A 50,647-nucleotide genomic window follows, 5' to 3' on the forward strand; every position below is an offset into this window, starting at 1 on the left:
CCCTTTTTGCCCTGATGACCACCCCAGCCTGGATCCCCTGCCGCCCGAAGGCGGCGTGGGATTTTGAAAAGCAAAACACGAGAATCCCCCGTGCCCATAGCGGCGTGGAACCACCCGTTCCCATTCCGAACACGGAAGTGAAACGCGCCAGCGCCGATGGTACTGGGACCGCAGGGTCCTGGGAGAGTAGGTCGGTGCGGGGGATTTTTTCCATGCGGGAGTAGCTCAGTTGGTAGAGCACGACCTTGCCAAGGTCGGGGTCGCGGGTTCAAGTCCCGTCTCCCGCTCCACACCAACCCCCAGGCTTATGCCTGGGGGTTTTTCATTTGACGCTTTCGTCGGAGAGCCAGTCGGCCCAGGTTTCCAAATGGGCGCTATCGGAAACGGCGAGGACCTCCCGCTCGGGCAGAAGGATCCGGGTGATGGAGGTGTTGGGGATGTGGAAGCGCCGCCAGGCGTCGCCCTCGAGGTCCAGGGCCATCTTCAAGGCGGCGCGGATCACGCCCCCATGGGTCACCAGGAGGTGCCGGCCAGCTGGGAGGGTTTCGAGGAATGCCTCCAGGCGCCGGGCTAAGTCCGCCATGCTTTCCCCACCAGGGCGGGGGGTATGCCAGGGATCCCTTTGGGCAGCCCGGATGAACTCGGGGTACCGGGCCTCCGCTTCCTCCCGGCTCAGGCCGGCCAGGGCACCCACGTCGATTTCCCGCAAAAGGGGGGTGGTTTCCAAGGGAAGGCCCAGCACCGCCGCCAGGGGCTCAGCGGTTTCCCGGGCCCGGCGGAGGTCGGAGGCGTAAAGCCCGTGAAAGGGAAGCTGGCTTCGGGAAAGGCGCTGGGCCAGGCGGAAGGCCTGGCCGATCCCCGCAGGGGAGAGGGGTACATCCAGGTGGCCCTGGAAGCGCTTCTTGACGTTCCACTCGGTTTCCCCGTGGCGGATGAGCCAGAGCTCTTTCATACCAGCCGAACCCCGGAGCCTGCCACTACCCGTCCCACCGGGAAGCTTTCCACCAGGTCCTGGGCCCTCTGGGCCTCCTTTTCCGGCAGGACCAGGATCAGCCCAAGGCCCATGTTGAAGACCCGGTACATCTCCTCCTCCGGTATGTTTCCCAGGCGTTGCAGGTAGGGGAAGATGGGGGGAATGGGCCAGCTTCCCTTTCGGATCTCCGCTCCCAGGCCCTCGGGAAGAGCCCGGGGCAGGTTTTCCGGGAGGCCGCCCCCGGTGATGTGGGCGATGGCGTGGATCCTCACCCCAGCTTCCCTAAGCGTTAGGAACTCCTTGAGGTAAGCCCGGTGGGGGCGGAGGAGGGCTTCTTTTAGGCTTTCCCCAAGCTCGGGTACAGGCGCCTCGAGGTCCAGCCCCTCCACCACCTTCCGGATCAGGGAGTAGCCGTTGGTGTGGGGGCCGGAGGAGGGAAGGGCCAGGAGGAGATCCCCTTCCCGGACCCTTTCCGGGCCCAGGATCTCCTCCTTCTCCACCACACCCACCAGGGTGCCCACCACATCCCAGGCCCCTTCCCGGTAGACCCCGGGCATCTCGGCGGTTTCCCCGCCCAGAAGGGGAATGCCCAGGGCCTTGCAAGCCTCGGCCAGGGAGGTGAGGAGCGCGGAGAGCACCTCCTCCTCCAGGCGGCTTGCCGCCAGGTAGTCCATGAAGAAGAGGGGCAGGGCCCCCTGGGCCAGGAGGTCGTTCACGGAGTGGTTCACCAGGTCAAAGCCCAGCCCGGACACATTGCCCACCTGGAGGGCCAAGAGGGTCTTGGTGCCCACCCCGTCCGTGGTGGCCACCAGGACGGGCTCCTTCATTTCCTTTAGCCCCCCGGCGTCGAAAAGCCCCCCAAAGGCTCCAAGCCCCCGTAACACCCTGGGGGTATAGGTGGCGGCAATGGCCTCCTTGGCCCTTTTCAGGGCTTCCGCCTTGGCCTCGATGTGCACCCCGGCTTCCTCGTAACGCATCGGCCTCATCCTACCCCAAGGGCCTCGAGGAGAAGCCTTCGCACCAGATCGGGCTTGGCCTGGCCCTTGGTCCTCCGCATCACCTGGCCCAAAAGGGCGTCCAGGGCTTTGAGCTTCCCCTGGCGCACGCTTTCTGCCGCCTCGGGCATGGCGGCGATCACCTCGGTCACCACGGCCCTCAAGGCTCCCTCGTCCGCCACCACCCTTAGGCCCCGCTCCCGCACCAGGGCCTCGGGATCCTTGCCCTCCAGCACTTCGGGCAGAAGCTCCTTGACCACCCGGCTGGTGATCTCCCCCCGCTCAAAGAGGGCCACCAGGCGGGCGAGGCCTTCCGGGGTAAGGCGGGTCTGCTCCAGGGTAAGCCCCCGCTCGTTCAAGAGCCCGGCCACGTCCGCCAGAAGCCAGTTGGCCAGGGCCTGGGGGGAGGCTTGGCCCAGGCTTAGGGCTTGGTCCAGGAAGCGGGCCAGGGAAGGGGTGTAGGCCAGGACCTCGGCGTCCTGGGTCTTGATCCCCAGGGCCTGGTAGCGCCCTTCCTTTTCCCAGGGGAGTTCGGGGAGGTCTTGCCGGATGGCCTCCAGCCACTCCCGGGAAATGGGCACCGGGGGGATGTCGGGCTCGGGGAAATAGCGGTAGTCCGCCTCCTCCTCCTTGGTGCGCATGGGGTAGGTCTTGCCGCTTCCCTCCTCAAAGCCCATGGTGGCCTGTTTGACCCTCTCCCCCCGCCTCAGGATCTCGGTTTGGCGGCGGATCTCGTACTCCAGGGCCCGCTGCACGCTCTTAAAGGAGTTCAGGTTTTTGATCTCTACCTTGGTGCCCAAAGGCTCCCCCGCGCGGCGCACGGAAACGTTCACGTCGGCCCTCATTTTCCCTTCCTCGGGGCTGGCCTCGGAGATGCCTAGGGTCTGGACCAAGGCTTGGATGCGTTGCAGGAAAAGCCGGGCTTCCTCGGGGCTTTTGAGGTCGGGTTCGGTGACGAGCTCGATCAAGGGGCTTCCCGCCCGGTTCAGGTCCAGAAGGGTGCGGTCCTCCAGGTGGAGGCTTTTCCCGGCATCCTCCTCCAGGTGGAGGCGCTTGATGCGCACGGTCCTTTCCCCCAAGGGGAGGCTACCTCCCTGGCCCAGGGGGAGGTCATACTGGCTGATCTGGTAGTTCTTGGGCAGGTCGGGGTAGAAGTAGTTCTTGCGATGGAAGACCAGCCTCTCCGGAATCCGGCTTCCCAGGGCCAGGGCCAGCCTGAGCCCGAACTCCACCGCCTTCTTGTTGGGCACGGGCAGGGCCCCGGGTAACCCCAGGCACACGGGGCAGGTGTGGGTGTTGGGCGGGGCGCCGAAATAATCGGCCTGGCACCCGCAGAAGGCCTTGGTCCGGGTCTTTAAGTGCAGGTGGACCTCGAGGCCGATGGCCGCCTCGTACATGGCCTAAAGTTTACCAAGCCCCCTGGGTACTTAAGGGCGCTTGCTCCCCTCCTGCACCCCGGCCAGGCGCATGAACTCCTTGGGGTCCACCGCCCGGCTCAAGCCCATCTCGTAGGTGATCAGCTTGCGCCGGTAGAGATCCGCCAGGCAGGCATCCATGGTGATCATCCCGTACTGGCCCCCGGTCTGGATGACGCTCCGGAGCTGGTGGCTTTTGCCCTCCCGGATCAAGGCCCTTACCGCAGGGGTGGCGATCATGAGCTCGTAGGCCAAGACCCTTCCGCCCCCGAAGGCCTTGGGCAGAAGCTGCTGGGTGAGCACCGCCACCAGGTTGTTGGAAAGCTGCACCCGCACCTGCTCCTGCTGGTTTTCCGGGAAGACGTCGATGATGCGGTCGATGGTTTCGGGGGCGGAGTTGGTGTGCAGGGTCCCCATGACCAAGTGCCCGGTTTCCGCGGCGGTGATGGCGGCGGCGATGGTCTCGTAGTCCCGCATCTCCCCCACCAGGATCACGTCCGGGGCCTGGCGGAGAACGCTCCTAAGCGCCTTGTGGAAGCCGTGGGTATCGGAGCCGATCTCCCGCTGGTTGACGATGGCCTTTTTGTGCTTGTGGAAAAACTCTATGGGATCCTCAATGGTCACGATGTGCACGGGCTTGCGTTCGTTGATGTAGTCGATCATGGAGGCCAGGGTGGTGCTCTTCCCCGACCCGGTGGGCCCCGTGACCAGGACCAGGCCCCTTGGGGCCATGGCGATCTCGGCGATGTTCTTGGGCAGGCCCAGCTCCTCAAAGCTCTTGATGGTGGCGGGCACCACCCTCAAGACCCCTCCCACGCTTCCCCGTTGCAGGAAGACGTTCACCCGGTAGCGCCCTTTTCCCGGGAGGCTGAAGGAGAAGTCCAGCTCCTTTTCCTCCTCAAAGATCCGCTGCTGCTTCTCGTCCATGAGGGCGTACATCAGCCGGCGGGTGTCCTGGGGGGAGAGGGTTTCGTACTCCGTGGGGTGGAACTCCCCGTCCACCTTGATCATGGGGGGAAGGCCCACGGTGATCACCAAATCGCTGGCCCCCCGATCCGCCGCCAGGGTCAGAAGATCCACGATATCCGGTGCTTTGGCCATAGTTCACTCCTTTACTCAATGGTACGTGCCAGGACCTCCTCGAGGGTGGTGATTCCCTGGAAGGCCTTGTAGATGCCGTCCTCCCGCAGGGTTTTCATACCCTTTTTCCTGGCGATCTCCTTGATCTCCGTGGCCGACTTGCCGGCCACGATGGCGTGGCGGATCTCGTCGTCCACCACCAGTAGCTCGTGGATGGCGTAGCGTCCCTTGTACCCGGTACCGCCACAACGCTCGCACCCCATGCCCCTAAAGAGCTTGGCCCCCTGGAGCTCCTTTTCGCTCAGGCCCAGGCGGTGCAGGACCTCGGGATCGGGCTTCACCTCCACCTTGCAGTGGTCGCAGATCCTTCGCACCAGGCGCTGGGAAAGGACCCCGATGAGGGCGGCGGAGATATTGAAAAGCTCCACCCCCATCTCGTCCAGGCGGGTGATGGCCTGGGCGGCGTCGTTGGTGTGCAGGGTGGCGATGACCAGGTGGCCGGTGAGGGCGGCCTCGGTGGCGATCTTGGCGGTTTCCGAGTCCCGGATCTCTCCCACCATGATGATGTCCGGGTCCTGCCTGAGGAAGGCCCTGAGGGCCCGGGCAAAGGTGAGGCCCGCCTGGGGGTTCACCTGGGTCTGGTTGATGCCGGGGATCTCGTACTCCACGGGATCCTCGATGGTCTGGGTGTTCTTGTCTGGGGTGGCGATGCGCTTGAGGATGGAGAAGGTGGTGAAGCTTTTGCCGCTTCCGGTGGGCCCGGTGATGAGGAAGATGCCGTAGGGCTTGGAGATCACCTCCTGGAAGCGCTCAAAGACCCCGGGAGCGAAGCCCAGGCCCTCGATCTCGGGGATGTCGGCGGCCTTCTTCAAAAGGCGCATCACCGCCTTTTCCCCGTAGACCGTGGGCAGGGTGGAGAGGCGGAGGTCCACGTCGATGGCCCCTTCCCGGTAGCGCACCCGCCCGTCCTGGGGCAGGCGCCTTTCGGCGATGTTGAGGCCGCCCATGATCTTGACCACGCTGATGATGGAGTTTAGGGCCCCCTTGGGCAGGGTGGTGTACTGGCGCAGGGTGCCGTCGATGCGGAGGCGCACCAGCACATCGGACTGCCGGGGTTCTATGTGGATGTCGGAGGCATCCTGCAGGTAGGCTTCCCGGATCACCTGCTTGACGAACTTCTGGGCGGCGCTTTCGTCCAGCTCGGGGGCGACGGCCTCCTCCTCCTGGTAGCCCTTGGAAAGTTCCTTGGCGATCTCGCCCAGTTCCTCCTTGCCGTAGAAGCGCTCGATGAGCTTGGTGATGGCGGCCTCCGTGGCCACGGCGGGCTGAACCTCGTAGGCCAGGCCCTTGCGCTTCAGGGCCAGGCGCACGTCGTCCAGGGCCAGGATGTTCCTGGGATCCTTCATGAGGAGGACCAGGGTCTTGCCCTCCAGGTGGTGGGGGAAGACCCCGTACCGCCGGGCCAGGTCCTCGGGGAGGAGGAGGGCGGCCCCGGGGTCCGGGGGGTTCTCCTCGGGGTTGATGTAGGTGTAGCCCAGCTGGGCAGCCACCGCCTGGGCCAGGGCCTCGGGTTTGAGTTTGCCCGAGGCCACCAAGGTGTCCTCGAGGCGGCCCCCACCCTGGCGTTGCTTCTTCAGGGCTTCCTCCACGTCCTCGGGCCGGGCCAGGCCCAGCTCCACCAGGATCTCCCCCAGGGGCTTGGCCTTGGGCAGGCGCCTTTGCACCTCGAGGGCTTCCCTTAACTCCTCCCGGCTTAGGCGCCCCTCCTGGACCAGGACCTCCCCCAGGCGGCTTTTTTCCGGATAGGCCTGGTGGAAAAGGGCTTCCCACTCCTTGGGAAGGGTGAGGAGGAAGCGGGCGGGGCGCCCAAGGAGCTCCGCCACCGCCTCCTTGTGCCGGGGATCGGCGAGGACCACCTCCACCTCCCCGTTGTTGAACCCCACGGGCACGGCGCTATAGCGCAGGGCATCCGAGCGCAGGAGAAGGTTGGTGGCGGCGGGGTCGGGGGATAGGCCCCGGGTGGAGGGGAGAAACTCCATTCCCTTCTGCTCGGCCAAAACCCGGTAGAGGACTTCCTCGGGTAGCCCCTTGCGCACCAGGATGCGGCCCAGGAGATCCCCGGTCTTTTCCTGCTCCACCAGGGCTTCCTCCAGGGTGTTCCGGTCCAGGAGGCCCTTTTCCACCAGAAGCTCGCCCACCTTGAGCTCCTCCCGGCTGGGGCCGCTGGGGGGAGGGGGTAGGGGCAGGTTGAGCTCGGGGTAGTTCTTGGCCAGGGCGTAGAGGAAGGCGCTTTTGGTGGCCTGGTAGGGTTCCACCACCATCCCGGTGAGGTCCTCCACCTCCTCGAGGGCCAAGGTGTCCAGGGGGTTCACGAAGGCCACCCGCACCACTCCTGCCTCCTCGTCCAGGGCGAAGGGGATGGCCTGGAGTTCCTTGGCCTTCTCCGCCGGCAGGAGGGCCTTCACCTTGGGAGGGATCTCCAGGGTGTGAAGCTCCACCAGGGGGATGCCGAAGTGGTCCTCGATGGCCTGAGCGATCCGCCGTTCCGAAAGCAGCCCCGAGTCCACGATGACCTCGGCCAAGGAACCCCCCACCTCCCGGTGCTTCTCCAGGGCCATCTGCAGCTCCTCGTCGGTGAGGAGGCCGGCATCCAATAGGATGGCACCTAGCCGTTTGTCCCCGATGGTGAGCACGCTCATCCCAATCCTCCCCGTGGTCTTCTGAATGGAGTCTCCAGCATCCGTATGAAACGGGTGTAAAAGAATTCCCTTTCCCGCAAGGGGGGTACCAAAACAGTATAGGCTCCCACCAGGTTGCCCCCAAGGACATCGGTGAAGATCTGGTCCCCCACCACCGCCACCTCCTGGGGAGGAAGCCCCAGGGCCTTCAGGGCCCTTTGAAATCCAAGCCAGGGTTTGAGGGCTGGGGCGTGGCCGGGAAGGCCAAGCCTTCCTTGGATCCGGGCGAAGCGGTCGGGGAGGGCGTTGGAGAGGAGGTAGACGGGAACCTCGGCCTTTAAGGCCTCCAGCCAGGCTTGGTGCTCGGGCAAGGGTTCCTCCTCCCCGTAGGGCAAAAGGGTGTTGTCCAGGTCCAGGATCACCCCCTTTAGGCCCCGTTCCTCGAGCCACTTCGGGGTTAGGTGGAGGAGGGAGGGCAGGACCGCCCGGGGGAAGAGCATAGCCTTATTGTGGCACGGCGGGGTGAACAGGCCCTTAACGGGGGAGCATGACGAGTCCCCACATCCGTCCCGTCTTCCCCTGGTCGCGGCGGTGGGAGAAGAGGGTGGGTTCGCAGTGGGTGCATAGGCCTACCCGGTAGATCCTTTCCCGGGAAAGCCCGGCCCTTTCCGCCTGAAGGAGGAGGGCCCTTTCCAGATCCAGAAGGTACTTGCCCGGGGCTTTGGGGTCCGGGGTAAAGGTATGGAGGCCCGCTTGGGCAAACCGCTCCGCCACTTCTTCTCCCACCTGGTAGCACCGGCCTCCGATGCCGGGGCCGATGGCCAGGTGGACCTCCTTGGGATCCAGGCCCAGGCTTTCCAGCTGCTCCAAGGCCCGGGGGAGGATCCCTCCCACCACTCCCCGCCAGCCTGCATGGAGGGCCGCCACCGCCCCTTCGGGGTGGTAAAGCAGAAGGGGGTAGCAGTCCGCCACCCCCACCCTGAGGAGGAGGCCAGGGGTGCGGGTGAGGAGGCCATCCCCCTCCCAAACTCCTGGGCCTTCCACCCGGTGGATCTCCGTGCCGTGCACCTGCTTGAGCCCGGCCACGGGAGGATGGCCGAATCGGGAGAGGACCCGCCTTTGGTTCTCGGCCACCCGTTCGGGGTCGTCCCCGGTGGCCGCGGAGAGGTTCAGGCTCTGAAAGGGTCCTTGGGAAACCCCGCCCAGGCGGGTGGTGAAGCCATGGGGCACGGGCAGGGGTGTGGTGAGGAGGGGAACCATGTCCCTATTGTGCCCTGGGGTTCCGCAAAGCGTGCCTTTACCCCTATTCTTCACAGGCTCAGGTGTATACTATAACCCCATGAAGACGGACCGGAACCAGCTCCGCTTCAACCAGGTTCTCCTCACCCTTCTTCTCCCCCTGGCGGCGCTTTTGGACCTGCCCCTTCTGGTCTATCTCCTTTTCCTCCTCATGGTAAGCCAGCACACCCCCTGGGATCTGATGGTGGCCCTGAAGCGGGCCCTGGGCATCCCGGCCAGGCTGGTGGAGGAGGACCCCAGGCCTCACCGCTTCGCCCGCACCTTGGGGGCGGTGTTTTTGGGGCTTTCCTCCCTCTTCCTTCTTCTTGGGCTCAAGGGGGTGGGGTACGCCTTGGCCCTGGTGGTGGCCCTACTGGCCTTCGTCAACCTGGCCTTCGGCTTCTGCCTGGGTTGCTTCCTCTACCTGCACCTGCGTTACGCCCGGGCCCTTATCACCGGGAAATAGCCTCGAGAAGGCGCACCATCTCGATGGCGGTGAAGACCGCCTCGGCTCCCTTGTTCCCCGCCTTGCCCCCGGCCCTTTCCTGGGCTTCCTCCGGGGTGTTGGTGGTGAGGACGCCGAAGACGATGGGTTTTTCCGTCTGAAGCATGGCCTGCATGAGGCCCGAAGCAGCCTGGGCGGCCACGTACTCGAAATGGGGGGTTTCCCCCCGCACCACGGCCCCTAAGGCCACCACCGCATCCACGTCGGGGCGCAGGGCCAGGCGCTTGGCCACCAGGGGTAGCTCAAAGGAACCCGGCACCCAGGCCACCAGAACCTCGGCGGGGTCTCCGCCCAGGCGGGCGTAGGCCTCGAGGGCCCCTTCCAGGAGGAGTTTGGTCACCCGTTCGTTGAAGCGGCCCACGGCGATGGCCAGGCGAACCCCTTTGGCGGTAAGGATGGGGGAGAGGGTCTTGGGCTTCATGGTCCCAATATACTTTGGGGGTGGAGCGGTATCTCCTGGTGGCCTTGGGCGGGGCCTTGGGCTCCGCCTTGCGCTATGGGCTTGGGGCCTGGGTACAGGCCCTTACCGGGCCCAGCTTCCCCTATAGCACCCTCTTGATCAACGCTTTGGGCAGTTTCCTCATCGGCGTGGTGATCCGTCTGTCCCTGGAGGGGGCCCTTTCCGGGGAGGGGCGCCTCTTCCTGGCGGTGGGGGTGTTGGGGGGGTTCACCACCTTCTCCACCTTTAGCTACGAGACCCTGGCCCTCATCCAGGACGGCGAGGCGTGGAGGGCTTTTTTATACGTCGTTTTCAGCGTCTTCCTGGGCCTTTTCCTGGTGCTCCTGGGCTACCGCCTGGGCGGGGCCCTGGTAGCCTAGGGGTATGAAGCTGGAAGGGGAGGCCAAGCTCCTGCGCATCTTCGTGGGGGAGTCGGACCGGCATGGGGGGAGGCCCCTCTATGAAGCCATCGTCCTCGAGGCCAAGCGCCAGGGCCTGGCCGGGGCCACGGTGTTCAAGGGCTTCATGGGCTTCGGTGCCCACTCCCGCATCCACACCGCCAAGGTGCTCCAGCTCTCCGAGGACCTTCCCGTCATGATCGAGATCGTGGACACCGAGGAGAAGATCCGGGCCTTTCTGCCCGTATTGGAGGGGATGGTGAAGGAGGGGCTGGTGACCCTGGAGAAGGTGGAGGTTATCCGCTACCGAAGCCGGTGATCCAGGGCGCTTTCTTTCCCCGGGGGCTGGTCTAGCCTAAAGGTATGGAGAGGATTCCCCCGGGCCAGGTGGTCACGGAGCGGTTCCCCATCCTCACCTATGGGGAGGAGCCGAGGGTTTCCCCCGAGGAGTGGCGGTTTTCCCTCTTCGGCCTGGTGGAGGAGCCCTTTACCCTCACCTACCCGGAGCTCCTCCGCCTGCCCCAGGTGGAGGTGGTGCGGGACTTCCACTGCGTCACCCGCTGGAGCCGCCTGGATGTGGCCTGGCGGGGGGTGCGGATGAGGGACCTTTTGCTGAGGGCCAAGCCCAAGCCCCAGGCGGTGGCCGCCTTGGTTCACAGCTACGGGGGCTACACCACCAACCTCTTCCTGGAGGACCTCCTGCGGGAGGATGTCCTCCTCGCCCATACCCTTTTCGACAAGCCCTTGCCTTTGGAGCGGGGTGGGCCGGTGCGCCTGGTGGTGCCCCACCTCTACGCCTGGAAAAGCGCCAAGTGGGTGCGGGGCATTGAGCTTCTGGACCACTTGGAGCTGGGGTTTTGGGAAAAGCTGGGCTACCACTTCCGGGGCGACCCCTGGCGGGAGGAGCGCTTTCAGGAGGGTCCCATCCCCGCCGCGAGCCTGAGGTTCCAAAGCCGGAAAGGAGGGAGGGAAGGATGACGGCTCTGGAGCAAGCCCGCCTGGATGTGGAGGAGGCCTTGCGCCGTTACTGGGAATGCGTGAAGGCGGAGGAGGAGGAGTACGCCGAGGATTACGAGCGGGTCACCTTTATGGAGTACGAGGCCCCCGCCCCTGATCCCTGCGCCGAGGCCTTTTCCCGGCTGGTGGCGGCGGTGCGGGCCTACGAGAAGGCCTCGGGGCGGCGGGATGACCTGGACCTGGGCGCGTTGAGGAACCAGGTTTACGAGGCCCTGGATAGGGGGTAGGCTTGGGCCCTGCCTCCCTGGAAGTAATGGGCCTCTTGGTATCCGAGGTTGAGGAGAAGATCCACCGCCTCCTTGAAGGCGTACCCCACCTGGGGGGGGCGGTGGGCGTCGGAGCCCAGCACCACCCCGATCCCGAGCTCCCGGGCCCGCCGTAGGAGGGCGGGGGCCGGGTAGATCTCCTGGGCCGGGTTCCGAAGCCCGGCGGTGTTCACGTCCAGGAAAAGCCCCTCCTCCGCAATGGCCCTAAGGGCGGGTTCGGCCAGCTCCACAAGGGCTTCTTCTGGAAGGCGGTGGCCGAACTTCTTGGGCAGGTCCAGGTGGCCGATGGCGTGAAAGAGGCCGCTTCTTGCCGCTTTTTCCACCTCCTGGAAGTAGGCCTGGAAGATCTCCTTCAGGTCCCGCCAGGTGTACTCCTCCTGGTGGTCGGGATGGTCCAGGGGCCAGGCCCCCAGGTAGTGGACGCTGCCGATCACGTAGTCGAAGGGGTAGCCTTTAAGCAGGGTCCGCACGAACTCCTCCGTGCCCTCGTGGAAGTCGGCTTCCAGACCGATCCCCACGTAGAGGTCTGGGTGATCCTCCCGGATTTTCTCCAGGGCCAGGAGGTAAAAGGGCAGGGCCTCGAGGCGCATGCGGCTCATGGGATCGTACCAGGAGGGCATGGGGCTGTGGTCGGTGAAGACCAGGCCCTTCAAGCCTGCTTTCCGGGTGTAAAAGAGGTACTCCCCCGGAGCCCCCTGGGCATGGCCGCAAAGAGGGGTGTGGACGTGGCTATCCACCATGTACCGATTCTATCCGAAGAAGGGTTCCCTCCCAGGTGTAGGCGACCACCCTTTGCCCCAGGGCCTGGGACAGGTCCAGGGAGAGGAAGGGATCCTCCAGGAGCCCACCTTCCAGTGGAGGGAAGGTGGTCACCTCCTGCACCAGAACGGTCAGGGCTGAGGGAAAAAGGGCGGGATAGCGTTCCAGGATGGCTTCCACCCGGAAGGCTTCAGCCCAAAGCCGCTTCACAGCGAAAAGGGCCTCCTGTGGGTTCCGGGCCAGGTGGTAGGTTCCTTCCCCTGCCCGGCGGACGAGGAAGGGTCCCTTGCCCTCGAGGGTTTCCAGGAAGGCTTCAGCCCGCTCAGGGAGGAGGTAGCTTTCCCGCACGGCCCGTTTTGCCTCCTCCGCCGCCAGCAGCAACCTTTCCTCGTCTATGCGCACGCCAAAGACCCCCTGAAAAAGCCACGCGATGCGCTCGGCCAGGTTGTTGAGGCGGGCAAACTCCTCCCAAAGCCCCACCACCCAGGTTCCCCCCACGGGGAAACCCAGCTCCTGGGCCTGCCTTAGGAGGAGAACCTCCCCCTGGCCTTCTGCCTGGGCCAAGGGGATTAGTCCAGGGTTCGCCATAGGTACCAAGCCAGGTGGCTACGGTAGGGCCGGAAGGGCTCGCCGAAGGCGGGAAGCCCCAGGGCTTCCACATCGAAGAGCGCCTTGGCTGCCCGGCGTAGACCAAGGTCCCCCACGGGCCAGACATCGGGCCGCCTCAGGCCGAACATGAGGAACATATCCACCGTCCAGGGGCCTATGCCTCGTACCTGGAGAAGCCTCTCCTTGACCGCCTCGTCCTCCAGGGAGTCCAACCCGTCCAGAAGCCCTTCCAGGCTCCTGGCGGCTAGGTCCCGAAGGGCCTGGGCCTTGGCGTGGGAGAGCCCCGCCTGGCGGAGGATAGCGGGGGATACCTGGAGGAGGGCTTCAGGATGGGGCTCTACCCTGGACCAAAGCCGGGCGCTGATGGCGGCGGCGGCTTTGCCCGAAAGCTGCTGGGCCACGATGCTTTCCGCCAGCACCTTGAAGGGTTCTTCTCGGGGTGCCGCATGGGGTAGGAAGGGGGCAGGGCCAAAGCGGCGGTAGAACTCCGCCAGGACCGGATGCTCAAACAAAGCGCACCCCTTCGGCCCGGGTCACCTTGCCCTGGTAGAGGAAGGTGACCTGGCGCAAGGCCGCCTGGAGGTCGAAGGGGGTAAGGGCGCTGGTGGCGTCCTCCGGGAGGACCACCCGGTACCAGCGAAGGGCGGCGGAGCCAGCGGTGTGGAGCACGCAGATGTTGGCCACGGTGCCCGTCACCACCACGTGCTTTACCCCCCAAAGGTGCAGGTAATGGTCCAGAGGAGTGCCGTAGAAGGCGTCGTAGCGCACCTTCTGGATGATTAGGTCCCTCGGCTCCGGGCGGAGGTCCTCCAGGATCTCTGCCCCCCAGGTGCCCGCCACCGCATGCCGGGGCCAGATCTGGAACTCGGGGTCGTCCTCCCGGTGCCAGTCCTGGGTGTAGACCACCCTTGCCCCTGCCTGCCGCGCCCTTTCCAGAAGAAGCCGGATGGCCGGAACGCTTTTGGGAGCATCGGGCACGAAAAGGGCACCTTGAGGGTGGGCGAAGTCGTTTTGCATGTCCACCACGATCAAGGCGGTTTCCCTGGCGGGAAGCTCCAGGCCTTCCACCTTGGGGATTTCCGGAACCTCTACCATACCCTTATTTTGCCACCTTGACCAGGGGGAGGGGAGGGGCTACACTCTAGCGCATGAAAATACGGGACCTCCTAAAGGCGCGCAAGGGGCCCCTTTTCTCCTTTGAGTTCTTCCCCCCCAAGACCCCGGAAGGGGAGGAGGCCCTTTTCCGCACCATGGAGGAGCTCAAGGCCTTCCGGCCCGCCTTCGTCTCCATCACCTACGGGGCCATGGGGAGCACCCGGGAAAGGAGCGTCCTCTGGGCGAAGCGGATCCTGGGCCTAAAGCTAAACGCCCTCGCCCACCTCACCGTGGCCGGGCAAAGCCGGAAGGAGGTGGCGGAGGTCCTGGACCGCTTTGTCGAGGCGGGGGTGGAGAACATCCTGGCCCTTAGGGGCGATCCTCCCCAAGGGGAACGGGCCTTTAGACCCCATCCCGAGGGGTTCCGCTACGCTTCCGAGCTGGTGGCCCATATTCGCACCCGCTACGGGGAGGGGCTCTCCGTGGGCGGGGCCGCCTACCCCGAGGGGCATCCGGAAAGCGAGAGCCTCGAGGCCGACCTGCGCCATTTCAAGGCCAAGGTGGAAGCGGGGCTGGACTTCGCCATCACCCAGCTTTTCTTCAACAACGCCCACTACTTCGGCTTCCTGGAAAGGGCCAGGAGGATGGGCATAGCAATCCCCATCCTCCCCGGCATCATGCCCATCACCAGCTACACCCAGCTCCGCCGCTTCACCGAGGTCTGCGGGGCCAGCATCCCCGGGCCCCTTCTTTCCAGGCTGGAAAGGTACCAGGAGGATCCCAAGGCCATCCTGGAGATCGGGGTGGAGCACGCCACCCGCCAGGTGGCGGAGCTTTTGGAGGCCGGGGTGGAGGGAGTGCACTTTTACACCCTAAATAAAAGCCCGGCCACCCGCATGGTTTTGGAGAGGCTCGGCTTTAAGCCCCAGCCTTAAACCCCGATGGCCTCCCCGAAGGTGGCCAGGTGGGCTGCCTGGCCCCGCTGGGCGAGAAGCCGCTGAAGCTCCCCTAGCTTCTCCTCCTCCCCGTGCACCAGGGCTACCCGGGGTTGCCCTTCCAGCCAGTCCAGAAGCTCGTCCTGCCCCGCATGCCCCGAGAAGCCGCCCAGGGTGTGGACGCTGGCCCTAAGGGGTATCTCCTGCCCCAGGAGGCGGATGCGCTCGGGCCTTTGGATGATCTCGGCTCCCAGGCCCCCTCGAGGCTGGTAGCCCACGAAGACCAGGGTGTTCTTGGGATCGGAAAGGCCGTGCTTCAGGTGGTGGAGGATCCGCCCCCCGGTGAGCATGCCGCTTCCCGCGATGATCACCATGGGGCCGGGCTCGCGGTTTAGGGCCTTGGATTCCTCCACGCTTTCCACCACCCGAAGCCCCCGGGGGCGGAAGGGATTCTTCCCCGCCAGGAAGTAGGCCTGCACCTCCTCGCTGAAGTAGCGCACCAGCCGGGGATAGAGGTCAAGGACCCGCTCGGCCATGGGGGAGTCCAGGTAGATGGGGGCCTCGGGCAGGCGGTGGCCGTTTTCGTAGAGGAGGAAGAGGATTTCCTGGGCGCGCTCCACGGCAAAGGAGGGGATGAAGACCTTGCCGCCTTGGCCCAGGGTTCGTTCCAGGATCTCCAAAAACTCCTGCACCGTGGCGGCGAAGGAGCGGTGGGGCCGGTCCCCGTAGGTGCCCTCGCAGAGGATCAGATCCGCCCTGGGAGGCAGGGAGGGGTCGGGGAGGACGGTCTTTTGCCGGTTGCCCAGGTCCCCGCTATAGACCAGGGTCTTCCCCTCCCCCTGGACCACCACGAAGGCGCTTCCCGGAAGGTGCCCTGCCTGGCCGAAGGTGAGGGTAAGGTCCCCCAGCCTGAGCCATTCCCCAAACTCCAGGAGGCGGACGTGGCGGAGGGCTTCCTCCACATCCTCCTCCTCGAAAAAGGGGGTTTCCATGACCTTTAGGGCGTCCTGGAGGATGATCTGCATCAACAAGAAGGTGGCCTGGGTGGCGTAGACCGGCCCCCTATACCCCTCCCGGAAAAGCTTGGGCAGACGGCCCACGTGATCCAGGTGGGCGTGGGTGAGGACCACGGCGTCCACCGCCTGGGGGTCAAAGCCAAAAGGGGCGTGGTTCTTCTCTTCCTCGCGCCCCTGGAACATGCCGCAATCCAGGAGGACCCTCCTGCCCTCGGCCAAGAGGAGGTGGCAGCTTCCCGTGACCTCCCGAGCGGCGCCAAAAGGTACGATGCGCATGCCTTTATCTTGACACTCACCTGTGGGTGTGCTAGCCTATTCCCTCGGACAGGGTCCTATCCCCCGTCCTGCCACCCTAGCTCAACAGGCAGAGCACCCGACTTGTAATCGGGGGGTTGGGGGTTCAACTCCCCTGGGTGGCTCCAAGCGGGCGTGGGCAGGTGCCCGAGCGGCCAAAGGGGACGGTCTGTAAAACCGTTGGCGCACGCCTTCGCTGGTTCGAATCCAGCCCTGCCCACCAAAGGTGTGCCCAGCACACCCCCATGCGGGAGTAGCTCAGTTGGTAGAGCATCGGCTTCCCAAGCCGAGGGTCGCGGGTTCGAGTCCCGTCTCCCGCTCCACGAGCTCGCGTAGCTCAGCAGGTAGAGCACACCCTTGGTAAGGGTGAGGTCGCCGGTTCGAGCCCGGCCGCGAGCTCCATCTTTTTGTCTGCCCTGGGCTTAAGGCCCCCAGGGCGGCTTTTGCGTGCAAGAAAGAAGGAGGAACCATGGCCAAGGGCGAGTTTATCCGTACGAAGCCTCACGTTAATGTGGGGACGATTGGGCACGTGGACCACGGGAAGACGACGCTGACGGCGGCTTTGACGTTTGTGGCGGCGGCGGAGAACCCGAACGTGGAGGTGAAGGACTACGGGGAGATTGACAAGGCGCCGGAGGAGCGTGCGCGGGGGATTACCATCAACACGGCGCATGTGGAATACGAGACGGCGAAGCGGCACTATTCGCACGTGGACTGCCCCGGGCACGCGGACTACATCAAGAACATGATCACGGGTGCGGCACAGATGGACGGGGCGATTCTGGTGGTGTCGGCGGCGGACGGACCGATGCCGCAGACGCGGGAGCACATTTTGCTGGCTCGCCAGGTGGGTGTGCCGTACATCGTGGTGTTCATGAACAAGGTGGACATGGTGGACGACCCGGAACTTCTGGACCTGGTGGAGATGGAGGTGCGGGACCTCCTGAACCAGTACGAATTTCCTGGGGACGAGGTTCCGGTGATTCGCGGGAGCGCGCTGCTGGCGCTGGAGCAGATGCACAAGAACCCCCAGACGAAGCGTGGGGAGAACGAGTGGGTGGATAAGATTTGGGAGTTGTTGGACGCGATTGACGAGTACATTCCCACGCCGGTGCGGGACGTGGACAAGCCGTTCTTGATGCCGGTGGAGGACGTGTTTACGATCACGGGTCGTGGGACGGTGGCCACGGGTCGTATTGAGCGTGGGAAGGTGAAGGTTGGGGACGAGGTGGAGATTGTGGGCCTGGCTCCTGAGACGCGGAAGACGGTGGTGACGGGTGTGGAGATGCACCGTAAGACGCTGCAGGAGGGGATTGCTGGGGACAACGTGGGTTTGCTACTCCGGGGTGTAAGCCGGGAGGAAGTGGAGCGGGGCCAGGTGCTGGCGAAGCCCGGGAGCATTACGCCGCACACGAAGTTTGAGGCCTCGGTGTACATCTTGAAGAAGGAGGAGGGCGGGCGGCACACGGGGTTTTTTTCTGGGTACCGTCCGCAGTTTTACTTTCGGACGACGGATGTGACGGGGGTGGTGGAGTTGCCCTCTGGGGTGGAGATGGTGATGCCGGGGGACAACGTGACGTTTACGGTGGAGCTGATCAAGCCGGTGGCGCTGGAGGAGGGATTGCGGTTTGCCATTCGTGAGGGTGGGCGGACCGTGGGCGCCGGCGTGGTCACCAAGATCCTGGAGTAAGCTTGGGGGCGGCTAGCCGCCCCTCGAGGAAAGGAGGTGAACCATGGCCAGCGAAGTCCGCATCAAAATCCTCCTGGAGTGCACCGAGTGTAAGCGCCGCAACTACGCCACCGAGAAGAACAAGCGCAACACCACCACCAAGCTGGAGCTGAAGAAGTACTGCCCCTGGTGCGATAAGCACACGGTGCACAAGGAAGTGAAGGTCTGATGTTTACCCGGATTGTTCGCTACTTCCAGGAAGCCCGGGCCGAGCTCGCCCGGGTTACCTGGCCCACGCGGGAGCAGATCGTGGAGGGTACCCAGGCTATTCTGGTCTTCACCGTGGTGGCCATGGTGATCTTGGGATTCTACGATCTCGTCTTCCGGTTCCTGATAGGGCTTGTGCGATGAGCATTGAATGGTACGCGGTCCACACCTACGTGGGGCAGGAGGAGAAGGCCAAGGCCAACCTGGAGAAGCGGGTCAAGGCCTTCGGCATGGAGGACAAGATCTTCCAGGTGCTCATCCCCACGGAGGAGGTGGTGGAACTCCGCGAGGGGGGCAAGAAGGAGGTCGTCAAGAAGAAGCTCTTCCCCGGATACCTTTTCGTGCAGATGGACCTGGGGGACGAGGAGGAGCCCAACGAGGCCTGGGAGGTGGTGCGGGGCACCCCGGGCATCACCGGCTTCGTGGGGGCAGGGCATAAGCCGGTGCCCCTTTCCCCGGACGAGGTGCGGCACATCCTGGAGGTGTCGGGGCTTCTGGGCAAGAAGGAGGCTCCCAAGGCCCAGGTGGCCTTCCGGGAGGGGGATCAGGTCCGGGTGGTTTCCGGCCCCTTCGCCGACTTTACCGGCACCGTGACCGAGATCAACCCGGAAAAGGGCAAGGTCAAGGTCATGGTCACCATCTTCGGGCGCGAGACCCCGGTGGAGCTGGACTTCTCCCAGGTGGTCAAGGCTTAGGAGGCGTTTGCACCCCCAACTTGGGGGGAGCCTAGGAGGGAAAAATGAAGAAAATCGTTGCTGTGGTGAAGCTTCAGTTGCCGGCTGGCAAGGCCACGCCGGCACCCCCGGTGGGCCCGGCCTTGGGCCAGCACGGGGCCAACATCATGGAGTTCGTCAAGGCCTTCAATGCGGCCACCGCCAACATGGGGGACGCCATCGTCCCCGTGGAGATCACCATCTACGCCGACCGCTCCTTCACCTTCATCACCAAGACCCCGCCCGCCAGCTACCTGATCCGCAAGGCGGCGGGGCTGGAGAAGGGGGCTCATAAGCCCGGCCGGGAGAAGGTGGGCCGCATCACCTGGCAGCAGGTTCTGGAGATTGCCAAGCAGAAGATGCCCGACATGAACACCACCGACCTCGAGGCCGCCGCCCGCATGATCGCAGGGTCGGCCCGCTCCATGGGGGTGGAGGTGGTGGGCGCCCCGGAGGTGAAGGATGCCTAAGCACGGCAAGCGCTACCGGGCCCTGTTGGAAAAGGTGGACCCCACCCGGATCTACACCATCGACGAGGCCGCCCGGCTGGTGAAGGAGCTGGCCACGGCCAAGTTTGACGAGACCGTGGAGGTCCACGCCAAGCTGGGCATTGATCCCCGCAAGTCCGACCAGAACGTGCGCGGCACGGTTTCCCTCCCCCACGGCCTGGGCAAGCAGGTGCGGGTTCTGGCCATCGCCAAGGGGGAGAAGATCAAGGAGGCCGAGGAGGCCGGGGCTGACTACGTGGGCGGGGAGGAGATCATCCAGAAGATCCTGGATGGCTGGATGGACTTTGACGCCGTGGTGGCTACCCCGGACGTGATGGGGGCCGTGGGCTCCAAGCTGGGCCGGATTCTGGGTCCGAGGGGGCTTCTGCCCAACCCCAAGGCGGGCACCGTGGGCTTCAACATCGGGGAGATCATCAAGGAGATCAAGGCGGGCCGCATCGAGTTCCGCAACGACAAGACCGGGGCCATCCACGCCCCTGTGGGCAAGGCCAGCTTCCCCCCGGAGAAGATTGCCGAGAATATCCGGGCCTTCATCCGGGCCCTCGAGGCCAGCAAGCCCGAGGCGGCCAAGGGCACCTTCCTGCGCTCGGTCTACGTGACCAGCACCATGGGGCCCAGCATCCGCATCAACCCGCATTCCTGAGAGCAGCCTTCTTAGGGCCTGGCTTGACGCCAGGCCTCCTGCCTTTTAAACTCCTCTATGGCACCCCGGGCGCTACGGCGCCCAGGCCAAAGACAGCGGGGGGCTTCAGGCCTTAAACATCCCGCCGAGGCGCTTGCAGGGGGAGCGTTTCGCAGAAATCCCGAAAAGTCGGCTGGGGTTCCCCTGCCCCAAAGGGAGGAAGGCGTGCCCAATAAGCGTAACGTTGAGCTTCTTGCCGCCCTCAAGGAGAACCTTGAGCGGGCCCGTGGCTCCTTCTTCCTGGTGAACTACCAGGGGCTTTCCGCCAAGGAAACCCATGCCCTGCGACAGGCCCTGAAGGAAAAGGGGGCCAGGCTCTTCGTGGCCAAGAACACCCTGATCCGCATCGCCCTGAAAGAGCTGGGCCTGCCCGAGCTGGATGGCCTTCAGGGGCCCAGCGCCGTGGTCTTTTACCAGGACCCGGTGGCGGCGGCCAAGGCCCTTTCGGAGTTCGCCAAGAAGAACCCCAAGGGCATCCCTGAGGCTAAGGGCGGGCTTTTGCAGGGCCAGGTGCTTTCGGCCAAGGACGTGGTGGCCCTGGCGGAGCTTCCCACCATGGACGAACTCAGGGCAGAGCTTTTGGGCGTCTTGCAGGCGCCCATGGCGGAGCTGGTGGGGGTCCTGGGCGGTGTGGCCCGCGAGCTGGTAGGCATCCTGGAGGCGTACGCGGAGAAGAAGGCGGCATAGGAGGTGGAAGATGGCTTTGGACATCGAACGCATTAAGGAAGAGCTTTCTCAGGCTACGGTTTTGGAACTCAAGCAGCTCATCGACGTGCTCAAGGAGACCTGGGGCGTGACGGCGGCGGCCCCGGTGGCGGTGGCGGCAGCTCCTGCTGCGGCCCAGGCCGCGGCTCCCGTGGAGGAGAAGACGGAGTTTGACGTGATCCTCAAGGACGCCGGGGCCAAGAAGCTGGAGGTCATCAAGGAGCTTCGCGCCATCACCGGCCTGGGCCTCAAGGAGGCCAAGGACCTGGCCGAGAAGGGGGGCCCCATCAAGGAGGGCATCCCCAAGGCCGAGGCCGAGGAGATCAAGAAGAAGCTCGAGGCCGTGGGCGCGGTGGTGGAGCTCAAGTAACCCTCCGCTTCCACGGGGTGCCCCCCAGGCCCAAAGGGCCTGGGGTTTTTGCATGGGAAACCACGGGAAGCCTTCGGAATAGGGGATAGCATGGAAGCCATGGCGGAACTTCCCCGGGTGGTGGTGGGCTTGACGGGGGCGAGCGGCATGCCCTACGCCCTGGACCTTTTGGAAACCCTGCAGGGCCTTGCCGAGGTGCACCTGGTCTTAAGCCAGGGGGCCAAACGGGTCTTGTGGGAGGAGATGGGCCTGAGCCCGAAGGACCTCTACCCCTTGGCCAGCCGGGTGTACAAGGACGGCGACCTCGGTGCCCCCATCGCCTCGGGTTCCTTCCGTACCCAGGGCATGGTGGTGGTGCCCTGTTCCGCCACCACCCTTAGCAAGATCGCCCTGGGCCTGGCGGATACCCTCCTCACCCGGGCGGCCTACGTGCACCTGAAGGAACGGCGCCCCTTGATCCTGGTGCCCCGGGAGGCTCCCCTGCCCCTCCCCACCCTTAGGGCCATGGTGCAGGCGACGGAGGCCGGAGCCTTGATCCTCCCGGCGAGCCCTGGCTTCTACCACCGACCCAAGGAGATCCGGGACCTTTTGGGCTTCATCACCCAGCGCATCCTGGACCACCTGGGCTTGAGCGCCGAACGGGCTCCCCGCTGGGGTGAGCCCCCCTCCTGACAGCCGAAAAGGGCTTTGCGCCTGGGTGAGGGGTGATGGTCCATCCTTGCCCGCCCATAGCCTCCCGCATACATGACGTTTTTTTGCCCAAGTGCGGTGATACGATATCCCTGATGACCCTCACTTCCGAGCAGAAACTGGTGCTGGACACGGTACGGCAGGTGGCCAAGGAGGTTCTCTACCCCCTGGCCCCGGAGTACGACCGCACGGGGGAATACCCCTGGCCCCAGCTGAAGGCTTTGGCGGAGCTGGGCTTTTTGGGCATGACCACCCCGGAGGAATGGGGAGGAGTGGGCCTGGATTCCGTGACCTGGGCCCTGGCCCTCGAGGAGATCGCCGCCGCCGATCCCAGCGTGGCCGTGGTCCTTTCGGTGACCAGCGGCCTTCCCCAGTACATGCTCCTTCGCTTCGGCACCGAGGCGCAAAAAAGAAGGTACCTGGTGCCCCTGGCCCGGGGGGAGTGGATCGGGGCCTTCTGCCTCACCGAGCCCCAGGCAGGTTCCGATGCCGCCAGCATCCGCACGGAGGCCAGGAGGGTGCCCGGGGGTTTCGTGCTGAACGGCCTGAAAAGCTGGATCACCTCCGCAGGCCAGGCCCACCTCTACGTGGTCATGGCCAGGGGTGAGAAGGGCATCAGCGCCTTCCTGGTGGAGAAGGATACCCCTGGCCTTTCCTTTGGCCCCCCGGAGGCGAAGATGGGCCTCCACGCCGCCCACACCGCCGAGGTTCGCCTCGAGGAGATCTTCGTGCCCGAGGAAAACCTTCTGGGCGAGGAGGGAAGGGGCTTGGCCTACGCCCTGGCGGGCCTGGATTCGGGCAGGGTCGGGGTGGCGACCCAGGCGGTGGGCATCGCCCGGGGGGCCTTTGAGATCGCCAAGGCCTATGCCGATGAGAGGGAGCAGTTCGACAGGAAACTCCGGGAGCACCAGGCCATCGCCTTCAAGATCGCTGACATGCACGTGAAAATCGCCGCCGCCCGGGCCTTGGTGCTGGAGGCCGCCAGGAAAAAGGATTCCGGGGAGCGGTTCACCCTCGAGGCCAGCACCGCCAAGCTCTTCGCCAGCAGCGTGGCGGTGGAGGTGACCCGGGAGGCAGTGCAGGTCCTGGGGGGCTACGGCTACCACCGGGACTACCGGGTGGAGCGCTACTACCGGGACGCCAAGGTGACGGAGATCTACGAGGGCACCTCGGAGATCCAGCGCCACATCATCGCCCGGGAGCTTTACCGGTAGTTGGCCTAGGGCCTTCCCTTTCTCATCCTCCCGCCTTAGGGTGGAAAGGGTATGGTCCGCCGCCTCCTTTCCCTCACCCGGCCCCTCTACTGGCTTTACGAAAAGCGCCTCCTTAAGGAGGTGAAAGGAGGCCCGGTTCCCAAGCACCTAGGCCTCATCCTGGATGGGAACCGCCGCTACGCCAGGGCCTTGGGGTTATCCCCCGTGAAGGGGCACGAGTTCGGGGTCCAGAAGGCCTACGAGGTCCTGGAATGGTGCCTGGAGATGGGCATAAAAACCGTGACGGTCTGGGTCTTCTCCACGGACAACTTCAAGCGCCCCCCCGAGGAGGTGGAGGAGCTCATGCGCCTTTTCGTGCGGGAGGCGGAAAGGATGGCGGAGGACCACCGCATCCTGGAGCACCAGGTGAGGGTGCGCTTCATCGGGCGGCGGGAGGGATTCTCCGAGGAGGTCCTGAGGGCGCTGGAGCGCCTCGAGGCCAAGACCCAGCACCACCAGGGCATGGTGCTGAACATCGCCTTGGGTTACGGGGGGCGGGAGGAGATCGTGGACGCGGTGAAGAGGCTTCTTCTGGAAGCTTGGAAAAGGGGCCTTTCCCCCAAGGAGGTTGCGGAGGGGCTTACCCCTGAGGACATCGCCCGCCACCTCTACACCGCAGGCCTTCCCGACCCCGACTTCATCATCCGCACCTCGGGGGAGATCCGGCTTTCCGGCTTCCTCCTTTGGCAGTCGGCTTACTCCGAGTTCTACTTCGCCGACGTGCTCTGGCCGGAGTTCCGGAAGATCGACTTCTTGAGGGCTCTGAGGAGCTACCAGGCCCGCGAAAGGCGGTTTGGGCGTTGACAAAAAGGAGGGTTTCGTATACCCTTACAGGCAAGATGCTGGCCCTTGAGAAAAAACTCGGCCGCCGGGGGGTAGGGTAGCCCCTAAGGGTTCCTTATCCCCCGGCCCGAGTTCGGGCCGGTTTTCTTTTTGGGGAGGAGCGCATGCGGGAATGGAAGATTATCGATTCCACCTTAAGGGAAGGGGAGCAGTTTGAAAGGGCCAACTTTTCCACCCAGGACAAGATCGAGATCGCCAAGGCCCTGGACGAGTTCGGCGTGGAGTACATCGAGGTCACTACCCCCATGGCCTCTCCCCAGTCCCGCAAGGATGCGGAGGTCCTGGCTTCCTTGGGCCTGAAGGCCAAGGTGGTGACCCACATCCAGACCCGGCTGGATGCGGCCAAGGTGGCGGTGGAAACCGGGGTGCAGGGCATAGACCTCCTTTTCGGTACCAGCAAGTACCTCAGGGCCGCCCACGGGCGGGATATCCCCCGGATCATCGAGGAGGCTAAGGAGGTCATTGGCTACATCCGCGAGAAGGCCCCCCACGTGGAGGTGCGCTTCTCCGCCGAGGACACCTTCCGCTCCGATGAGCACGACCTTTTGGAGATCTACCAGGCCATCGCCCCCTATGTGGACCGGGTGGGTCTGGCGGATACCGTGGGCATCGCCACCCCCAGGCAGGTCTTCGCCCTGGTGCGGGAGGTCAGGCGGGTGGTGGGCCCCCACGTGGACATAGAGTTCCACGGGCACAACGACACGGGCTGCGCCATCGCCAATGCCTTTGAGGCCATAGAGGCGGGGGCCACCCATGTGGACACCACCATCCTGGGGATCGGGGAGCGGAACGGGATCACCCCTTTAGGGGGTTTTCTGGCCCGCATGTACACCCTGCAACCCGAGTACGTGCGCCGGAAGTACAAGCTGGAGATACTTCCCGAGCTGGACCGCATGGTGGCCCGGATGGTGGGGATAGAGATTCCCTTCAACAACTACATCACCGGGGAAACCGCCTTCAGCCACAAGGCGGGGATGCACCTCAAGGCCATCTATCTTAACCCCGAGTCCTACGAGCCCTATCCGCCAGAGGTCTTTGGGGTAAAGCGCAAGCTCATCATCGCCTCCAAGCTCACGGGCCGGCATGCCATCAAGGCGCGGGCGGAGGAGCTTGGCCTCCATTACGGAGAGGAGGAGCTGGCCCGCATCACCCAGCACATCAAGGCCCTGGCGGACCGGGGGGAGCTTACCCTCGAGGAGCTGGACCGCATCTTAAGGGAGTGGATCACGGCATGAGGCTAGAGCTTGCGGAACTCCTCCTCGGTGAGGCCGGCTTGCTTCAGGATCTTTTTGAAGGTGCCCTTGGGAAGCTCTCCGCTGTGGAAGGGTATCACGGCTATCCGGCCATCGGGGTGGGCATAAAGCCGATGCCCTCCTTTGGCCATGCGCTCCACAAACCCCAGGCGCTGAAGCTTTCTGGCCACTTCCTCGGGTCTAGGCGGCATCTATCCCCACCTGCACCGTGCGGACGTCTGGGGGAAGAGGGCGGCCTGTTTCCTTCAGGTAGGCCAGTACCAGCTCCAAGGCTTCTTTGGCGTGGGCCAAGGCTTCCTCGGGGGTCCGGCCAAAGGAATGGGCTTCAGGGATGGCGGGGAACTCGGCGATCCAGGTGCCCGGGGTTTCAGGGTCTTCGTAGACGAGGGCAGTGTAGGTCATACCCTCAGTATAGGAGGCGGGCATGGGCATGACCTTGGCAGAAAGGATACTTTCCAGGAAGGCGGGAAGAGAGGTGCGGGCCGGGGAGCTGGTGGTGGTGGAGGTGGACCAGGTGATGGTGGTGGACTCCATCGCCGGGAGCTTCTTCAAGCGCCTGGCTTACCTGGAGGCCACCCCCCGGTACCCGGAAAGGGTTTCCATTGTCATCGACCACGTGGCCCCGGCAGCCAACCTCGAGGTGGCCAAGGCCCAGAAGGAGATCCGGGAATGGGGAAGGAAGCACGGCATCCGGGTCTTTGACGTGGGAAGAGGCGTGTGCCACCAGGTGCTCATCGAGGAGGGTCTGGCCCAGCCGGGCTGGATCGTGGTGGGGTCGGATTCCCACTCCACCACCTACGGGGCAGTGGGGGCCTTCGGCACGGGCATGGGGGCCACGGATATCGCCCTGGCCGCCGCCAGCGGCCGCACCTGGTTCAGGGTGCCGGAAAGCGTCAAGGTGACCTTCCGGGGGAGGCTTCCCAAGGGGGTTACCGCCAAGGATGCGGCCCTCGAGATGGTGCGCCTCCTCACCGCCGAGGGGGCCACCTATATGGCGGTGGAGATCCACCTCCTGGACGGGGCGGAGTCCTTGAGCCGGGGTGAGCGCATGACCCTGGCCAACCTCACCGTGGAGGCCGGGGCCAAGGCGGGGCTGGTGGTGCCCTCGGGGGAGATCCTGGACCTCTACCGGGTGCCCGACTGGCTCTACCCCGACCCCGACGCCCGGTATGCCCGGGAGGTGGAGATCGACCTTTCCACCCTTTCCCCCAGGGTTTCCGTACCCTTCTACGTGGACAACGTGCAGGAGGTGGCCGCCGTCCGGGGCAAGCGGGTGGACCAGGTGTTCATCGGCACTTGCACCAATGGGCGCCTCGAGGACCTGCGGGCGGCCGCCGAGGTGTTAAAGGGGAAGAAGGTGGCCCCCGGGGTGCGCCTTTTGGTGATTCCCGCAAGCTCGGAGGTTCTGGAGGAGGCCACCCGGGATGGCACCCTGCTCACCCTGCTGGAGGCCGGGGCCACCATCGGCACCCCTGGGTGCGGTCCTTGCATGGGGCGGCACATGGGGGTTTTGGCCCCGGGGGAGGTGTGCGTGTCCACCAGCAACCGCAACTTCCGGGGGCGGATGGGGGCTCCCGACGCCGAGATCTACCTGGCAAGCCCCCGCGTGGCGGCGGCCAGCGCCGTGGCCGGGTATATCGCCACCCCTGAGGACCTAGCCTCTTTGCCTCAGGAGGAAGCCCATGCCTAGGGTTTGGAAGTTTGGCGACCACATCAACACGGACGACATCCTTCCCGGCAAGTACGCTCCTTTCATGGTGGGGGAGGACCGGTTCCACACCTTCGCCTTCGCCCACCTGCGGCCCGAGTTCGCCAAGGAGGTGAGGCCGGGGGACATCTTGGTCTTTGGGAGGAACGCGGGGCTTGGCAGTAGCCGGGAGTACGCTCCCGAGGCCTTGCGCAAGCTGGGCATTCGGGTGGTCATCGCCAAAAGCTACGCCCGTATCTTTTTCCGCAACCTGGTGAACCTGGGGATCGTTCCCTTTGAGTCGGAGGAGGTGGTGGATGCGCTAGAGGACGGGGATACGGTGGACCTGGATCTGGAAACGGGGGTTCTGGTGCGGGGAGGAGAGCGCTTCGCCCTTCGTCCCCCGCCGTCCTTCCTCTTGGAGGCTTTGAGGGAGGGTTCCCTGCTGGACTACTACAAGAAGTATGGTCACTTCCCGGGAGAGTAGACTGGGGTTTATGGAGGACCTGGAGATCACCTGCCCGGTGTGCGGCGAGGCCAGCGTGGTGCTGGCCGAGGACATGGAGACCCTGGAAGTAGGGGACGTGCTGGAGTGCGAAGCCTGCGGGGCCTTTTTGGAGGTGGTCTCCCTGGATCCCCTCGAGGTGGAGGTGACGGAGGAGGGCCTCGAGGCCTTCTTCGTGGACTGCCCCCGTTGCGGCTATACCTTTGAGGTATCCGAGGAGGATCGAGGCCAAGAGGTGGAGTGCCCGGAGTGCGGCTTCCGGTTTGTCCCTGACTGGAGTGAAGTGGACGAGGAGGACGAGGAATGGTAGCCACTTGCCCTGAATGCGGTGCGGAGCTGACCCTGGCAAACCCCGAGTTGGGGGAACTTGTGGTGTGCGAGGACTGCGGCGCGGAGCTGGAGGTGGTGGGGCTTGACCCCCTTCGCCTGGAGCCCGCCCCGGAGGAGGCGGAGGACTGGGGAGAGTGAGGCCATCCCCTTAGGGTAGGGAGCCTCGAGGCCCTGGGCCGGGCTTCAGCCCGGTCCGGGGATTCCTGGAAGGGGAAGAGCCATCGCCATGCTGGCCATCCTGTACGACCGCATCCGCCCCGACGAGAAGATGCTCTTTGAGAGGGCTGAGGCCCTGGGCATTCCCTACAGGAAGGTCTATGTTCCCGCCTTGCGCCTGGTCCTGGGGGAGAGGCCCAAGGAGCTGGAGGAGGTCACGGTGGCCCTGGAGCGCTGCGTGAGCCAGACCCGGGGCCTGGCCGTGGCCCGTTACCTCACCGCCTTAGGCATCCCCGTGGTGAACCGGCCCGAGGTCATGGAAACCTGCGGGGATAAGTGGGCCACCAGCGTGGCCCTGGAGCGCCATGGCCTGCCCCAGCCCAGAACCGCCCTCCTCACCGATGCGGAGGAGGCCCTGAAGCTTATGGAGGAATGGGGCTATCCCGTGGTGCTGAAGCCGGTGATCGGGAGCTGGGGAAGGCTTCTCGCCAAGATCACCGACCGGGAGGCCGCCGAGGCCATCCTGGAGCACAAGGAGGTTCTGGGGGGGTTTCAGCACCAGCTCCTTTACCTGCAGGAGTACGTGAGGAAGCCGGGGCGGGACATACGGGTCTTCGTGGTGGGGGATAGGGCCATCGCCGCCATCTACCGGAGGAGCCAGCACTGGATCACCAACACCGCCCGGGGAGGGCAGGCGGAAAACTGCACCGTAACCCCGGAGATCGCGGAGCTTTCCGTGCGGGCGGCCCAGGCGGTGGGGGGCGGGGTGGTGGCCATCGACCTCTTTGAGTCCGAGCGGGGCCTTTTGGTGAACGAGGTGAACCACACCATGGAGTTCAAGAACTCCGTGCACACCACGGGGGTGGACATCCCGGGGGAGATCCTCCGGTACACGTGGGAGCAAGGGAGGACGGCTTCATGAGCGCCGGGAAAAAGACCTTGTCCATCGTGGGGGCCTCGGGGTATGCGGGGGGGGAGTTTTTGCGTCTGGCTCTTTCCCACCCTCACCTCGAGGTGAAGCAGGTGACCTCGAGGCGCTTTGCCGGCGAGCCCGTGGCCTTCGTCCATCCCAACCTGAGGGGGAGAACCAACCTGAAGTTCATCCCCCCGGAGAAACTGGAGCCCGCCGACATCCTGGTGCTTTCCCTGCCCCACGGGGTCTTCGCCCAGGAGTTTGAGCGCTATGCGGATCTAGCCCCCATCCTCATCGACCTTTCCGCGGACTTCCGGCTTAAGGACCTGGACCTCTACCGCAAGTACTACGGGGAGCATCCCAGGCCCGAGCTTCTCAGCCGTTTTGTCTACGCCATGCCCGAGCTTTACCGGGAGAGGCTTAAGGAAGCGGACTGGATGGCGGGGGCCGGGTGCAACGCCACCGCCACGCTCCTGGGCCTGTACCCCCTCCTTAAAGGAGGGGTGCTGAAGCCCGGACCCATCTTCGTCACCCTCCTCATCTCCACCTCGGCGGCGGGGGCTGAGCCCAGCCCTGCCAGCCACCATCCCGAGCGGGCCGGCTCCATCCGGGTCTACAAGCCCACGGGCCACCGCCACACCGCCGAGGTGGTGGAGAACCTCCCGGGAAAGCCTGAAGTGTACCTCACCGCCATCGCCACCGACCGGGTGCGGGGCATCCTCATGACCGCCCAGGCCTTTTTGCAGGATGGCTGGAGCGAGCGGGATGTCTGGCAGGCGTACCGGGAGGCCTATGGGGGTGAGCCTTTCGTCCGCATCGTCAAGCAGAAAAAGGGCATTCACCGCTATCCCGACCCCCGCTTCGTCCAGGGCACCAACTATGCGGACATCGGCTTTGAGCTGGAGGAGGACACGGGGAGGCTGGTGGTGATGACCGCCATCGACAACCTGGTGAAGGGCACCGCCGGGCATGCCCTGCAAGCCCTAAACCTCCGCATGGGCTGGCCCGAGACCCTGGGCCTGGATTTCCCGGGACTGCACCCGTAGGTGCAAGGGGGTTGCCGTGATCGTGGTCAAGGTAGGGGGTGCCGAGGGCATCAACTACGAGGCAGTGGCCAGGGATGCCGCCTCCTTGTGGAAGGAGGGGGTGAGGCTTCTTTTGGTCCACGGGGGAAGCGCCGAAACCAACAAGGTGGCGGAGGCCCTGGGCCACCCGCCCCGGTTCCTCACCCACCCCGGGGGACAGGTGAGCCGCCTCACCGACCGCAGGACCCTGGAGATCTTCGAGATGGTCTACTGCGGCCTGGTGAACAAGCGCCTGGTGGAGCTTTTGCAAAGGGAAGGGGCCAATGCCCTGGGACTTTCCGGGCTGGATGGAAGGCTTCTGGAGGGCCGCCGCAAGACCGCGGTGAAGTATGTGGAAGACGGCAAGATCAAGATCCACCGCGGGGACTACACGGGCACCGTGGAGCGGGTGAACCGGGCCCTTCTGGACCTCCTCCTGGGGGCGGGGTACCTGCCGGTCATCACCCCTCCCGCCATCAGCTACGAGGGGGAGGCCATCAATACCGACGGGGACCAGGTGGCGGCCCTTCTCGCCACCGTCTACCAGGCGGAGGCCCTGGTGTACCTCTCCAACGTGCCGGGCCTTCTGGCCCGTTACCCCGACGAGGCCAGCCTGGTGCGGGAAATCCCCGTGGATAGGGTGGAGGACCCCGAGTACCTTTCCCTGGCCCAGGGGCGGATGAAGCGGAAGGTGATGGGGGCGGTGGAGGCGCTGAAGGGGGGAGTGAAGCGGGTCATTTTCGCCGATGCCCGGGTGGAAGACCCCATAAGACGGGCCCTGGCCGGGGAAGGCACCGTGGTACGCTAGATCCATGGCGCGCTTTGCCCTGGTCCTCCACGCCCACCTCCCCTACGTGCGCTCCCACGGGATGTGGCCCTTTGGGGAGGAAACCCTCTACGAGGCCATGGCGGAAACCTATCTGCCGCTTCTTAGGCTCCTGGAGAGGCTTTATGCCGAAGGGGTGGAGGCCCGTTTTACCTTGGGGATCACCCCCATCCTGGCGGAGCAGCTGGCGGATGCCAAGGTGAGGGAAGGCTTTTGGGCGTATGCCAGGGATCGGCTGGAGCGGGCCCAGGGGGATTATCTCCGTTACCAGGGGACGGACCTCGAGGCCAGCGCCCGCCATCAGGTGGCCTTTTGGGAACTTACCCTGGATCACTTCCACCACCTGAGGGGGGACCTCCTTGCCGCCTTCCGCCGGGCCCAGGACCGGGGCCAGGTGGAGCTTCTCACCTCCAGCGCCACCCACGGCTACTCCCCGCTTCTGGGCTACGACGAGGCCCTTTGGGCCCAGATCAAAACCGGGGTGATCACCTACCGCCGCCACTTCGCCAAGGATCCCACGGGCTACTGGCTTCCCGAGATGGCCTACCGGCCCAGGGGCCCCTGGAAGCCCCCTGTGGAGGGGGCTCCGGAAGGGGTCAGGCCCGGGGTGGACGAGTTCCTCATGCGGGCGGGGATCCGCTACACCTTTGTGGACGCCCACCTGGTCCAGGGGGGAAGGCCCCTTTCCCCTTACGGGGAGGCCTCCTTGGGTCCGGTGGAAAGCGCTGAGGCCACCTACTACGTCCACGAGCTGGAGTCGGGCCTGAGGGTTTTGGCCCGCAACCTGGAGACCTCCTTGCAGGTCTGGAGCGCCGACTACGGCTACCCGGGGGAGGGGCTTTACCGGGAGTTCCACCGCAAGGACCCCATCTCCGGCCTCCACCACTGGCGGGTGACCCACCGCCAGGCGGACCTCTCGGCCAAGGCGCCCTACGATCCCGAGGCGGCCTTTCTCAAGGTGAAGGAGCATGCCGTTCACTTCGTGGACCTGGTGGAGCGGCTTTCCCGGGAGCACCCGGATGGGGTGATCCTGGCCCCCTACGACGCCGAGCTCTTTGGCCACTGGTGGTACGAGGGGGTGGCCTGGCTGGAGGAGGTGCTGAGGCTTCTGGCCCAAAGGAGGGGGGCGCAGGCGGTGACGGCGAAGGAGGCGGTCCAGGGCAAGGCGGTGCGCTTCGCCTTGCCCGAGGGTTCCTGGGGCCGGGGTGGGGACCACAGGGTCTGGCTCAACGAGGCCACCTGGGACTACTGGCGCACGGTGTACCGGGCGGAAGGGGCCATGCGGGAGGCGGTGCGCCATGGCAACCTGCCCTCAAGGGTGCTCCAGCAGGCCATGCGGGAGCTGTTGCTCCTCGAGGCCTCCGACTGGCCCTTCCTCATCGATACCGCCCAGGCGGCGGGGTACGCCAAGGAACGCTACCAGGGGCACGCCGAGGCCTTCTTTCAGCTCCTCCGAGGGGTTTCCCCCGAGGAGCTTAAGGCCCTGGAGGAGCGGGATAACCCCTTCCCGGAGGCGGACCCCAGGCTTTACCTGGAGCCCAGCGCTACGGTTCATGGGGGTGTAGGCTAGATCCGTGATCCGGCACGCCGTCTTGCAGTTTCGTCCGGAGAAGGCCAGGGTTAAGGAGAACCTGGCCCGCTTGGCGGAGCGCCTCGAGGCCCTCCGTCCCCATGCCCCCGAGGTGGTGGTCCTTCCCGAGGCCGCCCTGACCGGGTATTTCCTGCAGGGAGGGGTGCGGGAACTGGCCCTGACCCGCCACGAGCTTTTGGAGCTCCTTTCAGGGGTGCATCGGGCCGTGGGGTGGGAGGGGCTTTTGGACGTGGTGGTGGGCTTTTATGAGCGGGATGAGGGGGCCTATTACAACAGTGCCGCCTACCTCGAGCTTCCCCACCGCGTGGTTCACGTGCACCGCAAGGTCTTCCTGCCCACCTACGGGGTTTTTGACGAGGAACGCTACCTGGCCCGGGGCAGGCGGGTGGAGGCCTTTAACACCCGTTTCGGCCGGGTGGCCATCCTCATCTGCGAGGACTTCTGGCACTCCATCACCGCGGCCATTGCCGCCTTGGATGGGGCGGAGGCCATCTACGTGCCGGCGGCAAGCCCGGCCAGGGGCTTCCAGGGGGAACGCCCGGAGAACGTGGAGCGCTGGCGAACCCTGGCCCGGGCGGTGGCGGCGGAGCACGGGGTGTACGTGGTGCTCTCCAGCCTGGTGGGGTTTGAGGGGGGGAAGGGGATGAGCGGGGGAAGCCTGGCGGTGGGGCCCGAAGGGAGGATTCTGGCCGAGGCTCCCCTCTTTGAGGAGGCGGCTTTGCTCTTCGACCTGGACCCCGGGCGCATTCCCCCGGTGCGCTACGATAGCCCCCTGCTTTCGGACCTCGAGGCGGCCCTTCCCCTTCTTCTCCCGGACCTGGAGAGGGTTCTTGGAAAGGGGGGAGGATGAAAATCGTTCAGGCGCCCAAAGCCCAGGAAAGCCTGGAGCTCAACTGGCCCCTGGTGGCGGACTTCCTCACCCGCTTTATCCGGGAGGAGCTGGCCTGGCGGGGCTACGAGAAGGCCATCGTGGCGGTATCCGGAGGGGTGGACTCCGCCACCACCTTGGCCCTGGCGGTGCGGGCCCTGGGGCGAAAGCAAGTCCATGCCCTTTTCCTTCCCCACCGGGACTCCAGCCCCCTTTCCCGGGAGCACGCCTACCTGGTGGCGGAAACCTTCGGGGTGGACCTGGAGGAGGTGGACATTACCCCCATGGTGGAGGGCTATGCCGCCATGACCCCGGACCTCACCCCCCACCGCAAGGGCAACCTCATGGCCCGGGCGCGGATGATGGTGCTCTTTGACAAATCCCAGGCCTACCAGGCCTTGCCCCTGGGCACGGGCAACAAGACGGAAAGGCTTTTCGGCTACTTCACCTGGCACGGGGACGACACCCCCCCCGTGAACCCCTTGGGGGACCTCTACAAGACCCAGGTCTGGGGCTTGGCCCGCTTTCTCGGGGTGCCGCAGGCGGTGGTGGAGAAGGTCCCCACCGCGGATCTCATCCCGGGCCAGACGGACGAGGGGGACCTGGGGGTGCGCTACCTCCGGGCGGATGTCATCCTGGAGCATTATCTGAAGGGCTACCCCGATGCCTACATAGAGAGCCTGGGCTACACCCAGGAGGAGATAGGGCGGGTCAAGGAGCGGGTAAACCGCACCCACTGGAAGCGGGCCCTTCCCACCGTGGCCCTCCTTTCCTCCACGGCCATCGGGGAGTTTTACCTGAGGCCCTTGGACTACCGGCCATGACCGACCTGGAGCTCAAGGCCTATCTGGAAAAGGCCAGGACCATCGCCGTTCTCGGGGCCCACAAGGATCCTTCCCGCCCCGCCCACTACGTGCCCCGGTACCTCTGGGAGAAGGGGTACCGCATCCTGCCCGTTAACCCTCGCTTTGCCGGGGAGGAGCTTTTCGGGATGCGGGTGGTGGCGAGCCTCGAGGAGATCGCCGAGCCCGTGGATATCCTGGATGCCTTCCGACCTCCGGAGGCCCTCTTGGCCCACCTGCCGGAGGTCTTGGCCCTGAGGCCGGGCCTGGTGTGGCTGCAGACCGGCATCCGCCATCCGGGCTTTGAAGAGGCGTTAAAGGAAGCGGGCATTCCCGTGGTGGCCGATCGTTGTCTCATGGTGGAGCACCAAAGGCTTTTCGGGGTCCACTGATCATGGAGAAGTTTCAGGAAGCTCTGCTCGCCTGGTACCGGGAAAACCCCCGCTCCCTGCCCTGGCGGGGGGAGAAGGACCCCTACCGCATCCTGGTGGCCGAGGTACTCCTCCAACAAACCCGCACCGCCCAGGCCATCCCCTACTACTACCGCTTCCTTGCCCGCTTTCCTACCCTAAAGGCCTTGCGGGAGGCTTCCTTGGAGGAGGTGCTTAAGGCCTGGCAGGGAGCGGGCTACTACCGCCGGGCCCTTCACCTCCACCGCCTGGCCCAGGAGGTGGAGGCCCTGCCCCGAAGCTACGCCGAGCTTCTTAAGCTTCCCGGCCTGGGTCCGTACACGGCGGCGGCGGTGGCCTCCTTGGCCTTTGGGGAAAGGGTAGCGGCGGTGGACGGTAACGTGAGACGGGTGCTTTCCCGGGTTTTTGCCCTGGAAAACCCTGCCCCCAGGCTGCTTCGAAACCTGGCCCAAGGCCTCCTGCCCCAAGGGGAAGCCCCGGGGGAGTGGAACCAAGCCCTCATGGACCTGGGGGCCACGGTGTGCCTACCCCGGAGGCCCTTTTGCTCGGAGTGCCCCGTCGCCCCCTTGTGCCAGGGGCGGGCGGACCCGGGGCGTTACCCAGGGGCCAGGAGGCGAAATGTACGGGAGGAAGCCCTGGCGGCCCTGGTCCTTTGGGGGAGGGAAGGGGTTTACCTGGAGAGGCTGGAAGGGCGTTTCGCCGGGCTTTACGGGGTGCCCCTCTTTCCCCAGGAGGAACTTTCCCGGAGGGTGCGAAGCTTTGGGGTGAACCCCCGCTTCGCCGGGGAGGTGCGCCACACCCTCACCCACCGCAGGCTGCGGGTGGAGGTGTACGTGGCTCCTTGGGATGGGGAAGGGGCGGCTTCCCGAAGGGAACAGCTTGTGGATCCTGGGGAAAAACCCCTACCCAAGCTTATGGAGAAGGTGCTCCGCCAGGCGCAGGCCTTCTTGGCTCATGAGGGCATACTCCCCTTCCCGCACGCAAAGGCCCACGGCGTAAAGCCCTTCGAGCCTGGTTAGACGGAAGGTGGCCTCCTCCCATTCCTCCGGATGGAAGGCGTTGTAGCTGACGGTGTAGCCAGGGGTTCCCGGGGTTTGGGGTACCTCCCTTTCCCGTTTCTGGAAGCGGAAGCCTAGGGCCTGGAGGTGGAGGAAGAGGTCCGGGTAGCTGGCCTCGGAGAGCCGGCCCGCCTCCTCCTCCACCTCGCCCATGCGGAGCCTGGCCCCGAGAAAGCTTCCCACCGCCAGCACCACATGGAGGGCCCTGGCCGGAGGGCCCTCCCACGTGCCCACCCCCGCCACCCTTCTCCCCTCGAGGAGGAGCTCCGTGGCGGTGGCCTGGAAAAGATGCAGGTTGGGCTGGTTTTCCAGGAGGTACTTGGCCCGGGCGTGGAAGGCCCAAAGCCGGGGATCGGCCGGGTGGTAGACCTGGGCCAGGAGGCTCCCCTCCGGGAAAGGGGGCTTTGGGGGCAAAAAGGGCATCATCACCGAGTCCAGGCTCTGGGTGAGGAGGCCCACCCGCACCCCCCTTTGCGCCAAACGGTAGGCGGCCTCGCTTCCCGCAAAGCCCGCCCCCACGATGAGCACCTGGTAATCCTGCATGGCAGGCGGAAGGATTTAAAAAAGGCCCTCGAGGGGCCTTAAACCTAGCCCTTTGGGCTGGCATGGCGGGCCGTGAAGGACTCGAACCTCCAACCCCCGGTTTTGGAGACCGGTGCTCTGCCAGTTGAGCTAACGGCCCCCGCCTTCCGGGATTGTAGCACACCCCCGGGAAAAGGCCAAGGGGCGCTTCCTGTAGAATGGGGCCATGCCCCGCAGGTTGGCCCTGGCGGTCCTATGTTTGCTTTTCCCCTGGACCCTGGCCCAGGTGAGCTCTCCCCAAGGGGGCTCTTTGGAAGGGCCTGCCCTATCGCACACCGTGGCCCCAGGGGATACCCTGTTCTCCATCGCCCGGCGCTACGGCACCACGGTGGAGGAACTCATGCGCCTCAATGGCCTGGATACCTTCCTCATCCAGCCGGGGCAGGTGCTCAGGCTTCCCCAAGGGGGGGAGCGCATCCACGTGGTGGCCCCTGGGGATACCCTGTTCTCCCTGGCGCGCCGCTATGGGACCACGGTGGAGGAGCTCATGCGCCTCAACGGGCTTTCCACGCCGGGGCTTAAGGTGGGTCAGACCCTAAGGATCCCGGCCCCCAGGGGGGAGGATGGATCCAGGGGGAAAGCCGCCCCGGAGTCCCCTCCCTCGTCCCAGGGGGGAGGCCATGCCCGTGACCCGGGGGAATCTCCCCTGGCGGTGGGCGAGGATTACGACCCGGAAAGCCCGCTTCTCAAAATCGTCCTCCGCTACCTGGGGGTGCCCTACAAGTACGGGGCCAACTCGCCCACCTCCGTGGACTGCTCAGCCTTTGTAGCCCAGGTCTACGCCGAGCTGGGCATAGCCCTGCCCCGCACCACCCGGGAGCAGTTTCAGGCTTTTCCCGCCGCCGAGTCCCTGCGCCCGGGGGACCTGGTCTTCTTCAGCTTTGGGGGAAAGGATATAGACCACGTGGGCCTCTACCTGGGCCGGGGGGTCTTTGCCCACGCCAGCAGCTACGGGAGCCGGGTGGTGATCGAGAGCCTCGAGGCTCCCTTCTATCAGAAGGCCTACCGGGGTGCCCGGCGGGTGGTGCGGGAGGCCTTGAGGTAGGCCGCGCCGGGGTTCAGGGCCAGTCCTTCATCTCCCCCCGGGCCTTCTTTAGGGCAGTGAGGAGGGCCTCTCCTGGGCTTCCTTCCCCTCGGAAGGCTTCGGTTTCCCGCTCCAGCCAGGCCTCCCCCTTGCGGAAAAGAACGGCCCGGCCTTCTCCCAGGGCCTCCGCCAGCAGGGCACCCAGGGAGTAGAAGGGGGTACCGGGGGGAAGGTCGGGATCCAGGCCCTGACGGGCCAGGGCCTGGCCGTAGGGCGTTTCCCTTTCCTCCATGGTTCCCCCTTGGGCGAAGTACCGCCTCAGGACCCTTCCCCAGTCCCCCACCCGGCTATAGGAGGCCATGGCCTGGAAGGCGGCCTCGAGGTCCTCCGGGCTGCAGGGCCGGTACCGGTTTTCGTGCACCACCAGGCTCCTCGGAAGCCGGGGCCTGGGGGGGCCTTCCTCATCCGGAACGCCCACCGCCAGGCCCACCGCGGGGATGACCCCTCTGGGAAGCTCCAGGAGGTTGATGAGCTCCTCCACCCCGTTCAGCACCCCTCCGATGAAGCAGACCCCGTAGCCCAGGGCCTCGGCGGTAAGGGCCAGGTAGCTGGCGGCAAGCCCTGCATCCAAGAGGGCAAAGTGCAAGGCGGTTCTGGGCCAGAAGGCCATCCTTTCCCCCCGGTGGGCGAGAAGCCTTTCCAGGCGATGGACGTCCGCCAGGAAAACGAAGAACTCCGCTGCCTGGCGGATGTGCTCCTGGTTACCGGAAAGCTGGGCCACCTTGTCCCTGAGCCCGGGGTCCGTGATCCGGATGGCGCTATACAGCTGGGCGCTGGCGTCGGTGGGGGCTCTTTGCAGGGCGAAGAGGAGCTTCTCTAAGTCTTCCTCGGGTATGGGCACCGGCTTAAAGCGGCGCACGCTTCGCCTCTGGGCCAGGATGGGAAGAAGGTCCACCGCCATCCTCCCCACTATAGGCCTAGCCAGGCCAGGTACGCCCGCCACAGGGTTTCCCCGAAGAAGAAGGCCACCCCACCCCCTAAGGCCAGGTAGGGGCCGAAGGGGATTTTCCGTTGCCGGAAAGCCAGGCCCACCAGGGCTCCGGCGAAGACTCCCAGGAACAGGGCCAGGAGGCTGTAAAGCCCAAGCCAGGCTCCCAGCGCCCCCAAAAGCTTCACATCCCCGTAGCCCATGGCCACGGGATCGGTTTCCTCCCCCTCCTTGTTTACCTCGTGTATGGGTTTGAAGGCCCAGTAAAGCCCCCCTGCCAGGGCCAACCCCCCTGCCGCCAGGAAGGACCCTTTCAAGGTGCTGAGGAGGTCGGCCCCCAGGTAGGGAGCCAGGATCCAGGCCAGGGGCAGGAGGGGAAGGGTAATCCGGTCAGGAAGCACCACGGGTTTTCCCGTGCGCCCCGAGAGGGCCCAGGTGAGGAAGGCCAGGGCCATGCCCACCCCCGGGCCCAGGAGGGCACCGAAAAGGGCTGCCATGTGCACCTGGTGGGGTCCCACGGGCACCTCCGCCCTGGCCTCGCGGAAGCGCCTCAGGAAAAGCCCTCCGTACCCCGCCACCAGCCCCAGGACCCCGGCGGCGATCAAGGCTCCGTCCAGGGCCTCGGCAAAGGGGCGGGGGAAGGAAAGGAGGTAGGCGGAAAGGAGCCCCAGGAAGAGGAGGCCGTAGGTGAGGGAATCGGGAAGCTCAAAGGTGTCCAGGTCTATGAAGGAAAGGGCCACCAGGAGGGCCAGGAAGGCGAAGGTGAGGAAAGCCTGGGGCGAGGGAGGGTAGAAGAGGGCGGCCAGGGCAAAAAGCAGGCCCGTGAGGGCCTCCACCAGGGGATAGCGGGGGGATACGGGGCTATGGCAATAGCGGCACCGCCCCTTAAGGGCCAAGTAGGAGAACACGGGAACCAGGTCCCAAGGGGCCAGGCGATGCCCGCAGGCGGGGCAGCGGGAAGGTGGGAAGACGATGGACTCCCCTTTGGGCAGGCGGTGGATGACCACGTTCAGGAAGGAGCCCACCGCCAGGCCGAGGAGCAGGGCAAAAAAGGGCCACATGGGGGCATTTTAAGGCCCAAACCCCAGGCCACCGACAACGGGCCCTGGGCTTCATTCCTGCCTACGGGGTTTTGCGGATCCCCTCATGTCCGGGCAAGGCCCTTCCGCAGGCTTCTTCTTGGGGAAGCCTGGAGGCACGGAGGGCATTAAGCCTGCGGAGAGAGGTTTTCTGGCTCACCCGGGCGGTCGGTATCGTCAAAAAGAAGGGCGAAGAGGAAGAAGAGAAGCACCCCCAGCAAGGACCAGGCCCCGCCAAGGCCGAAGAGCCCCACGGCCAAAAGCCCCATCCCAAGGGTCAGGACCAATCTCATAAGGGTATTTTAACATACCGACGCTATAGATAAGCAAAGTCTTCACTTTGTGGAGAGGGCCGAGAGTAGGAGAAGTTTCATGGGCCTTTAACACCCTGAGGGGTAAGATGCTTCCGTGAAACCTGAAGCGGCTTATCAGCAGCTTTTGGAGTTCCAGAGGGAAACCGCCTACCTGGCCTCCCTGGGGGCCCTGGCGGCTTGGGATCAGCGCACCATGATCCCGAAGAAGGGGCACGAGCACCGGGCGAGGCAGATGGCCGCCCTGGCCCGCCTCCTCCACCAGCGGGCCACCGACCCCAGGGTTGGGGAATGGCTTTCGGCGGTGGAGGGCTCCCACCTGGTGCAGGATCCCCTATCCGATGCGGCGGTCAACGTCCGGGAGTGGCGGCAGGCTTACGAGCGCACCCGGGCCATTCCCGAGCGGCTGGCGGTGGAGCTGGCCCAGGCGCAAAGCGAGGCGGAAAGCTACTGGGAGGAAGCCCGTCCCAGGGACGACTGGCAGGGGTTTCTGCCCTACTTGCGCCGGGTGTTTGCCCTCACCAAGGAGAAGGCGGAGATCCTCTACGGCCTTCCCGTGGCTCCCGGGGACCCGCCCTATGGGGAGGTTTACGATGCCCTTCTGGACGGGTTCGAACCGGGGATGCGCTCGGGGGAGCTTCTGCCCCTTTTCGCCCAGCTGAGGGAGGGGCTTCAGGAGCTTTTGGACCGGATCCTGGGTAGCGGCCGGAAACCCGACACCGCCATCCTGCACCGCTCCTATCCCAAGGAGGCCCAGAGGGCCTTTGCCCTCGAGCTTCTCGCCGCCTGCGGCTACGACCTCGAGGCGGGCCGCCTGGACCCCACTGCCCATCCCTTTGAGATCTCCATCGGTCCCGGGGATGTGCGCATCACCACCCGCTACTTCGAGGACTTCTTCAACGCCGGCATCTTCGGCACCCTGCACGAGATGGGCCATGCCCTCTACGAGCAGGGCCTGCCCAAAGAGCACTGGGGGACCCCAAGGGGGGAGGCGGTCTCCCTGGGGGTTCACGAGTCGCAAAGCCGCACCTGGGAGAACCTGGTGGGCCGTTCCCTGGGCTTTTGGGAGCGGTTTTTCCCCCGGGCCAAGGAGCACTTCCCAAGCCTCCGGGACGTGGCCCTGGAGGACTTCCACCGGGCCATCAACGCCGTGGAGCCCTCCCTCATCCGGGTGGAGGCGGACGAGGTCACGTATAACCTCCACATCCTGGTGCGCCTGGAGCTGGAGCTTTCCCTCTTCCGGGGGGAGCTTGCCTTGGAGGACCTCCCCGGGGCCTGGGCGGAACGGTACCGGGCCTACCTGTGGGTGGCTCCCAAGGACTACAAGGACGGGGTGATGCAGGACGTGCACTGGTCTGGGGGGCTTTTCGGCTACTTCCCCACCTACACCCTGGGCAACCTCTACGCCGCCCAGTTCTTCCAAAAGGCCCAGGAGGAGCTTGGGGACCTCGAGGGCCAGTTCCGCCGGGGGGAGTTCCATGCCTTTTTGGACTGGACCCGTAAGAACATCCACGCCGAGGGTAGCCGCTTCCGCCCCAAGGCCTTGGTGGAGCGGGTGACCGGCATGCTCCCCAGCGCCCAGCCCTTTTTGGCCTACCTGGAGGAGAAGTACCGGGCCCTTTACGGTTTCTGAGGGCCGGACCAGGTGGGGAGGAGGGCCAGGAAGAGGAGGACGCTGGCCGCCCAAAGCGCCCCCTCCCCCCGCCCCGCCATCTCCGCAAAGAACCCGGCCACGGCAGGCCCCACCGCCTGCCCCAGGGCGAAGGCGGCCGTGGAAAGCCCCATGGCCCGGGGCCAGGCGGAAGGGGGAAGGAGGGTGCGGAAGGCCTGGGTGAGGGCGGTGATCACCCCCAGGAAGGAGAGGCCGAAGAGGAGGGCGCTTAGGGCGGGAAGGTGCAGGGCCAGGGGTGGAAGGCTTCCCAGGAAGAGCACCAGAAGCACGTGGAAAAGCCCTTTTCTCCCCCCTACCCGCTCCACCCAGGGCCCCCAGACGGGTCCGGTGAGAAGGGCTCCCAGGCCCAGGAGGCCGAAGAGGACCAGGGAGTCCCCCACCACCGCCGCCACGAAGGTCATGTAGCCGATGTACCCCGCCCCGTAAAGGCCGTAGGCCAGGAGTAGGGGAAGGATAGGCCAGAGGCTTCCCTCGCCCTGGACGGGGGGTGGGGGTTCTTTCAGAAGAGGCCAGGAGAGGAGGGCGGGCAGGCCCAGCAGGAGGCTATACAGGCCCAGCCTGGCCCAGGCCCCCGTGGGCTCGGCGGCTCCCCATAGGAGCCACGGGGCCAGAAGAAGCCCCAGGCCCACGCCCCCATAGTAGATCCCCAGGGATCGCCCGGAGCTACCCAGGGCCATGAGGAGGGCCGCCCCTCCCACGAAGACCAGGGCGCCCAGAAAACCCTGGAGAAACCGCAGGCTGAAGACCAGGGGGAGGTTTTCCATCCCCGTGAGGGCCAGGATGGGGCCCTGCAGGAGGAGGGCCAGAAAGAACCCTTTCCGGTAGCCCACCCGGCCCAGGAGGCGGTGGCTGAAAAAAGCCCCCACCAAATAGCCCAGGGTGTTGGCGCTTCCCAGGATCCCCGCTTGGACGTAGGAAAGCCCCCAGGCGCTTTGCATGAGGGGCAGGACCAGGGCGTAGGCGAACCGTCCCAGGCCCAGGGCCAGGGCGGGTCCCAGGGCGAGGAGGACAAGCCTAATAGCCATGCAAAAGCCCCAGCTTCTTGGCCCGATGTACCGCCAGTTTGAAGAGGAAAAGCCCCAGGCCCAGGTAGAGGAAGCCGTTCAGGAAGGCCAGAAGCAGGAACAGGGGGTCCAGGGGGGCTCCTTCCGCCAGCATGCTCCGGGCTAAGGCGGCCCCGGGAACCATGGGCAGGAGGAGAAAAAGCCCCTGGCCTGGGACTTGCAGGAGAAAGAGCAAGAGGAACTCGGAAAGGCCCAGAAGCTGGCCGATGCGCTTGTATAAAAGGGCCAGGCTGCCCATGGCAAACCCGAGGCCATACCCCCCCAGGAGAACGGCCAGGAAGGGGAGAACCACCCAGGGATTGAAGGAAAGGCGGGCTCCCGTGAGGGCCATGAGCACCAAGGCGATGAGAAAGACCAGGAGCCCCTGGATGAGGAGCCCGGAGAGGTTACGCACCAGAAAAAGGGGAATCGGCCCATAGGGGGTAAGGAAGACCTGCTCCAGGGTGCCTGTCTGGGCCTCCTCGGTGAGGCCAAAGGAGAGGCTGCTATAGGAAAGCAGGGTGAAGGACCAGAGCAAGTACCCCACCAAGACGGCTTCCAGCCTGCCCCCGAACTCTGCCCCCGGCCCGGCCAGAAAGCGCGCTCCCAGGAAGAGGAGGTAGAAGAGGAGGCTTAGGCTGACCACCGCACCCAAAAGTTCCAGGGGGTAGCGGCGCAGGGCCAGGAGGTGCCGCCAAAACTCCGCCAGGAACAGGTCAAACATGGTTCACCACCTTCAGGAAAACTTCCAGGAGATCTGCCTCGGCCTTGGCCACCCGTTTTAAGGGGAGGGGTTTTACCGCTTCCAAAACCTGCCAGATGGCCTCCCCGTCGCCGCGGAAGAAAAAGGGGTTTTCGCCCTCTATGCCCAAGGCCCGCAGGTGCTGGAGCACCTCGAGGGGAGGTGGTTTTTCCAGCTCCAACACGTAGTATTCCCCGGAGAAACGGGCCAGGAGGCGCTCCTTGGTTTCCTCCAGGATCACCTCGCCCCGGTGGATGATGGCCACCCGGTCGGCCAGAGCTTCGGCCACCTCCATCTGGTGGGTGGTGAGGAGGATGGCCTTGCCCGCCTGGGCCAGGGCCCGGATCTTTTGCTGCATCAGCAGGGCGGTTTCCACATCCAGGCCCAGGGTGGGCTCGTCCAGCAGGAGCACCTCGGGGTCGTGGACCAGGGCCTGGAGGAGGGCCAGTTTCTGCTGCATTCCCCGGGAGAGGTGGCGCACCTCCGTGTGGGCTTTTTCCAGGAGCGCATACTCCTCCAGGAGTTCCAAGGCCCGCTTCCTGGCGGCGGCAAGGCGGAGGCCCCGGGCCACCCCGAAGTAGACCAGGTTTTCCAGGGGAGTAAGCCGCCAGTAGGTGTTGCGGTTCCCCTCCAGGACCGCTCCCAGGTGCTTCAAAGCGAGGGGTTCCCGGAAGGGGTTCTTCCCCAAAAGGCGCACCTCTCCCTCATCGGGAAGGAGGAGGCCCGAAAGCATCTTCACCGTGGTGCTTTTGCCCGCGCCGTTTTTCCCCAGGAAGGCCAGGATCTCGCCAGGTCGTAGGGTAAGGTGGACCTTTTTCACGGCCTCGAGGGCCCCGAAGCGCTTGTGCAGGCCCTGGGCTTCCAGGAAGGGGCGCTCCATCCTAGCCTCCTTTCCGGGTCCAGCGCTCCCCGTCCCGGTCCCGGTACTTGGCCATGGCCTTGAGGAAGGCTTCCTCCAGATCGATCCCCTCCCGGTTGGCCAGGGAGATGAGGACGAAGAGGAGGTCGGCGAGCTCCATGGCCAGATCCCCTTCCTCCTCCCCTGGCTTGGGCGTCTTCCCATGGCGGTGGGCCAGGACCCGGGCCACCTCCCCTAGCTCCTCCGTCAGGCGAGCCAGCATGAGAAGAGGCGGGAAATAGCCTTCCTGGAACTGGCTGATCCAGGCGTCCACCTGCCTCTGGGCTTCCTTGAAGGTGAGGGTTTCCATGGAAAGAGCATACAATGGCCCCATGAAGGCCTTGGCCCTCATCGCTCACGATGCCAAGAAGGACGATATGGTGGCCTTTTGCCAACGGCACCGGGAGCTTCTTTCCCGCTTCCCCCTCCTGGCCACGGGCACCACGGGGAAACGCATCCAGGAGGCCACCGGCCTCGAGGTGGAGCGGGTTCTTTCCGGTCCCCTGGGAGGGGATATGCAGATCGGGTCCAGGGTGGCTGAGGGAAAGGTGCTTTGCGTGCTCTTCTTCCAGGATCCCCTCACCCCCAAGCCCCACGAGCCCGACGTGCAGGCCCTCATGCGGGTGTGCAACGTGCACGGGGTGCCCTTGGCCACCAACCTCGCGGCGGCGGAGGCCCTTGTTCCCTGGCTAGCTGCCCAGGTGGGTTAAAGGGTCTTGCGGTAGGCCAAGGCCTCGGCCACGTGGTTTTCCTCCACGCTCTCCGCTCCCTGCAGGTCGGCAATGGTGCGGGCTACCCGGAGGAGGCGGTCGTAGCTCCTGGCGGAAAGGAGCATCCGCTTGGCCGCTGCCTGGAGGAGGTGTTCCGCCCCCGAGGTTAAGCGCACGTGCTCCCTCAGGGCCTTTCCCGCAAGCTCCCCGTTGGGCCTGCCCTGCCGGGCGAGCATCCTCTCCCGGGCCCTTAGGACCCTTTCCCGCACGGCCTCGGTGCCTTCCCCTTCGGGGGCGCGGGCGAGCTCAGCTGGGGTTAAGCGGGGCACCTCCACCACCAGGTCAAACCGGTCCAGGAGAGGTCCGGAGATCTTCCCCACGTAGCGCTGGCGGCTTGCCGGGGTGCAGGTGCAGGCCCGCTCCGGGTCCCCATACCAGCCGCAGGGGCAGGGGTTCATGGCCGCCACCAGGAGGAAGCGGGCGGGAAAGGTGAGGCTGGCCCTGGCCCGGGAGACGGTCACCACCCCGTCCTCGAGGGGCTGGCGGAGGGCCTCCAGGGCATCCCGGGAAAACTCGGGGAACTCGTCCAGGAAAAGCACCCCCCGGTGGGCCAGGGAAACCTCCCCCGGCTTGGGGATGGCCCCGCCCCCGATGAGACCCGCGTAGCTCACCGTGTGGTGGGGGGCGCGGAAAGGGGGCGTGCGCACCAGGCCCTTAAGGATCTGCCCGGCGGCGGAGTGGATGCGGCTTACCTCGAGGGCGGCCTCCTGGCTCAGAGGGGGAAGCAGAAAGGGAAGGCGCCTGGCCAGCATGGTTTTTCCCGAGCCCGGGCTTCCCACCATGAGGAGGTGGTGGTAACCGGCGGCGGCGATCTCCAGGGCCCTCTTGGCCTTGGCCTGGCCCTTCACGTCCCGGAGGTCCAAAGCCTCCAGGGCGGCCACGGGATCGTCGGGTTCCACCCTCCTGGGCTCCTCTTCTCCCCTCAGGTAGGCCACCGCCTGAAGGAGGTTTTCCACCCCGTAGACCTCCACCCCCTCCACCAAGGCGGCCTCCTTGGCGCTTTCCAGGGGCAGGAGGAGCTTTTTCCCTTCGCCCAAGGCCCCCAAAGCCAGGTTCACCGCCCCGGGCACCGGGCGCAGGGTTCCATCCAGGCCCAGCTCCCCGGCCACCGCCAGGCCCGCCAGGCCCTCCAGGGGCACCACCCCCTGGGCGGCCAGAAGCCCCAAGGCGATGGGCAGGTCAAAGTGGCTTCCTTCCTTACGGAGTTCCGCCGGGGCCAGGTTCACCACCACCCGGGCCTGGGGGTAGGGGAAGCCCGTGTTCTTCAGGGCGGCCCTGACCCGCTCCCGGCTTTCCTCCACCGCCTTGTCCGGCAACCCCACCAGGGCGTAGCTGGGAAGCCCGGGGCTGACGTCCACCTCCACGGTGACGGGAACCGCGTCCAGGCCGAAGAGGGTATAGCTTCGCACCTGGGCTAGCATGGACGGAGTTTAATACAAAAGAGTTCTTTTTGCCTAGCCTTTTGGGGTTTGTCAACGAGGCTTTTGTGCACTTCCCATCGGAGAAGTCCATGGGGTCATAGAAAAGTCCCGAATGCTGAGGCTTTTCCTAGATACTCGAGAACACCCCCCTTCTGCCCAATCCGCTTCCCAAAGAGCGCCCCAACTGGCCAAATAGGGTCCGGGAGCGACAGCGCCATCTCCTTCACCCCGAGGTCCTCAGGCCGAGAAGGGGGCGGTAAAGGAAAAGGGCCAGAAGAAGAAGGCCAAGGAGGCTGCCGAAGGCGAAGGCGTATCCCAGGGTTCCCACCGCCACCCCCACCCCCCACTGCAACAGGAAGGCGCCCCCAATGCCGAAGAGGTTCACCAAGGTGGTGCCCCGGCCCACCAGGTGAGGGGGCACCAGCTCCCGGGCCTGGGTAAGGGTGAGGATGTTGAAGGCTCCGAAGAATCCCATGAGGGGGTAGGCGAGGGCAAGAAGCTTGAAGAGGGCGAGGAGGAGGCCCAGGGCGAAGGGCAGGGCCGCTCCCACCAGCACCCTGGCGGTGCCCAGGCGGTCGGCCAGGTAGCCGGATACCAGAAAGCCCAGGACCGCGCCCCCCGAGTAGAGGAGGAGGAGGTTCCCCACCTTCACCGCCTCGAGGCCCAGGGCGTAGGCGTAGGCCCCAGCCCAGAGGGTTTGCAAGGCCAGGAAGCTTCCCGCAAAGGCCAAGGCCAAAAAGGCCACCCGCAGGAGCCTGGAATTGCCCAGGACTTCCCTTAGCCCTCCGCCTCCCCCACCCTTGGGCCAGGGAACCCCAGGGGGGGTGTTCCGCACCCCCAGGTAGATGAGAAGGGCCACCAGGACCACCACCCCTGCCCCCAGGAGGAAGACCCCCCGCCAGCCCATGGCCTCCTTCAGGAGGGCCAGGGGGGTGGCCGCCAAAAGCCCCCCTGTGGCCCCCAGGCCCACCAGGAGGGTGGAAACCGTGGCGTAGGTCCGGGGGAACCAGAGGCTAAAGGCCTTTAGGGAGCCCATAAGGGCGGCGGCCATCCCCACCCCGATCAGGGCCCGGCCCAGGGCCAGGGTGGGGAAGCCTTGCGCCAGCCCGAAGACCACGCTTCCCAGAGAAGCCACCAGGAGGAGGGCCGGGGTGATGATCCTGGGGCCGTACCGGTCCAGGAGGCTTCCCAAGGGGAGCTGTACCGCGGCGAAGGAGAGGTAGAAGAGGCTGGTCATAAACCCTAGCTCCGCCGGACCCAGGCCCAGGTCCTGGGACAGGTCCTTGGCCAGCACCGCGTTGGCCGACCGGTAGAAGTAGGAGAGGAAGTAGCCTAGGGTGAAGAGGAGAAAAACCCGCGCTGCCATATCACCTCCGGTTCAGAGCCACTCCCAGGAGGATGAGGGTGCCGCCCAGAAGGCCCTCGAGGCTCAAGGGCTCTCCCGCCAGGGGCCAGGCGAAGATCGCCCCGGCCACTGGCTCCAGCATGGCGGTTAGGGTGGCGTTCCGGGCGGGTACCGTGCGCACCCCCAAGAGGAAGAGGCTAAAGGGCACCACCGTGCCCAGGATGACCAGGTAGGCCACCGCCCCCCAGTCCCCTGGGTCCAGGGTCCAAACCCGGGGGAGGTTGCCCATAAGGATGGGGAGGGAGAGGAGGCTTCCCACCCCCGTGGCCACCCCCAGGCTCACCAGGGGTGGGGTCTTGAGCCCGTGGGAGAAGGCAGCGTAAAGGGCGAAGGAAAGGGCGGAGAGGAGGCCGTAGGCCACCCCCAGGGGGCTTGCCGTGAAACCCTTGGACCCCACCACCAGCACGTAGGCTCCCAAAAGGGCCACGGCCACCCCCAAAAGGGCCTTGCCGGGAAGCCTTTCCCCCCTTAGGAGGGCGTAGAGGGTGAGGAGGGCAGGGGCCAGGTACTGGAGGAAGATCCCGGTGGCCACGGTGGTGGCGTGGATGGCCAGGTAGTAGAAGGCCTGGGCCCCGGAGAGGGCGAGCCCCACCCGGAGGAGCCGGGGCCACTCCTTGGCGGCCGGGGGAAACCGGAGCACCAGGGGGAGAAGGAGAAAGAAGCTCAGGAGAAAGCGCAAGGGGATGAGGACCGAGGGGGGAATCTCCCCCATGAACCGCCCGGCCAGGGCCCCGCCCAGGCCCCAAAGGAGTGCGGCCAGGGCCACGTAGATCATCGCCGTGCCCCCACTACGGCCATACCCACCCCGATGAGGAGGACCAGGGCTCCCAGGAGCACCTGAACCCCGGGAAGCTCCCCAAAGAGGAGGAAGGCCAGGAGACTTGCCCCCACCGGCTCAAAGAGGATGGCCAGGGTGACCAGGACCGGGGGGATGTGCCGGGTGGCCCAGTTGAAGCTGGTATGGCCCAAAAGCTGCGGCAAAAGGGCCATGAGAAGGATGTAGCCGTAGACCGCAAGGGGATAACCCCCGTACCCTCCGCCAAAGAGGTAGGGAAGAGGAAGGAGGAGGAAAGCTGCGGTGGTGTAGGCTATCCGCACGTACTCCAGAATGGAAAGCCCCCGCCTCTGGGCTTCCCGCCCCAGGAGGAAGTAAAGGGAGGCGGCCACCGCTCCCAGGAGGGCCAGGAGGTCCCCGAGGAGGGGGTTGGTTCCCCCGTTTCCCCCTTGGGCATCCCCCAGGCCGATCAAAAGCCCTCCCAAAAGGGCTATTCCAATCCCCAGCAAGGTCAGGCCGGAAGGAGCTTCCCGAAAGAAAAGCCAGCCGAAGAGGGTAACCCAGACCGGGTTGGTGGTGACCAAGGCGGTGCTGGCCGCCACCGAGGTGTAGGAGAGGGAGGTGATCCAAAGGGCAAAGTGCAGGGCCAGGGAAGCCCCGGCGGCCACCGCATAGGGAAGCCCCCTTCGGCTGGCCAGAGGTCTTCGCCAGCTGGGGAGGAGGAGCAAGGCCGCAAGGCCCATCCGTCCTGCGCTCATCACCAGGCTGAAGGCCAGGCTTCTATCCCCGGAGGCCGCCAGGGCCAGGCGCACCAGGATGCTGCCGAAGCTGATGGCGAAGATGCCCAGGAGCAGTACGGAGGCGATCTTGAGCCCGGAGGGCCGCATGGAAGCATTCTTCCATAAGGATTCGCTTCTGACCAGTGGGTCACCCTCGAGGGCAAGGACAGATGCCCGTGGCCCCATTGGTATACTGGCGCGGAAGGAGGTCCTATGGTGACCATAGCGGTTCCCAAGGAAAGGGCTCCAGGGGAAAGAAGGGTGGCCCTGGTGCCCGAGGTGGTGGCCCGCCTGGTGAAGCAGGGGGCCAGGGTGCGGGTAGAGAAGGGTGCCGGGGAAGGTGCCTACTATCCCGACACCGCCTACCAGGAAGTTGGGGCAGAGGTGGTGGAGCGAGGAGAGCTCCTGAAGGATGCCAACCTGCTTTTCACTGTTCAGCCGCCCCCTGAAGACCTGATCGGGGCCCTGGAGCCCGGGGCCATCGTGGTGGGGTTTGTCCAGGCCCACAAGAACCTGGACCTGGTGAAGGCCCTGGCCGCCAAAAAGGCCACGGTGATCGCCATGGAGCTCATCCCCCGTATCACCCGGGCCCAGAGCATGGATGCCCTCTCCAGCCAGGCCACGGTGGCGGGGTACCTGGCGGCCATCCACGCCGCAAGGCTATCCCCTCGCTTCTTCCCCATGCTCACCACGGCGGCGGGCACCATCCGCCCCGCCAAGGTGATGGTCATGGGGGTGGGGGTGGCGGGGCTTATGGCCATCGCCACCGCCAAGCGCCTGGGGGCCCAGGTCTTTGCCTACGATGTGCGCAAGGCGGCGGTGGAGCAGGCCCTCTCCCTGGGTGCCAAGCCCATTGAGCTTCCCATCAGCGCGGAAGGGGAGGGCGGCTACGCCCGGGAGCTCACCGAGGAGGAGAAGCGCATCCAGCACGAGGCCCTGCGGGAACACGTGGCGGGGATGGACGCCATCATCACCACCGCCCAGGTGCCAGGCCGTCGGGCCCCCATCCTCCTCACCGAGGACATGGTGGAGCGCCTGAAGCCGGGCACGGTGGTGGTGGACCTGGCGGCGGAATCGGGGGGCAACTGCGTCCTCACCCAGCCCGGAGAGGTGGTGGAGGTGAAGGGCGTGAGGATCTTTGGCCCCTTGAACCTCCCCAGCGAGCTTTCCGTGCACGCCTCGGAGATGTACGCCAAAAACCTTTTCAACCTTTCTAGCCTGCTCATGGAAAAGGGCGAGTTCGCCCCCAAGTGGGAGGACGAGATCATCCAGGGGGCGCTTCTCATGAAGGAAGGCGAGATCCTGCACGGGCCCACCAAGGCCCTCGTGGGAGGTGCGTGATGGAGTTTGGCTTCTGGTCTGCCCTTTACATCTTTGTGCTCACGGCTTTCTTGGGTTATGAGCTCATCACCCGGGTGCCGGTGATCCTCCACACCCCCCTCATGTCCGGGTCCAACTTCATCCACGGGGTGGTGGTGGTGGGGGCCATGGTGGTCCTGGGCCATGCGGAAACCGGTTTGGAGAAGCTCATCGGCTTCCTGGGGGTCATCCTGGGGGCGGCCAACGCCGCCGGGGGGTATGCGGTCACGGTGCGCATGCTGGAGATGTTTGAGAAGAAGCCGGGCAAGGGGGGTGGTCAGTAATGGATCTCATCCAGGCAGCCTACTTCGTGGTGGCCATCCTCTTCATCGTGGGCTTAAAACGCATGGCCCATCCCACCACCGCCAAAAGCGGCATCGTCTGGGCGGGGTGGGGCATGGCCCTGGCGGTTCTGGCCACCTTCTTCTGGCCGGGGATGCAGAACTTTGGCCTCATGCTCATCGCTCTTTTGGTGGGCTCCGTGGTGGCCTGGTGGGCGGCCGTCAAGGTGGCCATGACCGACATGCCCCAGATGGTGGCCATCTACAACGGCATGGGTGGGGGTGCGGCCGCCACCATCGCGGCGGTGGAGCTCCTGAAGGGAGCCTTTGAGAACCCGGGTCTCATGGCCTTGGCCATCCTGGGCGGCCTCATCGGGAGCGTGGCCTTCACGGGAAGCCTCATCGCCTTCGCCAAGCTCCAGGGCATCATGAAAAGCCGGCCTATCCTCTTCCCCGGGCAGAAGGTGGTGAACGCCCTGGCGCTCCTCATCACGGTGCTTTTGGGCTTTTCCCTGCTCTGGAACGACCCCACCCTGAGCATCGTGCTCTTCTTCCTCCTGGC

Annotated in this window: 63 protein-coding genes, 6 tRNA genes and 1 rRNA gene (1 of these 70 cut by a window edge); 42 read left to right on the plus strand and 28 right to left on the minus strand. The window is 65.5% G+C overall.

Translation table 11 applies throughout. The features are described from left to right. Positions 1 to 86: 86 nt before the first annotated feature. Positions 87 to 203, plus strand: a 5S ribosomal RNA gene (gene rrf, locus AC27GT_RS00005). Positions 204 to 214: 11 nt separating this feature from the next. Continuing rightward, positions 215 to 290: transfer RNA gene (locus AC27GT_RS00010), tRNA-Gly, on the plus strand. Between the two features lie 32 nt (positions 291 to 322). On the opposite strand, the gene AC27GT_RS00015 is transcribed toward AC27GT_RS00010, so the two are convergent. The 7 genes from AC27GT_RS00015 to pgeF are packed head-to-tail and all read right to left on the minus strand — an operon-like array spanning position 323 to position 8,401. Next, entirely contained in the window at positions 323 to 952 is a 630-nt protein-coding gene (locus tag AC27GT_RS00015; protein WP_015716085.1) for a histidine phosphatase family protein, read from the minus strand. Next, complete coding sequence (gene purM / locus AC27GT_RS00020; RefSeq protein WP_487223367.1) at positions 949 to 1,950, minus strand: phosphoribosylformylglycinamidine cyclo-ligase; 1,002 nt, start codon at positions 1,948 to 1,950, stop codon at positions 949 to 951. The genes AC27GT_RS00015 and purM overlap by 4 nt, the downstream gene beginning before the upstream one ends. A gap of 5 nt (positions 1,951 to 1,955) precedes the next feature. After that, positions 1,956 to 3,365, minus strand: coding sequence for an Asp-tRNA(Asn)/Glu-tRNA(Gln) amidotransferase subunit GatB (gene gatB / locus AC27GT_RS00025; protein WP_015716087.1), 1,410 nt, complete (start codon positions 3,363 to 3,365; stop codon positions 1,956 to 1,958). A gap of 30 nt (positions 3,366 to 3,395) precedes the next feature. Beyond that, entirely contained in the window at positions 3,396 to 4,484 is a 1,089-nt protein-coding gene (locus tag AC27GT_RS00030) for a type IV pilus twitching motility protein PilT (protein WP_015716088.1), read from the minus strand. An 11-nt stretch (positions 4,485 to 4,495) separates the two neighbouring features. Further along, on the minus strand, positions 4,496 to 7,162 hold the full coding sequence (gene pilB, locus AC27GT_RS00035) for a type IV pilus assembly ATPase PilB (RefSeq protein WP_487223322.1): 2,667 nt from the start codon (positions 7,160 to 7,162) through the stop codon (positions 4,496 to 4,498). Beyond that, on the minus strand, positions 7,159 to 7,641 hold the full coding sequence (locus tag AC27GT_RS00040; protein ID WP_487223323.1) for a YqeG family HAD IIIA-type phosphatase: 483 nt from the start codon (positions 7,639 to 7,641) through the stop codon (positions 7,159 to 7,161). The genes pilB and AC27GT_RS00040 overlap by 4 nt, the downstream gene beginning before the upstream one ends. A gap of 34 nt (positions 7,642 to 7,675) precedes the next feature. Beyond that, positions 7,676 to 8,401, minus strand: a complete 726-nt coding sequence (gene pgeF / locus AC27GT_RS00045; RefSeq protein WP_273107047.1) for a peptidoglycan editing factor PgeF — start codon at positions 8,399 to 8,401, stop codon at positions 7,676 to 7,678. 79 nt (positions 8,402 to 8,480) lie between these two features. Here pgeF and AC27GT_RS00050 point away from each other — a divergent pair, with 79 nt between their 5' ends. Beyond that, positions 8,481 to 8,885: a DUF4395 family protein gene (locus tag AC27GT_RS00050; protein ID WP_487223324.1), complete on the plus strand. Its 405-nt coding sequence runs from the start codon at positions 8,481 to 8,483 to the stop codon at positions 8,883 to 8,885. Here the strand turns inward: AC27GT_RS00050 and ribH are convergent. Further along, positions 8,872 to 9,345: a 6,7-dimethyl-8-ribityllumazine synthase gene (ribH, locus tag AC27GT_RS00055; protein ID WP_015716093.1), complete on the minus strand. Its 474-nt coding sequence runs from the start codon at positions 9,343 to 9,345 to the stop codon at positions 8,872 to 8,874. The genes AC27GT_RS00050 and ribH overlap by 14 nt on opposite strands. A 20-nt stretch (positions 9,346 to 9,365) precedes the next feature. Between ribH and crcB the strand changes: the two genes are divergently transcribed. Genes crcB through AC27GT_RS00075 form a run of 4 tightly spaced genes read left to right on the plus strand, consistent with a single transcriptional unit; the run spans position 9,366 to position 11,005 of the window. Continuing rightward, positions 9,366 to 9,743 carry a fluoride efflux transporter CrcB gene (gene crcB / locus AC27GT_RS00060; protein ID WP_038029344.1) on the plus strand — a complete coding sequence of 126 codons (378 nt, stop codon included), beginning with the start codon at positions 9,366 to 9,368 and terminating at the stop codon, positions 9,741 to 9,743. Between the two features lie 4 nt (positions 9,744 to 9,747). Beyond that, entirely contained in the window at positions 9,748 to 10,080 is a 333-nt protein-coding gene (locus tag AC27GT_RS00065) for a DUF190 domain-containing protein (protein ID WP_015716095.1), read from the plus strand. Positions 10,081 to 10,124: 44 nt separating this feature from the next. Next, entirely contained in the window at positions 10,125 to 10,739 is a 615-nt protein-coding gene (locus tag AC27GT_RS00070) for a sulfite oxidase-like oxidoreductase (RefSeq protein WP_015716096.1), read from the plus strand. Then, positions 10,736 to 11,005: a hypothetical protein gene (locus AC27GT_RS00075; RefSeq protein ID WP_015716097.1), complete on the plus strand. Its 270-nt coding sequence runs from the start codon at positions 10,736 to 10,738 to the stop codon at positions 11,003 to 11,005. The genes AC27GT_RS00070 and AC27GT_RS00075 overlap by 4 nt, the downstream gene beginning before the upstream one ends. Here AC27GT_RS00075 and AC27GT_RS00080 read toward each other — a convergent pair. The 4 genes from AC27GT_RS00080 to AC27GT_RS00095 are packed head-to-tail and all read right to left on the minus strand — an operon-like array spanning position 10,981 to position 13,507. Continuing rightward, a complete protein-coding gene (locus AC27GT_RS00080) occupies positions 10,981 to 11,784 on the minus strand; it encodes a histidinol-phosphatase HisJ family protein (RefSeq protein ID WP_041437982.1) in 804 nt (267 codons plus the stop codon). The genes AC27GT_RS00075 and AC27GT_RS00080 overlap by 25 nt on opposite strands. After that, a complete protein-coding gene (locus tag AC27GT_RS00085; RefSeq protein ID WP_015716099.1) occupies positions 11,774 to 12,391 on the minus strand; it encodes a hypothetical protein in 618 nt (205 codons plus the stop codon). Before AC27GT_RS00085 ends, AC27GT_RS00080 begins: the two co-directional genes overlap by 11 nt. Further along, positions 12,373 to 12,924 carry a DNA-3-methyladenine glycosylase family protein gene (locus AC27GT_RS00090; RefSeq protein ID WP_015716100.1) on the minus strand — a complete coding sequence of 184 codons (552 nt, stop codon included), beginning with the start codon at positions 12,922 to 12,924 and terminating at the stop codon, positions 12,373 to 12,375. The genes AC27GT_RS00085 and AC27GT_RS00090 overlap by 19 nt, the downstream gene beginning before the upstream one ends. Continuing rightward, the gene (locus AC27GT_RS00095; RefSeq protein WP_054391654.1) at positions 12,917 to 13,507 is read right to left on the minus strand and encodes a nicotinamidase; all 591 of its coding nucleotides are present in this window, start codon (positions 13,505 to 13,507) and stop codon (positions 12,917 to 12,919) included. Before AC27GT_RS00095 ends, AC27GT_RS00090 begins: the two co-directional genes overlap by 8 nt. A 53-nt stretch (positions 13,508 to 13,560) precedes the next feature. Between AC27GT_RS00095 and metF the strand changes: the two genes are divergently transcribed. Continuing rightward, positions 13,561 to 14,442 carry a methylenetetrahydrofolate reductase [NAD(P)H] gene (gene metF / locus AC27GT_RS00100; protein WP_054391655.1) on the plus strand — a complete coding sequence of 294 codons (882 nt, stop codon included), beginning with the start codon at positions 13,561 to 13,563 and terminating at the stop codon, positions 14,440 to 14,442. Here the strand turns inward: metF and AC27GT_RS00105 are convergent. Further along, positions 14,439 to 15,734 (minus strand): MBL fold metallo-hydrolase, encoded by a 1,296-nt coding sequence (locus tag AC27GT_RS00105; protein WP_054391656.1) that lies wholly within the window; start codon positions 15,732 to 15,734, stop codon positions 14,439 to 14,441. The genes metF and AC27GT_RS00105 overlap by 4 nt on opposite strands. A gap of 70 nt (positions 15,735 to 15,804) precedes the next feature. Here AC27GT_RS00105 and AC27GT_RS00110 point away from each other — a divergent pair. From AC27GT_RS00110 to lysS, 16 genes are all read left to right on the plus strand, one after another. Beyond that, positions 15,805 to 15,880, plus strand: a tRNA-Thr gene (locus tag AC27GT_RS00110). A 9-nt stretch (positions 15,881 to 15,889) separates the two neighbouring features. Beyond that, positions 15,890 to 15,975, plus strand: a tRNA-Tyr gene (locus AC27GT_RS00115). Positions 15,976 to 15,999: 24 nt separating this feature from the next. Beyond that, a tRNA-Gly gene (locus AC27GT_RS00120) sits at positions 16,000 to 16,075 on the plus strand. Positions 16,076 to 16,078: 3 nt separating this feature from the next. After that, a tRNA-Thr gene (locus AC27GT_RS00125) sits at positions 16,079 to 16,154 on the plus strand. A gap of 67 nt (positions 16,155 to 16,221) precedes the next feature. Beyond that, a complete protein-coding gene (gene tuf, locus AC27GT_RS00130) occupies positions 16,222 to 17,442 on the plus strand; it encodes an elongation factor Tu (protein WP_015716104.1) in 1,221 nt (406 codons plus the stop codon). Positions 17,443 to 17,485: 43 nt separating this feature from the next. Further along, a complete protein-coding gene (gene rpmG, locus AC27GT_RS00135) occupies positions 17,486 to 17,650 on the plus strand; it encodes a 50S ribosomal protein L33 (protein ID WP_015716105.1) in 165 nt (54 codons plus the stop codon). Continuing rightward, positions 17,650 to 17,832: a preprotein translocase subunit SecE gene (gene secE, locus AC27GT_RS00140; protein ID WP_015716106.1), complete on the plus strand. Its 183-nt coding sequence runs from the start codon at positions 17,650 to 17,652 to the stop codon at positions 17,830 to 17,832. Before rpmG ends, secE begins: the two co-directional genes overlap by 1 nt. Beyond that, positions 17,829 to 18,383: a transcription termination/antitermination protein NusG gene (gene nusG, locus AC27GT_RS00145; RefSeq protein WP_038029241.1), complete on the plus strand. Its 555-nt coding sequence runs from the start codon at positions 17,829 to 17,831 to the stop codon at positions 18,381 to 18,383. The genes secE and nusG overlap by 4 nt, the downstream gene beginning before the upstream one ends. 44 nt (positions 18,384 to 18,427) lie before the next feature. After that, positions 18,428 to 18,871 carry a 50S ribosomal protein L11 gene (rplK, locus tag AC27GT_RS00150; protein WP_038029242.1) on the plus strand — a complete coding sequence of 148 codons (444 nt, stop codon included), beginning with the start codon at positions 18,428 to 18,430 and terminating at the stop codon, positions 18,869 to 18,871. Continuing rightward, entirely contained in the window at positions 18,864 to 19,553 is a 690-nt protein-coding gene (gene rplA / locus AC27GT_RS00155) for a 50S ribosomal protein L1 (protein WP_126217045.1), read from the plus strand. Before rplK ends, rplA begins: the two co-directional genes overlap by 8 nt. Positions 19,554 to 19,757: 204 nt before the next feature. After that, entirely contained in the window at positions 19,758 to 20,279 is a 522-nt protein-coding gene (rplJ, locus tag AC27GT_RS00160; protein ID WP_019550477.1) for a 50S ribosomal protein L10, read from the plus strand. Between the two features lie 10 nt (positions 20,280 to 20,289). Further along, on the plus strand, positions 20,290 to 20,667 hold the full coding sequence (gene rplL, locus AC27GT_RS00165; RefSeq protein WP_015716111.1) for a 50S ribosomal protein L7/L12: 378 nt from the start codon (positions 20,290 to 20,292) through the stop codon (positions 20,665 to 20,667). Between the two features lie 90 nt (positions 20,668 to 20,757). Further along, positions 20,758 to 21,339 carry a UbiX family flavin prenyltransferase gene (locus tag AC27GT_RS00170; RefSeq protein ID WP_172955578.1) on the plus strand — a complete coding sequence of 194 codons (582 nt, stop codon included), beginning with the start codon at positions 20,758 to 20,760 and terminating at the stop codon, positions 21,337 to 21,339. A 113-nt stretch (positions 21,340 to 21,452) separates the two neighbouring features. Next, the gene (locus AC27GT_RS00175) at positions 21,453 to 22,571 is read left to right on the plus strand and encodes an acyl-CoA dehydrogenase family protein (protein WP_487223325.1); all 1,119 of its coding nucleotides are present in this window, start codon (positions 21,453 to 21,455) and stop codon (positions 22,569 to 22,571) included. A 51-nt stretch (positions 22,572 to 22,622) separates the two neighbouring features. Then, on the plus strand, positions 22,623 to 23,414 hold the full coding sequence (locus AC27GT_RS00180) for an isoprenyl transferase (protein WP_015716114.1): 792 nt from the start codon (positions 22,623 to 22,625) through the stop codon (positions 23,412 to 23,414). A 143-nt stretch (positions 23,415 to 23,557) separates the two neighbouring features. Further along, the gene (lysS, locus tag AC27GT_RS00185) at positions 23,558 to 24,688 is read left to right on the plus strand and encodes a homocitrate synthase (protein WP_487223326.1); all 1,131 of its coding nucleotides are present in this window, start codon (positions 23,558 to 23,560) and stop codon (positions 24,686 to 24,688) included. Positions 24,689 to 24,690: 2 nt separating this feature from the next. Here lysS and AC27GT_RS00190 read toward each other — a convergent pair whose 3' ends face one another. Together AC27GT_RS00190 and AC27GT_RS00195 are read right to left on the minus strand one after the other, a co-directional pair. After that, a complete protein-coding gene (locus tag AC27GT_RS00190) occupies positions 24,691 to 24,897 on the minus strand; it encodes a type II toxin-antitoxin system HicA family toxin (RefSeq protein ID WP_487223327.1) in 207 nt (68 codons plus the stop codon). Then, entirely contained in the window at positions 24,887 to 25,108 is a 222-nt protein-coding gene (locus AC27GT_RS00195; protein ID WP_015716117.1) for a type II toxin-antitoxin system HicB family antitoxin, read from the minus strand. Before AC27GT_RS00195 ends, AC27GT_RS00190 begins: the two co-directional genes overlap by 11 nt. 22 nt (positions 25,109 to 25,130) lie before the next feature. Here AC27GT_RS00195 and AC27GT_RS00200 point away from each other — a divergent pair, with 22 nt between their 5' ends. From AC27GT_RS00200 to AC27GT_RS00255, 12 genes are all read left to right on the plus strand, one after another. Beyond that, entirely contained in the window at positions 25,131 to 26,396 is a 1,266-nt protein-coding gene (locus AC27GT_RS00200; RefSeq protein ID WP_126200844.1) for a 3-isopropylmalate dehydratase large subunit, read from the plus strand. Next, positions 26,389 to 26,880 (plus strand): LeuD/DmdB family oxidoreductase small subunit, encoded by a 492-nt coding sequence (locus AC27GT_RS00205; RefSeq protein WP_487223328.1) that lies wholly within the window; start codon positions 26,389 to 26,391, stop codon positions 26,878 to 26,880. Before AC27GT_RS00200 ends, AC27GT_RS00205 begins: the two co-directional genes overlap by 8 nt. A 10-nt stretch (positions 26,881 to 26,890) precedes the next feature. Next, complete coding sequence (locus AC27GT_RS00210; protein ID WP_015716120.1) at positions 26,891 to 27,208, plus strand: hypothetical protein; 318 nt, start codon at positions 26,891 to 26,893, stop codon at positions 27,206 to 27,208. After that, on the plus strand, positions 27,202 to 27,366 hold the full coding sequence (gene lysW / locus AC27GT_RS00215; protein ID WP_015716121.1) for a lysine biosynthesis protein LysW: 165 nt from the start codon (positions 27,202 to 27,204) through the stop codon (positions 27,364 to 27,366). The genes AC27GT_RS00210 and lysW overlap by 7 nt, the downstream gene beginning before the upstream one ends. A gap of 88 nt (positions 27,367 to 27,454) precedes the next feature. Then, on the plus strand, positions 27,455 to 28,306 hold the full coding sequence (gene lysX, locus AC27GT_RS00220; RefSeq protein WP_126213538.1) for a lysine biosynthesis protein LysX: 852 nt from the start codon (positions 27,455 to 27,457) through the stop codon (positions 28,304 to 28,306). Then, the gene (gene argC / locus AC27GT_RS00225; protein ID WP_487223329.1) at positions 28,303 to 29,343 is read left to right on the plus strand and encodes an N-acetyl-gamma-glutamyl-phosphate reductase; all 1,041 of its coding nucleotides are present in this window, start codon (positions 28,303 to 28,305) and stop codon (positions 29,341 to 29,343) included. Before lysX ends, argC begins: the two co-directional genes overlap by 4 nt. Before the next feature lie 16 nt (positions 29,344 to 29,359). Next, positions 29,360 to 30,169 carry a [LysW]-aminoadipate kinase gene (locus tag AC27GT_RS00230; RefSeq protein WP_487223330.1) on the plus strand — a complete coding sequence of 270 codons (810 nt, stop codon included), beginning with the start codon at positions 29,360 to 29,362 and terminating at the stop codon, positions 30,167 to 30,169. Positions 30,170 to 30,173: 4 nt separating this feature from the next. Further along, the gene (locus tag AC27GT_RS00235; protein ID WP_487223331.1) at positions 30,174 to 31,757 is read left to right on the plus strand and encodes a 1,4-alpha-glucan branching protein; all 1,584 of its coding nucleotides are present in this window, start codon (positions 30,174 to 30,176) and stop codon (positions 31,755 to 31,757) included. Between the two features lie 4 nt (positions 31,758 to 31,761). Next, positions 31,762 to 32,628, plus strand: coding sequence for a nitrilase-related carbon-nitrogen hydrolase (locus AC27GT_RS00240; protein WP_015716126.1), 867 nt, complete (start codon positions 31,762 to 31,764; stop codon positions 32,626 to 32,628). Beyond that, positions 32,625 to 33,470 (plus strand): NAD+ synthase, encoded by an 846-nt coding sequence (locus AC27GT_RS00245; RefSeq protein ID WP_273107115.1) that lies wholly within the window; start codon positions 32,625 to 32,627, stop codon positions 33,468 to 33,470. The genes AC27GT_RS00240 and AC27GT_RS00245 overlap by 4 nt, the downstream gene beginning before the upstream one ends. After that, positions 33,467 to 33,880: a CoA-binding protein gene (locus AC27GT_RS00250; protein ID WP_487223332.1), complete on the plus strand. Its 414-nt coding sequence runs from the start codon at positions 33,467 to 33,469 to the stop codon at positions 33,878 to 33,880. Before AC27GT_RS00245 ends, AC27GT_RS00250 begins: the two co-directional genes overlap by 4 nt. A gap of 2 nt (positions 33,881 to 33,882) precedes the next feature. After that, on the plus strand, positions 33,883 to 34,917 hold the full coding sequence (locus AC27GT_RS00255; RefSeq protein ID WP_487223333.1) for an A/G-specific adenine glycosylase: 1,035 nt from the start codon (positions 33,883 to 33,885) through the stop codon (positions 34,915 to 34,917). Here the strand turns inward: AC27GT_RS00255 and AC27GT_RS00260 are convergent. Then, positions 34,801 to 35,499, minus strand: a complete 699-nt coding sequence (locus tag AC27GT_RS00260; RefSeq protein WP_487223334.1) for an FAD-dependent oxidoreductase — start codon at positions 35,497 to 35,499, stop codon at positions 34,801 to 34,803. The two genes, AC27GT_RS00255 and AC27GT_RS00260, sit on opposite strands and share 117 nt — an antisense overlap. A 63-nt stretch (positions 35,500 to 35,562) precedes the next feature. After that, positions 35,563 to 35,638 (minus strand) — tRNA-Trp (locus AC27GT_RS00265). Between the two features lie 66 nt (positions 35,639 to 35,704). Between AC27GT_RS00265 and AC27GT_RS00270 the strand changes: the two genes are divergently transcribed. Next, on the plus strand, positions 35,705 to 36,583 hold the full coding sequence (locus tag AC27GT_RS00270; protein WP_487223335.1) for a C40 family peptidase: 879 nt from the start codon (positions 35,705 to 35,707) through the stop codon (positions 36,581 to 36,583). Positions 36,584 to 36,596: 13 nt separating this feature from the next. On the opposite strand, the gene AC27GT_RS00275 is transcribed toward AC27GT_RS00270, so the two are convergent. The 3 genes from AC27GT_RS00275 to AC27GT_RS00285 all read right to left on the minus strand — a co-directional run bounded on the left by AC27GT_RS00275 (position 36,597) and on the right by AC27GT_RS00285 (position 38,922). Then, a complete protein-coding gene (locus tag AC27GT_RS00275) occupies positions 36,597 to 37,523 on the minus strand; it encodes a nitroreductase family protein (RefSeq protein ID WP_487223336.1) in 927 nt (308 codons plus the stop codon). An 8-nt stretch (positions 37,524 to 37,531) separates the two neighbouring features. Continuing rightward, positions 37,532 to 38,611 carry a prepilin peptidase gene (locus tag AC27GT_RS00280; protein ID WP_487223337.1) on the minus strand — a complete coding sequence of 360 codons (1,080 nt, stop codon included), beginning with the start codon at positions 38,609 to 38,611 and terminating at the stop codon, positions 37,532 to 37,534. Between the two features lie 146 nt (positions 38,612 to 38,757). Next, a complete protein-coding gene (locus AC27GT_RS00285) occupies positions 38,758 to 38,922 on the minus strand; it encodes a hypothetical protein (protein WP_158305225.1) in 165 nt (54 codons plus the stop codon). Positions 38,923 to 39,037: 115 nt separating this feature from the next. On the opposite strand from AC27GT_RS00285, the gene AC27GT_RS00290 reads away from it, so the two are divergent. Beyond that, positions 39,038 to 40,573, plus strand: a complete 1,536-nt coding sequence (locus AC27GT_RS00290) for a carboxypeptidase M32 (RefSeq protein WP_487223338.1) — start codon at positions 39,038 to 39,040, stop codon at positions 40,571 to 40,573. On the opposite strand, the gene AC27GT_RS00295 is transcribed toward AC27GT_RS00290, so the two are convergent. From AC27GT_RS00295 to AC27GT_RS00310, 4 genes are read right to left on the minus strand one after another with little or no spacing between them, the layout of a single operon-like run. After that, positions 40,561 to 41,637, minus strand: a complete 1,077-nt coding sequence (locus tag AC27GT_RS00295; protein WP_487223339.1) for a YbfB/YjiJ family MFS transporter — start codon at positions 41,635 to 41,637, stop codon at positions 40,561 to 40,563. The two genes, AC27GT_RS00290 and AC27GT_RS00295, sit on opposite strands and share 13 nt — an antisense overlap. Next, on the minus strand, positions 41,627 to 42,379 hold the full coding sequence (locus AC27GT_RS00300) for an ABC transporter permease (protein ID WP_038029298.1): 753 nt from the start codon (positions 42,377 to 42,379) through the stop codon (positions 41,627 to 41,629). The genes AC27GT_RS00295 and AC27GT_RS00300 overlap by 11 nt, the downstream gene beginning before the upstream one ends. Further along, entirely contained in the window at positions 42,372 to 43,277 is a 906-nt protein-coding gene (locus tag AC27GT_RS00305) for an ABC transporter ATP-binding protein (RefSeq protein ID WP_487223340.1), read from the minus strand. Before AC27GT_RS00305 ends, AC27GT_RS00300 begins: the two co-directional genes overlap by 8 nt. A 1-nt stretch (position 43,278) precedes the next feature. Continuing rightward, complete coding sequence (locus tag AC27GT_RS00310) at positions 43,279 to 43,605, minus strand: nucleotide pyrophosphohydrolase (protein WP_054391677.1); 327 nt, start codon at positions 43,603 to 43,605, stop codon at positions 43,279 to 43,281. Positions 43,606 to 43,627: 22 nt separating this feature from the next. On the opposite strand from AC27GT_RS00310, the gene mgsA reads away from it, so the two are divergent. Further along, the gene (gene mgsA, locus AC27GT_RS00315; RefSeq protein WP_041437987.1) at positions 43,628 to 44,005 is read left to right on the plus strand and encodes a methylglyoxal synthase; all 378 of its coding nucleotides are present in this window, start codon (positions 43,628 to 43,630) and stop codon (positions 44,003 to 44,005) included. On the opposite strand, the gene AC27GT_RS00320 is transcribed toward mgsA, so the two are convergent. From AC27GT_RS00320 to AC27GT_RS00335, 4 genes are all read right to left on the minus strand, one after another. Beyond that, entirely contained in the window at positions 44,002 to 45,486 is a 1,485-nt protein-coding gene (locus AC27GT_RS00320) for a YifB family Mg chelatase-like AAA ATPase (protein WP_015716141.1), read from the minus strand. The two genes, mgsA and AC27GT_RS00320, sit on opposite strands and share 4 nt — an antisense overlap. A 223-nt stretch (positions 45,487 to 45,709) precedes the next feature. Continuing rightward, positions 45,710 to 46,852 carry an MFS transporter gene (locus AC27GT_RS00325; RefSeq protein WP_487223341.1) on the minus strand — a complete coding sequence of 381 codons (1,143 nt, stop codon included), beginning with the start codon at positions 46,850 to 46,852 and terminating at the stop codon, positions 45,710 to 45,712. 1 nt (position 46,853) lies between these two features. Next, complete coding sequence (locus AC27GT_RS00330; RefSeq protein WP_015716143.1) at positions 46,854 to 47,666, minus strand: EamA family transporter; 813 nt, start codon at positions 47,664 to 47,666, stop codon at positions 46,854 to 46,856. Then, positions 47,663 to 48,553, minus strand: coding sequence for a DMT family transporter (locus AC27GT_RS00335; protein ID WP_487223342.1), 891 nt, complete (start codon positions 48,551 to 48,553; stop codon positions 47,663 to 47,665). The genes AC27GT_RS00330 and AC27GT_RS00335 overlap by 4 nt, the downstream gene beginning before the upstream one ends. A gap of 105 nt (positions 48,554 to 48,658) precedes the next feature. On the opposite strand from AC27GT_RS00335, the gene AC27GT_RS00340 reads away from it, so the two are divergent. The 3 genes in view from AC27GT_RS00340 to AC27GT_RS00350 are tightly spaced (each overlapping or abutting the next) and all read left to right on the plus strand, a layout consistent with a single transcriptional unit that may run on beyond the window. Beyond that, positions 48,659 to 49,786 carry an NAD(P) transhydrogenase subunit alpha gene (locus tag AC27GT_RS00340; RefSeq protein WP_015716145.1) on the plus strand — a complete coding sequence of 376 codons (1,128 nt, stop codon included), beginning with the start codon at positions 48,659 to 48,661 and terminating at the stop codon, positions 49,784 to 49,786. Then, positions 49,786 to 50,088, plus strand: a complete 303-nt coding sequence (locus tag AC27GT_RS00345) for a proton-translocating transhydrogenase family protein (RefSeq protein WP_008630585.1) — start codon at positions 49,786 to 49,788, stop codon at positions 50,086 to 50,088. Before AC27GT_RS00340 ends, AC27GT_RS00345 begins: the two co-directional genes overlap by 1 nt. Beyond that, on the plus strand, positions 50,088 to 50,647 hold the 5' end (the start) of the coding sequence (locus AC27GT_RS00350; RefSeq protein ID WP_126165527.1) for an NAD(P)(+) transhydrogenase (Re/Si-specific) subunit beta. The gene runs 793 nt beyond the window's last position; only the first 560 of its 1,353 coding nucleotides appear in the window; its start codon is at positions 50,088 to 50,090; its stop codon lies beyond the right edge, outside the window. Before AC27GT_RS00345 ends, AC27GT_RS00350 begins: the two co-directional genes overlap by 1 nt.

The organism is Thermus sp. KWY1, assembly GCF_057547025.1.

What these genes read in the sequence shown, in the direction of transcription:
- AC27GT_RS00015 (WP_015716085.1), bottom strand. Translation starts at nt 952, where the DNA reads ATGAAAGAGCTCTGGCTCATCCGCCACGGGGAAACCGAGTGGAACGTC.
- purM (WP_487223367.1), bottom strand. Translation starts at nt 1,950, where the DNA reads ATGCGTTACGAGGAAGCCGGGGTGCACATCGAGGCCAAGGCGGAAGCC.
- gatB (WP_015716087.1), bottom strand. Translation starts at nt 3,365, where the DNA reads ATGTACGAGGCGGCCATCGGCCTCGAGGTCCACCTGCACTTAAAGACC.
- AC27GT_RS00030 (WP_015716088.1), bottom strand. Translation starts at nt 4,484, where the DNA reads ATGGCCAAAGCACCGGATATCGTGGATCTTCTGACCCTGGCGGCGGAT.
- pilB (WP_487223322.1), bottom strand. Translation starts at nt 7,162, where the DNA reads ATGAGCGTGCTCACCATCGGGGACAAACGGCTAGGTGCCATCCTATTG.
- AC27GT_RS00040 (WP_487223323.1), bottom strand. Translation starts at nt 7,641, where the DNA reads ATGCTCTTCCCCCGGGCGGTCCTGCCCTCCCTCCTCCACCTAACCCCG.
- pgeF (WP_273107047.1), bottom strand. Translation starts at nt 8,401, where the DNA reads ATGGTTCCCCTCCTCACCACACCCCTGCCCGTGCCCCATGGCTTCACC.
- AC27GT_RS00050 (WP_487223324.1), top strand. Translation starts at nt 8,481, where the DNA reads ATGAAGACGGACCGGAACCAGCTCCGCTTCAACCAGGTTCTCCTCACC.
- ribH (WP_015716093.1), bottom strand. Translation starts at nt 9,345, where the DNA reads ATGAAGCCCAAGACCCTCTCCCCCATCCTTACCGCCAAAGGGGTTCGC.
- AC27GT_RS00065 (WP_015716095.1), top strand. Translation starts at nt 9,748, where the DNA reads ATGAAGCTGGAAGGGGAGGCCAAGCTCCTGCGCATCTTCGTGGGGGAG.
- AC27GT_RS00070 (WP_015716096.1), top strand. Translation starts at nt 10,125, where the DNA reads ATGGAGAGGATTCCCCCGGGCCAGGTGGTCACGGAGCGGTTCCCCATC.
- AC27GT_RS00075 (WP_015716097.1), top strand. Translation starts at nt 10,736, where the DNA reads ATGACGGCTCTGGAGCAAGCCCGCCTGGATGTGGAGGAGGCCTTGCGC.
- AC27GT_RS00080 (WP_041437982.1), bottom strand. Translation starts at nt 11,784, where the DNA reads ATGGTGGATAGCCACGTCCACACCCCTCTTTGCGGCCATGCCCAGGGG.
- AC27GT_RS00085 (WP_015716099.1), bottom strand. Translation starts at nt 12,391, where the DNA reads ATGGCGAACCCTGGACTAATCCCCTTGGCCCAGGCAGAAGGCCAGGGG.
- AC27GT_RS00095 (WP_054391654.1), bottom strand. Translation starts at nt 13,507, where the DNA reads ATGGTAGAGGTTCCGGAAATCCCCAAGGTGGAAGGCCTGGAGCTTCCC.
- metF (WP_054391655.1), top strand. Translation starts at nt 13,561, where the DNA reads ATGAAAATACGGGACCTCCTAAAGGCGCGCAAGGGGCCCCTTTTCTCC.
- AC27GT_RS00105 (WP_054391656.1), bottom strand. Translation starts at nt 15,734, where the DNA reads ATGCGCATCGTACCTTTTGGCGCCGCTCGGGAGGTCACGGGAAGCTGC.
- tuf (WP_015716104.1), top strand. Translation starts at nt 16,222, where the DNA reads ATGGCCAAGGGCGAGTTTATCCGTACGAAGCCTCACGTTAATGTGGGG.
- rpmG (WP_015716105.1), top strand. Translation starts at nt 17,486, where the DNA reads ATGGCCAGCGAAGTCCGCATCAAAATCCTCCTGGAGTGCACCGAGTGT.
- secE (WP_015716106.1), top strand. Translation starts at nt 17,650, where the DNA reads ATGTTTACCCGGATTGTTCGCTACTTCCAGGAAGCCCGGGCCGAGCTC.
- nusG (WP_038029241.1), top strand. Translation starts at nt 17,829, where the DNA reads ATGAGCATTGAATGGTACGCGGTCCACACCTACGTGGGGCAGGAGGAG.
- rplK (WP_038029242.1), top strand. Translation starts at nt 18,428, where the DNA reads ATGAAGAAAATCGTTGCTGTGGTGAAGCTTCAGTTGCCGGCTGGCAAG.
- rplA (WP_126217045.1), top strand. Translation starts at nt 18,864, where the DNA reads ATGCCTAAGCACGGCAAGCGCTACCGGGCCCTGTTGGAAAAGGTGGAC.
- rplL (WP_015716111.1), top strand. Translation starts at nt 20,290, where the DNA reads ATGGCTTTGGACATCGAACGCATTAAGGAAGAGCTTTCTCAGGCTACG.
- AC27GT_RS00170 (WP_172955578.1), top strand. Translation starts at nt 20,758, where the DNA reads ATGGAAGCCATGGCGGAACTTCCCCGGGTGGTGGTGGGCTTGACGGGG.
- AC27GT_RS00175 (WP_487223325.1), top strand. Translation starts at nt 21,453, where the DNA reads ATGACCCTCACTTCCGAGCAGAAACTGGTGCTGGACACGGTACGGCAG.
- AC27GT_RS00180 (WP_015716114.1), top strand. Translation starts at nt 22,623, where the DNA reads ATGGTCCGCCGCCTCCTTTCCCTCACCCGGCCCCTCTACTGGCTTTAC.
- lysS (WP_487223326.1), top strand. Translation starts at nt 23,558, where the DNA reads ATGCGGGAATGGAAGATTATCGATTCCACCTTAAGGGAAGGGGAGCAG.
- AC27GT_RS00190 (WP_487223327.1), bottom strand. Translation starts at nt 24,897, where the DNA reads ATGCCGCCTAGACCCGAGGAAGTGGCCAGAAAGCTTCAGCGCCTGGGG.
- AC27GT_RS00195 (WP_015716117.1), bottom strand. Translation starts at nt 25,108, where the DNA reads ATGACCTACACTGCCCTCGTCTACGAAGACCCTGAAACCCCGGGCACC.
- AC27GT_RS00200 (WP_126200844.1), top strand. Translation starts at nt 25,131, where the DNA reads ATGGGCATGACCTTGGCAGAAAGGATACTTTCCAGGAAGGCGGGAAGA.
- AC27GT_RS00205 (WP_487223328.1), top strand. Translation starts at nt 26,389, where the DNA reads ATGCCTAGGGTTTGGAAGTTTGGCGACCACATCAACACGGACGACATC.
- AC27GT_RS00210 (WP_015716120.1), top strand. Translation starts at nt 26,891, where the DNA reads ATGGAGGACCTGGAGATCACCTGCCCGGTGTGCGGCGAGGCCAGCGTG.
- lysW (WP_015716121.1), top strand. Translation starts at nt 27,202, where the DNA reads ATGGTAGCCACTTGCCCTGAATGCGGTGCGGAGCTGACCCTGGCAAAC.
- lysX (WP_126213538.1), top strand. Translation starts at nt 27,455, where the DNA reads ATGCTGGCCATCCTGTACGACCGCATCCGCCCCGACGAGAAGATGCTC.
- argC (WP_487223329.1), top strand. Translation starts at nt 28,303, where the DNA reads ATGAGCGCCGGGAAAAAGACCTTGTCCATCGTGGGGGCCTCGGGGTAT.
- AC27GT_RS00235 (WP_487223331.1), top strand. Translation starts at nt 30,174, where the DNA reads ATGGCGCGCTTTGCCCTGGTCCTCCACGCCCACCTCCCCTACGTGCGC.
- AC27GT_RS00245 (WP_273107115.1), top strand. Translation starts at nt 32,625, where the DNA reads ATGAAAATCGTTCAGGCGCCCAAAGCCCAGGAAAGCCTGGAGCTCAAC.
- AC27GT_RS00250 (WP_487223332.1), top strand. Translation starts at nt 33,467, where the DNA reads ATGACCGACCTGGAGCTCAAGGCCTATCTGGAAAAGGCCAGGACCATC.
- AC27GT_RS00255 (WP_487223333.1), top strand. Translation starts at nt 33,883, where the DNA reads ATGGAGAAGTTTCAGGAAGCTCTGCTCGCCTGGTACCGGGAAAACCCC.
- AC27GT_RS00260 (WP_487223334.1), bottom strand. Translation starts at nt 35,499, where the DNA reads ATGCAGGATTACCAGGTGCTCATCGTGGGGGCGGGCTTTGCGGGAAGC.
- AC27GT_RS00270 (WP_487223335.1), top strand. Translation starts at nt 35,705, where the DNA reads ATGCCCCGCAGGTTGGCCCTGGCGGTCCTATGTTTGCTTTTCCCCTGG.
- AC27GT_RS00275 (WP_487223336.1), bottom strand. Translation starts at nt 37,523, where the DNA reads ATGGCGGTGGACCTTCTTCCCATCCTGGCCCAGAGGCGAAGCGTGCGC.
- AC27GT_RS00280 (WP_487223337.1), bottom strand. Translation starts at nt 38,611, where the DNA reads ATGTGGCCCTTTTTTGCCCTGCTCCTCGGCCTGGCGGTGGGCTCCTTC.
- AC27GT_RS00285 (WP_158305225.1), bottom strand. Translation starts at nt 38,922, where the DNA reads ATGAGATTGGTCCTGACCCTTGGGATGGGGCTTTTGGCCGTGGGGCTC.
- AC27GT_RS00295 (WP_487223339.1), bottom strand. Translation starts at nt 41,637, where the DNA reads ATGGCTATTAGGCTTGTCCTCCTCGCCCTGGGACCCGCCCTGGCCCTG.
- AC27GT_RS00300 (WP_038029298.1), bottom strand. Translation starts at nt 42,379, where the DNA reads ATGTTTGACCTGTTCCTGGCGGAGTTTTGGCGGCACCTCCTGGCCCTG.
- AC27GT_RS00305 (WP_487223340.1), bottom strand. Translation starts at nt 43,277, where the DNA reads ATGGAGCGCCCCTTCCTGGAAGCCCAGGGCCTGCACAAGCGCTTCGGG.
- AC27GT_RS00310 (WP_054391677.1), bottom strand. Translation starts at nt 43,605, where the DNA reads ATGGAAACCCTCACCTTCAAGGAAGCCCAGAGGCAGGTGGACGCCTGG.
- mgsA (WP_041437987.1), top strand. Translation starts at nt 43,628, where the DNA reads ATGAAGGCCTTGGCCCTCATCGCTCACGATGCCAAGAAGGACGATATG.
- AC27GT_RS00320 (WP_015716141.1), bottom strand. Translation starts at nt 45,486, where the DNA reads ATGCTAGCCCAGGTGCGAAGCTATACCCTCTTCGGCCTGGACGCGGTT.
- AC27GT_RS00325 (WP_487223341.1), bottom strand. Translation starts at nt 46,852, where the DNA reads ATGGCAGCGCGGGTTTTTCTCCTCTTCACCCTAGGCTACTTCCTCTCC.
- AC27GT_RS00330 (WP_015716143.1), bottom strand. Translation starts at nt 47,666, where the DNA reads ATGATCTACGTGGCCCTGGCCGCACTCCTTTGGGGCCTGGGCGGGGCC.
- AC27GT_RS00335 (WP_487223342.1), bottom strand. Translation starts at nt 48,553, where the DNA reads ATGCGGCCCTCCGGGCTCAAGATCGCCTCCGTACTGCTCCTGGGCATC.
- AC27GT_RS00340 (WP_015716145.1), top strand. Translation starts at nt 48,659, where the DNA reads ATGGTGACCATAGCGGTTCCCAAGGAAAGGGCTCCAGGGGAAAGAAGG.
- AC27GT_RS00345 (WP_008630585.1), top strand. Translation starts at nt 49,786, where the DNA reads ATGGAGTTTGGCTTCTGGTCTGCCCTTTACATCTTTGTGCTCACGGCT.